The sequence below is a fragment of the Variovorax boronicumulans genome (assembly GCF_040544675.1).
Classification (GTDB): Bacteria; Pseudomonadota; Gammaproteobacteria; order Burkholderiales; family Burkholderiaceae_C; genus Variovorax; species Variovorax boronicumulans_D.
In genome coordinates, this window is the sequence record NZ_JBEPKK010000007.1 from 166,164 (window position 1) to 221,251 (window position 55,088).

Sequence of the window (55,088 nt, forward strand, 5' to 3'; positions counted from 1 at the left end):
GCCAAAACCCTGCATGTGTTATTCCTTCAAGCGATGCCCGATTTTAGGGGGACAAAGTGAACCGCCTCAAGAATGAGACGCTCCAGTCCCCGGGGGGTCTTGTCGATGACGACAAGGGCCTGTCCGCCGCTTGCCGAGTGGGTCGGCGCGACGATGCGCCCGCCGACCGCAAGTTGCGCGATCCAGGCCTCCGGCACGGCTTCTCCGCCGGCTGCGGCGATGATCCCGGCGTAGGGCGCGCCCTTGGCGTAACCCACCATGCCGTCGCCCAGCATCAGATGCACCGTGGCCAGCCTGAAGTGGCGCAGATTGGCACGCGCCCGCTCGTGCAGGCCGCGAAGGCGCTCGATGCTGTAGACCTCGGTGGCCACGTGGTTCAGCACGGCAGCCTGGTAGCCGCAGCCGGTGCCGATCTCCAGCACCCGGCCCAGGCGATCCTGCGGCTTGCCGGCGAGCGCGGGGGCGCCCAGCAGCAGCTCGATCATGCGTGCCACCACACTGGGCTTGGAGATCGTCTGCCCGAGGCCGATCGGCAGGCTCGTGTCTTCGTAGGCCTGGTTGACCAGCGCGCTGTCGACGAAGCGATGCCGCTCCACGGCACTCAACGCGCGCAGCACGCGCGGATCGGAAATGCCCTGGGCCGCGAGCCTTTGCACCATGCGCGCGCGCACGGCATCGGACGCCATCGAAGGCGTGGACGGCACCATGGGCTTCACCGGTACGGCAGGCATGCGCCCGCGCGTGGCAGCCGAAGCGGTAGGTGTCAGGCGAACCGGGAAACTGGGCCGTTGCGTCGCCATGTCAATTGCCCAGGCGGGCAACCGTCTCGCGCCACTGACCCAGGTTGGCGTGATCCGTCAGGTCGATCTGCAAGGGCGTGAGCGCGATGTGGCCTGCGGCGGTGGCATGGAAATCGGTGCCCTCGCCGCTGTCCTTGGCGCTGCCGGCGCCGGCGATCCAGTACATGGTCTCGCCGCGCGGACTGTCTTGCGTGATGACTTTTTCCGCCGCATGGCGACGGCCGAGGCGGCACACCTTCACGGGCTTGAGTTCGTCGAACGGCCGGTTCGGCACATTCACGTTGAGCAGAAAGGCCGGGCCGCCGAGCATGCGCTCGCGCTCGACCTGCTGCACCAGCCGCCGCGCCACCTGAGCCGCCGCATCCACGTGCGCCCAGCCTTTTTCGATCTGCGAGAACGCTATCGCGGGAATGCCGAACAGGTAGGCCTCCATGGCCGCGCCGACGGTGCCCGAATAGATGGTGTCGTCGCCCATGTTGGCGCCGTTGTTGATGCCGGACACCACGAGGTCCGGCCGGTAGTCCAGCAGGCCCTTGAGCGCGATGTGCACGCAGTCGGCCGGCGTGCCGGTCACGTAGCGGAAGCCGTTGTGGGCCTTGTGCACGTAGAGCGGTGCGGCAAGGGTCAGCGCATTCGACTTGGCGCTGTTGTTGTGCTCGGGTGCGACGACCTCGACATCGGCGATGTCCTTGAGCGCATCGTGCAGAGCGACGATGCCCGGCGCCTGAAAGCCGTCGTCATTGGAAATAAGTATCTTCATGGTGCTTCTGGGTGCACAGGATTGTAGGCGTCGGGTGCGTCGCAGCAGGGACAAGGCCGGCCCGCGGCGGCCCCTATCATGCCCTCAGTCATTGCCTCAACATTACCCATCCGAAGGAGACACTTGCATGCACGCATGGCTTTGCGAAAACCCCATTGGCGTCGACGCGTTGACCTGGAAGGAACTGCCGACGCCCACGCCAGGCCCGGGCCAGGTGCTGATCGAGATCAAGGCGGCCAGCCTCAATTTTCCCGATCTGCTGATCGTGCAGAACAAGTACCAGATGAAGCCGCCCCTGCCCTTCGTGCCGGGCTCCGAATATGCAGGCGTGATCCAGGCGGTCGGCGACGGCGTGACGCACCTCAAAGTCGGCCAGAACGTGGCCTGCCTGTCGGGTACCGGCGGTTTCGGCACCCACACGCTGGCGCCCGCGGCGCTGTGCATGCCGCTGCCCGAAGGCTTCGGCCATGTGGACGCGGCGGCCTTCATCATGATCTACGCCACCTCGTGGCACGCGCTGATGGACCGCGCGCAACTGAAGGCCGGCGAAACCGTGCTGGTGCTCGGCGCGGCCGGCGGCGTGGGCACGGCGGCCATCCAGATTGCAAAGGCGGCGGGCGCCAAGGTAATTGCAGCCGCTTCGACCGACGAGAAATGCGAGCTTTGCAAATCCATTGGCGCGGACGCCACGATCAACTACACGACGCACGCATTGCCCAACGGTTTTCGCGACGCCGTCAAGGCGGCGACCGACGGCAAAGGCCCCGATGTCATTTACGACCCGGTGGGCGGCGATTTTGCAGAGCCCGCATTTCGCTCGATCGGCTGGCGCGGGCGCTATCTGGTCGTGGGTTTTGCATCCGGCCCCATTCCGTCGCTGCCATTGAATCTGACCTTGCTCAAAGGCGCCTCGCTGGTCGGCGTGTTCTGGGGCGATTTCGCCAGACGCGAACCCAAGGCCAATGCACAGATGATGGCCGAATTGGCGCAATGGTACGGGCAGGGAAAGATCAAGCCGGTGATCGACAGCACGATGCCCATGGCGGAATTGAAGGCCGCATACGCCCACATGGGCTCGCGCGGCGTCAAAGGAAAACTGGTGATGGTGAACTGAGCCAGGCTCGTTTCAATGCCCAATAAAAAAGCCCGCTCATGCGGGCTTTTTTATTGGCAAATGCTCGGCCAACCGGGGCGCTTACTTGATTTCGTAATCGGAAAGCGACTTGCCCGCCGCCAATGCCTCGGTGACCCACCGTGGCTTGCGACCGCGGCCGCCGGACCAGGTTTCGCCCGTCGGGCCGCGGTATTTGGCGGCTGCCTTGGGTGCTGCTGCAGCCGTGCTGCGCTTGGCGGCTGCGCCGCGGCCGCCGAGTTTCAGGTCGGAAGCCGTCAAGCCGAATTCCGCAATCTTCTTGCGCAGCTCCTCGATCACGCCCGCGCGTTCCTGGTTGCGCATTTCTTCGGCCTGCTTGCGCAATTGCGCAATCTGCTCGTCGTGCTTCTTGATCTGGGAATTGATATCGGCAAGGGTCGAAGCCATTGTTGGACTCCTGTAAATTGAAAACGGGTGGAGTTTAATTCAATTTACATTTGTCGCAAGCGCATCGGCAGCAAAAAAACGACCGCTCAATGAAAGCCGGTGCAACAACGCGCAACGTAAAGCGCACCTGTCGGGCGCTTTATTCGAGGCGAAGGCAGGAAGGACGGAGGTAAAAGTCCGTTGCGCGCACAGGCAACAAACAGAGAGCGCCGGAAATGACAACGCCGGGTAAACCCGGCGTTGGATTCCTTTGAAAGCTTTTGAGAAATAGCGTCGACAGAGCATTTTTGGGGAGCCAATTAGACCAGCCCTCACAAGTGCCGAGTCAAAATTTGTTGCGCCAACGCGACATCCATACAGACCCCGGTGTAGTGGACCACGAATTCAACCGCATTCCGAGGTCGACGAGGTTCAGCCGGGAAATCGCTCTCGCGGACTGGACCGCGCCCGTCGGACCCACCGCATGCACTCACCTGCCTGAGCTTAAGGGCCCATGCATTGGATGCGCGATCGCGGGAACCACAACCCTTTGGCGTTCACTCGAATGAATACTTTTCAAATAAGGGTAAACCCGTGAATTACTACTCAATAACTATTGCAGCTTTATTGCGTTATGACACACTTGACCTCTTTGAAGTTTACAGTCGGATCACTAACACACTCTCGAGGAGATTCAGTGATTTTTTTCCGATTTTTGGTATTGGCGGCCACTGCCGCTCTATTGGCGGCTTGTGGGGGCGGCGGTCATGGCGGCTTTGCATTTCCGTTCGTCCCACCTACGCCACCTGCGCCTCCGTCAATGCTGACCGTCGGCGGCAACGTCAGCGGACTGGCTGTACACGGCCGCCTTGTGCTTCAGAACAATGCAGGAGACGACTTGCGCATCACTGCGAATGGCCCCTTTAACTTCCCCACGCCTGTCGCGCAAGGCGCCACCTATGCAGTGACGGTCGCAACTCAGCCCGCATGGCAGCTTTGCACTGTGACCAACGGTGCTGGAACGGCCAATGCCGCGGTGAGCAACATCACGGTGGAGTGCACGCAGGCTCGCGTCGAAGTGACTACGTTCGCCGGCTCAGGCGCTTTCGGCAGCATCGACGGCACGGGTACCGCAGCGTCGTTTGCCTACCCGGCCGGCGTGGCAGCTGATGCCGGCGGCAACCTGTACGTAGCCGACGCCTTCGGCCATACCATCCGAAAAATCACTCCCGCCGGCGAAGTCACTACGCTGGCCGGCTCTGGCGCCAAGGGCAGCGCAAACGGCAACGGTATCGCCGCATCGTTCGCCCATCCGTCTGGTGTCGCCGTGGACGCCCATGGCAATGTTTATGTAGCTGATAACAACAATCATGCAATTCGAAAGATCACTCCTGCGGGAGAAGTTTCTACGCTGGCCGGCTCTGGCGCCGAGGGCAGCGCAAACGGCAACGGTACCGCGGCATCGTTCGACCATCCGCACGGTGTAGCCGTGGACGCCCATGGCAATGTGTATGTAGCCGACAGGGGCAACAATGCAATTCGAAAGATCAGCCCTGCCGGGGAAGTTACGACGCTGGCCGGCTCCGGCGCGCCAGGTAGCGCCGATGGCACAGGAACTGCTGCATCGTTCAACAGGCCAGGGGCTGTCGCCGCAGATGCCAACGGCAACGTCTATGTAGCCGACACGGGCAACCGCATCGTTCGAAAAATCTCGCCTGCAGGCGAGGTCACAACGCTGGCAGGCTCTGGAGTGCAAGGCAGCACCAACGGCAACGGTGCCGCTGCATCCTTCGATGCTTTGACTGCCATTGCATTGGACACGAGCGGCAATCTCTACGTGGGCGATGAGAACAGCAATTTGATTCGCATGATCTCTCCGTCTGGCGACGTCACGACGCTCGCGGGCTCTGGCGCCGCGGGCAGCACCAATGGCTCGGGCACCAACGCATCGTTCAGTGGCCCTCTTGGCATTGCCATTGACGGGAATGGCAACCTTTATGTAGCCGACGTCAATAACAACATGATCCGCAAGCTCGCGTCCGTCGCCCCGTGAGCTGGAAAAATCGAGGCGCGAGCTGATCACGATCAGGGGCGACTTACAAAAAGCTCCTGATTGGCTGAAGGCGATGGGGGACCGCTCGCTCATGAGACGCCGTGTTACGTGTGCCGCGTGACGAGCCCCCTTTTTTTGAAGCCGCTTAAACGCCAAGCAGCAGCGTCAGATGCAAAAAAGCGCTCCACGCAAAGTCAATTGCGGAGCGCTTTGTGCACGTTTCACGACCTTTGCGGCCACTACACGACGTATTTCAAATCGCAGTTTGGGGACAGGCCGAATTGCACGCTGATCCGAAGACCAGAGTTTGCTTGTAAGAAAGCATCCGGGAGGTGTGCCGCCAGCCGCACTGAATTCCCAAAATGGGAATTTCTGGACTATGTTGCTATCAGCTCGATAGCAACGAATGGCGAATTAGTTGGGGTGGCTGATGGGACTCGAACCCACGACGACCAGAATCACAATCTGGGACTCTACCAGCTGAGCTACAGCCACCGCAGAGCCAGCGATTGTAGCGTCAAAAAACGCGATTCTGGTCCGGGCTCGCAACGACGTGGCTTGAAATTCACATTCAGCCTGCCGCCAAAGGCCCGGCCGGCACAACCCTGCCCTCTTCGATCTTGATCGAGCTGTCGGGCCGTTCGAAGCTGCCGATCAGCAATCCGCTGGCGATGGCGTGCTCTTTCAGGGCATCGAACACCTCGTCGCGGCCAGGCGCCTCGGAGAACACTGGCGTGCCGGCAAGCGCGAACAACTGAAAGGCGTAGCGATGGACCCCATGGCCGGGCGGCGGGTCTGGCGGCAACCATGCCGATTGCAAGCTGGAGTTGCGTCCGACGTGCAGGCCGGTGTCTTCGTCGTCGCTGCTCGCAATGGCGCCCTCCGGCAAACCGCCGTCTTCAGCTTGCAAACCCACCACGATGGCATGCACCAACGGATTCGGAGTGGGCGAATCAGCGTCTTCGACGATCAGCACCAGCGACGCGGCCCCCGCCGGCAGTCCCGTCCATTGCAACGGCGGCGACACGCCTTCGCCATCCGCCGTGTAGCGCGGCGGCAGCGGCGCATGGTCGGCAAAGGCGATGCTGGTGAGCTCTATGGATGCCATCCCCTCGCGCAGTCCAAGCGTGTTGAAAACGATGTTGTCCAGCCCGGCGCGCACACCATGCAATGCGCGACCGATCGCCTCAGGTAAATTTTCAAGCATGCGACCGGTATAGCCCCGCCCCGGACGCCGCGCTGTAGGACGCCGCAGCGCCCTCGCCACTGCCGGGTTCGGCAGAAATTCCCGCTCACATGTTCGACGCGGCCACCGGATGCGGCTGCCCATGGTGCTCCGCTATCATCGACGCGGCCCGTGCAAAGCTGCCCGGAGGGCACGGCCCCAAGCCACATCCACTTCACCAAAGGAATTTCTACATGAGCATCGTCTGGACTATTCTGATCGGGTTCGTCGTGGGTCTGGTGGCGCGCGCCGTCAAGCCGGGCGACGATTCGGCGGGCTTCATCGTGACCACGCTGATCGGCATCGCAGGCTCGCTGATCGTGACCTACGTCGGTCAATCGATGGGTTGGTACATCGCAGGCCAGGGCGCCGGCTTCATCGCCTCCGTGCTGGGCGCGATCGTGCTGCTGGTCCTCTACGGCCTGATCAAGCGCAAGAGCTGATGCCCGCGCGGCCGCGCCGTCGCGAGAGCGGCGAGGCCGCGAAACCCAAAGCGCCTCGCAAGCCGCGCGCCAGGCACCACGTGTATGTTGTCGAGCTCGACGATCGCGTGTGGAACAGCAGCCGTTTCCGGCGCGCCAACCCCGGCTACCAGCTCGGCAAGCCCTTCGTCTATGTGGGCATGACGGGCCTGGACCCAGACATCCGCTTCGACAAGCACAAGGCCGGTATCCAGGCCAACAGCTTCGTGCAGGAATTCGGCTTGCGCCTGTTGCCGGCGCTCTACGAGCACCACAACCCGATGCCTTACGACGATGCGCGCCTCATGGAGGTCGACCTCGGCATCGCGCTGCGCAAGGCAGGCTATGGCGTGTGGCAGGCCTGATCGGCAGCGGTGCCGCGCTCAGGAATAAGTCACCCAACCCTCGTGCGCCGGCCCGTCGAGATGCGGCAACGTGTTGTAGGTCACGAGCATGTGGCGTTTGGGCGTGAAGGCGAACTCGGTCACCGATGTGTTGCGGATGCGCAGGTTGAGTTCGATGGTCGTCTCCGCGCTGGTGCCGAGCACATGGCCCACCGCAGTGCTGATCGGCCCGCCGCTGGAGACCACCAGCACCTTCGCACCATGGTGGCGGTCGCGCACATGGTCCAGCGCAGTGGTCACGCCGGCAAGAAAGTCCACATAGCTCGGCATGCCGACCGGCTTTGTCCTGCCCTGCATCCACGCCCCCAGGCCGTCGCGCAGCAGGCGGAAGTGATGGCGGTACATCTCGGGTGAATCGGGCTTCTCCAGCTTGCCTTCATGGATCGTGGCGATCACCGCCTCGCTGTCGTACTCGTTGAGTCCCGGCCACGGCAGCACGTCGTCGCGCTCCAGGCCCTGGCCTTTTGCGATGCCCTCCCAGGTCTGGCGATGGCGCTTCAAGGTGCCGGTGATGACGGCATCGAAGGCCATGCCGCGCTCGCGCCAGTATTCACCCAGGCGCACCGACTGCCGGTGCCCGAGCTCACTGAGGTTGTCATAGTCGGCGGCGCCAAAACTGGCTTGCCCATGGCGCACGAGGTAGAGGGTTCCCATGCACAGGATTCTGGCAACAAGCCGGAGCCCCGCTTGTCCCTCGTGCGACCAAAAAAAAGCCCGGGTCATCGACCCGGGCCTTCGCTCGTCGCGGTGCCTTGTCAGCGTGCGGCGGCCACAGGCAGCGTGTCGGCCGGCTTCGGCACCAGGATCTCGGCCTTGAAGCGTTCCTTCAACAGGTTGTAGTACGCCGCGGCTTCGGCCGCCGTGACCGATTGGCCGACCTGCGCGCTTTCCTGCTGCGCCTGCTCGGGCGTCGGCGGCGTGCGCGGAACCACCTTGGTCACGCGAACCACCACATAACCCTGCGTGCCCAGATCCACGCCCACCAGCGAAGGCAGCTTGGCTGCATCGGCGCGCAGCGCGGCATCGATCACCGGAAGCGGCTGCGACTGGGCGTCGATGCGCGACACTGTGACAGGCGCACCGAAGGTCGCGCCGTCCGCCTTCGCGGTCCAGGCCGCGAGCTTGGCTTCGCCTTCGGTCTTGGCGAGCACCGCGGCGCGTTCGGTGACGAGCTGCGCGCGGATCTTGTCCTTGACCTCGGCCAGCGGAACCGGATGCGCGGGCGTGTACTGCGTCACGCGACCCGCGGCGAGCTGGCTGGAGCCCACTTCGATCGTGTCGGTGTTCTGCTTGCGCTCCAGCGCATCGCCTTCATACAGCGCGCTCAGGAAGTTGCGGCTCGCCAGCGCGCCGGTCGCGCCCGGTGCCGGCGTGCGCGCGACATTGTTCGCCGTATGGATCGTGAGCTTGAGCTTGTCGGCTGCGGGCTTCAGGCTGTCGGGCTGCTGGTACACCGTGTCCTTGAAGATCTCGGCGGCTTTCGCGAACTCCTGCGTGGCCTGCTGGGCGCGGAAGTCGCTTTCGATGGTGGCGCGCACCTGCTCGAAAGGCGGCACCACCGCCGGCTTGATGTCGGTCACTTCGATGATGTGATAGCCGAACTCGGTTTCGACGATGCCGCTGATCTCGCCCTTCTTGAGCGCGAACATGGCGTCTTCGAAGGGCTTGACCATCGCACCCCGGGTGACGAAGTCGAGGTCCCCGCCCTTCTCGGCAGAACCGGGGTCCTGCGAGTTCTTGCGTGCGACGTCGGCGAAGCTGCCGGGCGCCTTCTTCACCTCGGCCAGCAATTGCTCGGCCTTGGCTTTCGCCTTTTCACGATCGGCGGCCGGCATGCTGGTCGGCGCCGTGATCAGGATGTGGCTTGCGCGACGCTCTTCCTTGGTGCCGAAGCGCGCGTGGTTCGCTTCGTAATAGGCCTTGAGATCGGCCTCGTTCACCACAACGTTTTTCTTGGCCGCGTCCAGGTCGAGCACGAGATATTCGATGCTCGCCTGCTCGGGCGCCTGGAACTGCGAGGTGTGGTCCTTGTAGTAGGTCTCGATGTCGGCGTCGCTCACGGTGACTTTGGGCGCGAAGCTCTCGGGCGCAAAGCGCGCCACCTGAATCTCGCGGCGGTCGTAGAAGGCATTGACGGTGGCGGCCACCAGTGCGGGCGGCGTGAGGGCCGTGCCCGAAATACCGAGCAGCACCTGCTGCGTGACAACGTCTGCGCGCACCGAGGCTTCGTACTGCTCGGGCGTGCGGCCCGTCACGCGCATGAAGGTCTCGCGGTCAAACTTGCCGTCGGGGGTTCGGAAGGTGGCCAGGCCCTGGTCCTGCGCGAAGAGCCGCGCCAGGCGGTCTTCGGACACCGTCATGTTGGTCTTGGCCGCCGCGGCGGCCAGTACGCGATCGCGCACCATGCGCTCCAGGGTGGCATAGCGCAATGCATCGGACTCGAGCATCGTCGCGTCCACGTTGGGCGACTGCTGGCGGATGCGGTCGGTTTCAATGCGGTGCTGCGCATCCCACTCGGGCTTCGTGATGTCGAGGCCGTCGACGCGGGCCACTTTCTCTTCGTTGCCGGAGCCTTGGTAACGCTCGACACCGAAGAGCACGAACGAGGGAATGATCAACAAGAACAAGAAAATCATGACGATCTTGTTGTACTTGCGGAAGAAATCAAACATGCTTGAACACTCTTTTTCGACGGATGTCGGACGGCAATAAAAAAGGCGAACTGATGTTCGCCTTTGCATCGGGGTGGTGGTGGGTGCTGAGGGGCTCGAACCCCCGACCTACGCCTTGTAAGGGCGCCGCTCTACCAACTGAGCTAAGCACCCCACCGGGAATACTCTCCGAGTCTAGTCTTAGTTCAGCGCGTCTTTCAGCGCCTTGCCCGGACGGAACTTCGGAATCTTGGCTGCCTTGATTTTAATCGCGTCGCCGGTGCGGGGATTCCGGCCGGTGCGGGCAGCCCGTTTGCCGACTGCGAAAGTGCCGAAACCGACGAGCGACACGGAGCCGCCCTTCTTGAGCGTGGTACGAATGGCGCCGATGGTGGATTCGAGCGCCCGCGTGGCTGCTGCTTTGGAAATATCGGCGTTCTTTGCGATGTGCTCAATCAGTTCGGTCTTGTTCACAAGGGCCCCTTGTAGAGAGAAAAAGTTGGTCGGCTCCGTCAGCTGCGATCTGGCCGCGAGCGATGCAGCACAAGAGCCTGGCAGGCCTGACGCCTCGGCAGCGCACTGCCAGCGAGGATTACAACCACTGCCCTGCAGGGTGTCAATAAGACACGAGGCCATGCAAAACAGCGGAGCGCGCGATTTTAGGGGCGTTTGCTCGCGCTCTTTCCGCAAGGTTTCGCGAACTAATTTTCACAGTGCGTCAGCGATCGCCTTGCCGAGGTCGCTGGTGCTCGCGGTGCCGCCGATGTCGGGCGTGCGCGGTGCTCCGCTTTGGGGCGCGAGCACCTTTTCGATGGTCGAAAGGATCGCATCGTGCGCCTCTTTGTGGCCCAGGAATTCCAGCATCATCGCGCCGCACCAGATCTGGCCGATCGGGTTCGCAATGCCCCGTCCGGCGATGTCGGGCGCCGAGCCGTGCACCGGCTCGAACAGCGACGGCGTGGTGCGCTCGGGATTGAGGTTGGCACTCGGCGCGATGCCGATGGTGCCGGTGCAGGCGGGACCCAGGTCCGAGAGGATGTCGCCGAAGAGATTGCTGGCCACCACCACGTCGAAGAAGTCGGGCCGCTGCACGAAGTGCGCGGTGAGGATGTCGATGTGGAACTTGTCCAGCTTCACGCCGGCATAGTTCTTCGCCATCTCGGCCACGCGCTCGTCCCAGTAGGGCATGGTGATCGAGATGCCGTTCGACTTGGTGGCGCTGGTCAGATGCTTCTTCGGCCGCGACTGCGCCAGCTCGAACGCGAACTTGAGCACGCGATCGACGCCCACGCGCGACATCACGGTTTCCTGCACCACGATCTCGCGCGGCGTGCCTTCGTACATGCGCCCGCCGATGCTGGAGTACTCGCCTTCGGTGTTCTCGCGCACGATGTACATGTCGATCTCGCCGGGCTGGCGCGGCGTGCCGTCGCGCCGCACCACGGGCGCGACGATGCCGGGCATGAGGCGCGCGGGACGCAGGTTGATGTACTGGTCGAACTCGCGGCGAAACAGCAGCAGCGAGCCCCAGAGCGAGATGTGATCGGGAATCTTCTCGGGCCAGCCGACCGCGCCGAAGAAGATCGCATCGTGCCCGCCGATCTGGTCCTTCCAGTTGTCGGGCAGCATCTTGCCGTGCTTCTCGCAGTAGTCCCAGCTGGAGAAATCGAAGTGGTCGAACTTCAGGTCGATGCCGAACTTGCGCGCCGCCGCATCGACGACGCGCAGGCCCTCGGGCATGGTTTCCTTGCCGATGCCGTCGCCGGCGATGACTGCGATTCTGTGGGTGCTCATGGAGTGGCTCCTGTCTGCGGGAGAGATGGTTGGAGAGATGAAAAGAATGCGAGCGCCTCGGCGAGCAATTCGGCCGGGGCCTCTTCGGGAACATAGTGGCCGCACGGCAGCGCGCGGCCCGAGACATCGTCGGCGCACGCACGCCACAGCGCGAGCACGTCGAAGCACTTGCCCACCGCGCCATGCGCGCCCCACAGCACGCACAGCGGCTGCGCGAGCTTCTTACCGGCGGCGATGTCTGACCGGTCGTGCACGAGGTCGATGGTGGCGGAGGCGCGGTAGTCCTCGCAGATGGATTCGGCCGTACCCGGAATGCCGGCGCAGCGCTCGTATTCGGCCAGCACTTCGGGCGCGAAAGGCGCGAGGCCCGCATGCCGTCCACCCATCACGCTGCGCACGTAGCGCACCGGATCGGAAGCGATCAGCGCCTCGGGCAGCGGCGGCGGCTGGATCAGGAAGAACCAGTGCCAATAGGCCTTCGCGAAGGCCTCCGAGGTGTTCTCGTACATCGCCAGCGTGGGCGCGATGTCGAGCAGCATCATCCGCTCGACGGCCGCGGGGTGGTCCGCCGCCAGCCGGTGCGCCACGCGCGCGCCACGGTCATGGGCCAGCACGCCGAAACGTTCGAAGCCATGGTGCCGCATGGCGGCGAGCGCATCGAGCGCCATCTCGCGCTTGCTGTAGGCGGCGTGATCGGCATCGGCCGCCGGCCGGCCCGAGTCACCGTAGCCGCGAAGGTCCACCGCGACCACGGTGAACTGCTCGGCCAGTTGCGGTGCCACTCGGTGCCAGATCGCATGCGTCTGCGGATGCCCGTGCAGCAACAACAGCGGTGCGCCCTGCCCGCCGATGCGGCCATGGATGCGCACGCCGTTGCGTTCGATGTCGAAGGTGGGAAACGAGAGAAAAGAGGGGGCGGAGGCAGTCACGGGATCGATTGTGCGTTGCGGCCCCGCGCCCATCAAGCAACAATCAGCCAATTCATACTTTCCGGATCGGCATGAATTCATCCTCGCTGGAACGCAGCGATCTGGCCCTGGTGCTGGCAATTCGCGACCAGGGCAGCCTGGCCGGCGCGGCCGCCACGCTCGACGTGGTGCCCTCTGTAGTCACCAAGCGCTTGGGCGCGCTGGAAACGCGCCTGGGCCAGCGCCTGTTCGACCGCACCACGCGACGCGTGAGCGTCACCGCCGAGGGCGAGGCGGTCTGCCTGCACGCGCGCTCGCTGCTCGAAGGCTTTGCCGCCCTCGAAAGCGAACTGGGCGAGCGGCAGAACGAACTGATCGGCACCATCCGCCTGGCGGCCACCTTCGGTTTCGGCAGGCGTTGGCTGGGGCCGGCGCTGGCGGCCTTCCAGGCCCGGCACCCTGCCCTGCAGATCGAATTGCTGCTGACCGAACAACTGCCCGACCTTGGCGCCGAAGGCTACGACGGCGCGCTCTGGCTGTGGGCCGTGCAACAGCACCGCGCGGCCGAATGGGTCACGCGCCGCATCGCGCGCAACCAGCGCGTGCTGGCCGCGGCACCGTCGTACATCGCGCAGCACGGCATGCCGGCCACTGTCGATGCACTGACGGCGCATGCATGCCTGATCGCACGCGAGAACGGCGAGCCAAGCCAACGCCGGTTCGCGCTCTGGACGCTGCGCCACGCGCGCGACGCCAGCACGGCCCGCGTGCGCGTGCAGGGGCCGCTCGCCAGCAATTCGGGGGAGATGGTGCGCGACTGGTGCCTGGCGGGCCACGGGATCATGCTGCGCAGCCTCTGGGACATCGCGCCGCAACTGGCCACCGGCGAACTGGTGCGCGTGCTGCCGCACTACGCAATGCCCGATGCCGACATCCACTGGATCGCGCCCTGGCGGCCGAAGACGCCGCGCCGTGTGCGGCTCCTGCTGGACCATCTGGCGGAACAGTTTCGCGGCGAGCCGTGGAAGCCGGGCAAGGCCGGCACACGCTGAGGCGGCGGAAGCTGGCTCAGCGCTCGCTGCGCACCACCAGGCTCACACCGGCCGCGGTGAGCGCGATGCCCAGCAGCGTCACCCAGGTGATCGGCTCCGAGAACAGCAGCCAAGCCATGACAGCGGTGCACGGCGGCACCAGGTACAGGAGGCTGGTGACCGCCGTGGCCGTGCCGCGCTGGATCAGCATGTAGAGCAGCGAACTGCCGCCCAGCGACAGCGCCAGCACCGACCAGGCCATGGCGCCGGTCGAGTGCGCGTTCCATTCGATGCCCTGCGATTCCATTGCCGCGAAGGGCAGCGTCACCAGCAGCGCCGCGGCCATCTGCACCGCACTGGCGCTGCGCACATCGCAAGGTGCGACAAAACGCTTCTGGTACAGCGTGCCCGCCGTGATCGAGAGCAGTGCCAGGATCGCAAGCGCCATCGTCAGCGCGCTGACTTCGGCACCCTGCCCGAACTTGCGCGAAACCACGAGCACCAGGCCGGCAAACCCCAGCACCAGCCCGGCCCACTGCCGCTTCGAAATGCGCCCGCCGTTGAACGCGAGCCAGACGGCGGTGAGCACCGGCTGGACCCCGACCAGCAACGCCACCAGACCCGCACCCATGCCCGCATGCACCGCCGCCCAGACCCCGCCCAGGTAGCCCGCCTGCATCAACACCCCCGTGACCGCGAGGTGCCCCCATTGCGCGCGCTCTTTCGGCCACGCCACCCGCGCCAGCGCGACCCAGATGCCGAAGCAGACCAGGGAAAGCGCATAGCGCACAGCCAGGAACTTGAGGGGCGGCGCATAGGGCATGCCATAGCGCGCAACGATGAATCCGGTGCTCCAGATCAGCACGAAGACCACCGGCATCGCCCGCAACCAGCCCGCGCCGGCGGGGCCGGGTGCGGCGGCCACCGTCGTCATTTGGTGTGGGCCCGGATCTCCGGAATGGCCTTCTGCAGGTAATAGACCATCGACCACACGGTGAGTACCGCCGAGATCCAGATCAGCCACTGGCCCCAAAGGCCGGTGTCGATCACCTTGAAGAGGTGCCCGTCATAGAGCAGGAAAGGAATCGCGACCATCTGCACGGTTGTCTTGACCTTGCCGATCATGTGGACCGCCACGCTCTTGCCGGCGCCGATCCGCGCCATCCATTCGCGCAGGGCCGAGATGGCGATCTCGCGGCCGATGATGATGAGCGCCACGAACACATCGGCGCGCTGCAAATGCACCAGCACCAGCAGCGCGGCGCACACAAGGAACTTGTCGGCCACCGGATCGAGGAAGGCACCGAAGGCCGAGGTCTGGTTGAGCTTGCGTGCCAGGTAACCATCGAGCCAGTCGGTGGCCGCGAAGACGATGAACATGACCGTGGCGATCAGGTTGCGCATCGGCTCGGCGATCGGCAGATAGAACACCCCGACGATCAAAGGGATCGCGACGATGCGCGTCCAGGTCATGATGGTCGGTAGGGTCCAGAACATCGCTTGATTGTGTCACGGCGGGATGACCCCACCGGGTTGCCCATCTCTAGTTGCTGGCTCAGTGCAGCGCCTTGTAGATTTCCTCGGCCAGCTCGGCGGCGATGCCCTCGACCGAGGCGATGTCCTCCATGCTCGCCGCCGCCACGCCGCGGATGCCGCCAAAGCGCTGCAGCAGCCGCGCGCGGCGCTTCGGCCCGATGCCCGGGATATCTTCGAGCTGGCTGCCGCCCACCCGCACCTTCGCGCGCTTGGCGCGCATGCCGGTGATGGCGAAGCGGTGCGCCTCGTCGCGGATCTGCGCCACCAGCATCAGCGCCGCCGAGTCCTTGCCCAGGTAGACCTTCTCGCGGCCGTCGGCGAACACCAGCTCTTCGAGCCCGACCTTGCGGCCCTCGCCCTTCTCGACGCCGACGATCAGCGACAGCGGCAGCCCCAGTTCGCTGAACACCTCGCGCGCCATCGACACCTGCCCCTTGCCGCCGTCGACCAGCACCAGCTCGGGCATGCGCGCGGTCCTGGTCCTGGGCGATGCCTCGCTGCCCTCGATGCTTTCACTTTCGGCATCGCCCGGCGGCAGAGCCTCGGTCTCCGCCGCCATCGCCTCGGCCAGCTTGCCGTAGCGGCGGTGCAGCACCTGGCGCATGGCGGCGTAGTCGTCGCCGGGCGTGATGCCCTCGATGTTGTAGCGGCGGTATTCCTTGTTCTGCATCGTGTGGTGCTCGAACACCACGCACGAAGCCTGCGTGGCCTCGCCGGCTGTGTGCGAGATGTCGAAGCATTCCACGCGGAAATTGTCCAGGTCGTCGGCCGCGAGTTCGAGCGCATCGGCCAGCGCGCGGGTGCGCGCCTGCTGCGAGCCTTCTTCGGCCAGCAGGCGGGCCAGTTGCAGGCCGGCATTCGTCTCGGCCATTTCGAGCCAGTGACGGCGCTGCTCGCGCGGCTGGAACACCGCCGTCACGCGTCCGCCTGCCTGCTGCGACACGGCCTCGATCAGCTCGCGGCTCACCAGATGGCTCAGCACCAGCGTGGCCGGCACCGGCACGTCGATGTAATGCTGGGCGATGAAGGCTTCGAGCACTTGCACCTCGATGGAGTCGGCCGCCGCGGGCGGTGCGCCTTCTTCATCGTCCATCTCGCCATGGTGGATCTGCGCCGCATCTTCCACATGCACCGGAAAGTACGGCCGGTCGCCCAGATGCCGACCGCCGCGCACCATTGCCAGGTTGACGCAGGCCTTGCCGCCCTGCACCTTGACCGCGAGGATGTCCACGTCCTTGTCCGACGCGATCTCGATCGACTGCTGGTGCAGCACGCGAGAGATCGCCGACATCTGGTTGCGCAGCTCGGCCGCCTGCTCGAATTCGAGCTTCTCGGCGTGCGCGGTCATGCGCTGTTCGAGCTTGGAGAGCACGAGCTGCGTGTCGCCCATCAGGAAGGCTTCGGCGCTCGCCACGTCCTGCGCATAGGCCTCGGGCGCGATATAGCCGACGCACGGGCCGCTGCAGCGCTTGATCTGGTACAGCAGGCACGGCCGCATGCGGTTGGCGTACACCGTGTCTTCGCAGGTGCGCAGCTTGAACACCTTCTGCAGCAGCTGGATCGATTCCTTCACCGCCCAGGCGCTGGGGTACGGACCGAAATAGCGGTGCTTCTTGTCGACCGACCCGCGGTAGTAGGCCAGCCGCGGAAACGCGTGCGATGCGATCTTCAGGTAGGGATAGCTCTTGTCGTCGCGAAACAGGATGTTGTAGCGCGGCTTGAGCGTCTTGATCAGGTTGTTCTCGAGCAGCAGCGCCTCGGCCTCGGAGCGCACCACGGTGGTCTCCATGCGCGCGATCTTCGAGATCATGTGGCCGATGCGGGTGCCGCCGTGGCTCTTCTGAAAGTAGTTGGCGACCCGCTTCTTGAGGTTGCGCGCCTTGCCCACGTAGAGCACCGCGCCGGCCGCGTCGAAATAGCGGTAGACGCCCGGCAATTGCGGCAGGGCCGCGACTTCGCTGAGCAGTTGATCGGAGTGCACATCTGACATGGCGGCTATTGTGGCGCGCGCCCAGCCGCCCGATCGCGCGCCCCTCGCAAACCCCGACGCAGCCTTCTTCGATGCGCCGGCGAACGAACCCAGGGCGAAGACGTGCAAACTCGCGGCCATGGGCACGCGCACGACATGGGACATCTTCTGCAAGGTCATTGACAACCACGGCGACCTGGGCGTGTGCTGGCGGCTGGCCTGCCAACTGGCAGCGCAGGGCGATCAGGTGCGGCTGTGGATCGACGATGCGGCGGCGCTGCGCTGGATGGCGCCCGCGGGCTGCGATGGCGTGCATGTGGTCGATTGGCTCGATGCGGCCGCAGTGCAGCGAGCCGCGGCCGCACCCGCGCCCGACGTGCTGATCGAGGCCTTCGGATGCGAGCCCGCGCCGGAACTGATTGCGCGATTTGCCGAGCCGTCGAACGGCGGTGCGCATGGACGGGCATGGATCAACCTCGAATACCTGTCGGCCGAGCCCTATGTCGAGCGCCTGCACCGGTTGCCCTCCCCGGTGTTCAAGGGCCCGGGTGCCGGCTTGACCAAGCACTTCTTCTATCCAGGCTTCACGCCGGCGACCGGTGGGCTGCTGCGGGAACCCGACCTGGCCGAGCGGCAGGCACGCTTCGACCGCGCACAGTGGCTGGCGGCGCAGCAGATTGCCTGGCGGGAAGGCGAGCGCCTCGTCTCGCTCTTCTGCTATGAGCCGCCGGCGCTCGCGGACTTGCTGGCCCAACTGATCGAAGGCCCCGCGCCGACGCGGCTGCTGGTCACGGCAGGCCGCGCCGCCCGTGCGGTGAGCGCCCATTTTTCGCGCCAGCCGCCGGAGGGCCGATCGCCCCATGGGCACGGCGCGCTGTCGATTTCGTACCTGCCGTATCTGACGCAAGCCGATTTCGACCACCTGCTGTGGGCCTGCGACCTGAATTTCGTGCGCGGCGAGGACTCGCTGGTGCGCGCCCACTGGGCCGGCGCCCCGCTGGTCTGGCAGATCTACCCGCAGGACGACGACGCCCACCACGCCAAGCTGAACGCCTGGCTGGACTGGCTGGGCGCCCCGCCCTCGCTGCGGCGTTTTCACCACGTCTGGAACGGCTTCGACCGAAGTCCCCTGCCCCCTCTGGAAACGCAGGGCGCATGGCGCGAAACCGTGCAGATCGGACGCAGGCGGCTGTGCGAGCAGGACGATCTGGTCAGCCAACTGCGGCATCTGATCGCCCAAAAAAGCTAAAATAGCGGGCTTTGCGGATTTCGGCCCGGGTTTCAAAAGCCCGAGATGCTCTCCGCCGAACCTGCTTCAACCCGCCGTAAGACCTGTACCGCGGGGCCAACCAAGCCGGCAAAAACGTCCAAAACGTTGCCGATGGCCCCGTGCACCGAGCGGCCAACATCCAGAGAACCTGTTATGAAAATCGCTCAAGAAATCCGCGCCGGCAACGTCATCATGCACGGCAAGGACCCGATGGTCGTGCTCAAGACCGAATACAGCCGCGGCGGCCGCAACTCCGCCACCGTGCGCATGAAGCTCAAGAGCCTGATCGCCAACTTCAACACCGAAGTGGTCTTCAAGGCCGACGACAAGATCGACCAGATCGTGCTGGACAAGAAGGAGTGCACCTACTCCTACTTCGCCGACCCGATGTACGTCTGCATGGACACCGAGTACAACCAGTACGAAGTCGAAGCCGAGAACATGGGCGACGCCCTGAACTACCTGGAAGACGGCATGGCCGTCGAAGTGGTGTTCTACGACGGCAAGGCCATCTCGGTCGAACTGCCCACCAGCGTCGAGCGCGAAATCACCTGGACCGAGCCGGCCGTCAAGGGCGACACCTCGGGCAAGGTCATGAAGCCCGCCAAGATCGCCACCGGCTTCGAAATCGGCGTGCCGCTGTTCGTGGCGCAAGGCGACAAGGTCGAAATCGACACACGCACCGGCGAATACCGCAAGCGCGTGTAACGCCTCGCCCCCAGGCTTCGCGCACTTCGTGTCGCTTCTCCCTCCCCCTACCGGGGGCAACACCTGAGGCCCGGCAAAGCCGGTTCCTCGGTGTTTCACGAAGAAAGCATTTTTTCGGTACGCGCTCAAGGCTCCTTCGGGGGCCTTTTTCGTTTCTCGGGCACGCTGATTGCAACGCTGCACAATCCCACAGGTCATTCCGTCCGAGTCCTTCATGAACAACACGCACGATCTTCACGACAAACGCCTCGCCGATGCCTGGGCCACGCTCAAGTCCCATTCCGAAAAAGGCCTCCCGCTTGATCCCGATCCCTCGCGCATCGCCTTCGCCGATCCGGAGTTCCTGCTGCGCCGCGAAACCCGCGGCATCCGCATGCAGCTGGAGCTGATGAAGCCCGACCTGCAGCAACGCGAGCACGGCATCGAGAACACGGTGGTGGTCTTCGGCAGCGCCCGCTTTCGCAGCGACGAAGACTCCGCAGCCATGCTCGCCCAGGCCGATGCCGCCGGCGATGCGGTGGCCTCGGAGCGCTGGCGGCGCCTGGCGCGCAACTCGCACTACTACGAGAAGGCGCGCGCCTTCGGCAAGCTGGTGGCGCAGTACAGCCACGACAAGGAGCCGCAGGACAAGCTCTTCATCTGCACCGGCGGCGGCCCCGGCATCATGCAGGCGGCCAACCGCGGCGCGCATGAAGGCGGCGGCCTCTCGGTGGGCCTGGCGATCGCGCTGCCGATGGAGGAAGAAGCCAACCCCTACGTCACGCCGGCGCTGAGCTTCAAGTTCCACTACTTCGCGATCCGCAAGATGCATTTCATGATGCGTGCGAAGGCGCTGGTGGCGTTCCCGGGCGGCTTCGGCACGCTCGACGAGCTGTTCGAGGTGATCACGCTGGTGCAGACCAAGAAGTCGAAGCCGGTGCCGATCGTGCTGTTCGGCTCGGACTACTGGAAGCGCATGATCGACTTCGACTTCCTGGTCGACGAAGGCGTGATCTCGCCGGGCGACGTGAAACTCTTCGAATACGTCGACGCGCCCGAAGACGCGTGGGACGCGATCAAGCGCTTCTACAAGCTCTGACCCGCGGCGCCTGCTCGGGGCGCCAATAGCGAGGGCGATGCGCCCCCGCCCTCGCTCTAAACCTTCAATCCCCAGGTCGCTCTTGCCCCCAGCGCCAGCACGCCGCCGACCACCCAGAACACCCCCGCAATCCCGATCAGCGCGCCCAGTGAGCCGAACAGCATCGGCATGGCCACGCTCGATGCATTGATCGTCATCAGCCTGAGCCCCAGCGCCTCGCCGTGCCGCGCGTGCGGCGTGATCTGGTGGAGCATGCTCATCACCATCGGCTGCACCGCGCCCAGCGCAAAGCCCAGGATCACGGAGCAGATGCCCATCGTCAGGGCCGAATCGAGCAGCGGGTAGATCGCAAACACCAAGGCGGTGACGATGGTGGAAGTGAGGATCACGCTGCGCTCCGACGCGCGCGAGGCGATCAGCGGCAGCACCACGCGAATCGCGGCGGCTGCCACCGCGAAGGCGCCGAGGATCGAGCCGATCACCGAGGCGCTGATTCCGCGTTCGTGCCCCAGCACGGGCAGCACGAAGGCATGCACGTCCCAGCTCGAGGACTGCAGCCAGTTCACGAACAGCAGGCGGCGGAACATCGGCTCGCGCAACAGATCCCAGGCGCGCGTCGGCACGGTACCGGGCGTGGGCGCGACGATCGGCGGTTCATGCGCACCACGCGCGAGCAGCCAGCAAAGCACCGGCAGGAACGCCATCGCCGCAAAGCAGACGCGAAACGCCAGCATGTCCGCAGGCGCGCGGCCGGCGTGGTCGATCAGCATGCCGGCCAGAAACGGCCCGACGAAATTCGCTGCCGCCGGCGCAATGGCCAGCCAGCTGAACACGCGCTTGAGCTGGGCCGAATGGGTGGCGGAGCGCCCCACATGCCGCTGCAGCGCAATGACGGTCGCGCCGGTGGCCCCGCCGGTCAGCAGCGCTGCGACGCACATCGCCGGAAAGGTCGGAAAGATCAGCACCAGCCCCGCGCCGCCCGACGCCGCAAACACCGACAGCCACAGCGGCCGTTTGAACCCGTGCCGGTCGGCAAAGCGCCCCGCCGGCAGCGCCAAAAACACCTGGGTCAGCGCGAACAGCGCAATCAGCACCCCCACCGCCACTGCGCTGTAGCCCTGCTGCAATGCCAGCAGCGGTGTGGCCAGCCGCATGCCGGCCATGGTGGCGTGCAGGCAAACCTGGGCGCCGATCACGCGCAACAGTTCAGAACCCTTCACTTGGCGTTTTCGTCCTCGCTGTCGGCGGCGTCATCGGCATCGGCGGTGGGAGGCAGGAGCGCCTGCGACTGGGCCTCGGGCAGCGCCTCGACCTTGCGCAGCGCCAGGCGCATCTGCTTGGCGCGGGTGTCCGCCTTGTCGAGCGTGTCGGAGGCCTTGGCCACCTGCTCCTTGATGCGCGAGACCCATTCGCCATAGCGCTCGAACTCGGTCTTGACCGCGCCCAGCACCTTCCAGACCTCGGAGGCCTGCTGCTCCAGCGCCAGCGTGCGAAAGCCCATGTGCAGGCTGTTGAGCATGGCAAGCAAGGTGGTAGGGCCGGCGAGCGTCACGCGGTGCTGGCGCTGGATGGCGTCCATCAGGCCCGGGCGGCGCAATACCTCGGCATAGAGGCTCTCGACCGGCAGGAAAAGAATGGCGAAGTCGGTGGTGTGCGGCGCGGCGAGGTAGTTCTCGGCGATCGAGCGGGCCTCCACGCGGATGCGCGCTTCGAGCGCCTTGGCCGCGAGCTCGGCGGCGGGCGCATCGGCGCGCTCGTGCGCATCGATCAGGCGCTCGTAGTCGTCGCGCGGAAACTTCGCATCGATGGGCAGCCACACCGGCGCGCCGTCGTCGCCGCGGCCCGGAAAGCGGATCGCAAAGTCGACGCGCTGGCCGCTGCGCGGCTTGGTCTCCACCTGCTTGGCGTACTGGTCGGCGGTGAGCACCTGCTCGAGCAGCGCTTCCAGCTGCACTTCGCCGAACACGCCACGCGTCTTCACGTTGGTCAGCACGCGCTGCAGGCTGCCGACGCCGACGGCCAGCGCCTGCATCTCGCCCAGTCCCTTGTGCACCTGCTCGAGCCGGTCGGCCACCTGCTTGAAGCTCTCGCCCAGGCGGGCCTCGAGCGTGCTCTGCAGCTTCTCGTCGACGGTCTTGCGCATCTCGTCGAGCTTGGCGGTGTTGCTCTGCTGCAGTTGCGCGAGCTGCGTTTCCATGGTCGTGCGCACTTCGGCCAGGCGGCGTGCGTTCGACTCGCTCAGGCCCTGCAATTGGGTGTTGAGCGTGTCGGCCAGCGACTTCTGCAGCGACGCGAGTTGCAGCGAGAAGGCGTCGAGCTGCGCGTTCTGCGTACGCGTGGCTTCGGCGCCCTGCTGCACCAGCGACTGCTGGAAGGTGGCGAAGGCCTGCGCGGTTTCCTGCCGCGCGCCGCGCGAGCCTTCGACGATGTCGTGGCGCAGTTCGCGTTCGGTGCGTTCGTTGGCCGCGCGCATCGCGGCGAGCAGGCCCAGCAACTCGCTGTGATCGGGCTTGGGCTGCCGACGCGCGATCAGCCAGATCAGCAGCACCAGCTGAATGACTGCGAGCGCAGCCAGCACGAGAAGAATCAATTCACTGGGTTCCAAGGGCGAAGGCGCTGTGTCGCTGGGCAGGGTCGTTTACTTGGTCGCTGGTGGAACCGGCGTCACAGGCGTCAGCGGCCCCTTGCCGCTGAAGTACGCGATGAGGTTGTCCGCCGCGAGGTCGGCCATGGCACGGCGCGTGGGCACCGTGGCGCTCGCGATGTGCGGCGTCAGCACGACATTGGGCACGGTCAGAAGGTCGGCGTGAACCTTGGGCTCGCCCTCGAACACATCGAGGCCCGCCGCCGCGATGCGCTTTTCGCGCAGCGCCACGGCCAGCGCCGCGTCGTCGACGATGCCGCCGCGCGCGATGTTCACCAGCGTGGCGGTCGGCTTCATCAGCGCGATCTCGGCGGCGCCGATGGTGTGGTGCGAGGCCGGCGAATACGGCACCACTAGCACGACGTGGTCGGCCGTCTTGAGCAGCTCTTCCTTGCTCACGTAGCTGGCCTTGCATTCGGCTTCGAGCGTCGCGTCGAGGCGCGAACGGTTGTGGTAGATCACCTTCATGCCGAAGCCGTGCGCACCGCGCCGGGCAATGCCCTGCCCGATGCGGCCCATGCCGATGATGCCGAGCGTGGCGCCGTGGATGTCGGAGCCCGCGAACATGTCGTAGCTCCACTTCTCCCACTTGCCGGCCCGCAGGAAATGTTCGCTCTCGGTGATTCGGCGCGCGGTGGCCATGAGCAGCGCGAAGCCGAAGTCGGCGGTGGTCTCGGTCAGCACGTCGGGCGCGTTGGTGCCGAGCACGCCGTGCGCGGCCATGGCATCGACGTCGAAGTTGTTGTAGCCCACGGCCATGTTGGCGCAGATCTTCAGGTCGGGGCAGGCGTCGAGCACCTCGGCATCGATGCGTTCGCTGCCGGTGGTGAAGACACCCTCTTTGCCCTTGAGCCTGGCGATCAGTTGCGCCTTGCTCCAGGTTTCGTCGGAGGGGTTCGACTCGACCTCGAAGTGCTGCGACAAGCGCTCGATGGTTTCAGGAAAGATCGCGCGTGCGACCAGGATCTTGGGCTTGCTCATGATGTGTGCACTCAACGAAAGAAGATGAAGGTGGCGAGGACGAACAGCGGAACCAGGATGGCCATGGACCACGCCATGTAGCCGAAGAAGCTGGGCATGCGCACGCCGCGGCTTTCGGCGATGGCCTTGACCATGAGGTTGGGCGCATTGCCGATGTAGCTGTTGGCGCCCATGAAGACGGCGCCGGCGGAAATCGCCGCCAGCGTGGTGGCGTAGGTGGTCATGAGTGCCGCCGGGTCGCCGCCGGCGGTGTTGAAGAACACCAGGTAGGTGGGTGCGTTGTCCAGGAACGAGCTCAGCACGCCGGTCGCCCAGAAATACATTGCCGGGTCGGGCTGGCCGTCGGCCCGCGTCACCGCCGCCACCACGGCGCCGAAAGGCCCCTGCGTGCCGGCCTTGAGCATCGCGATCACCGGGATGATGGTCAGGAAGATGCCCGCGAACAGCTTGGCCACCTCGGCCATCGGGCCCCACTCGAACTGGTTGTCGGCATGCACCTTGGGCGCGGTGAGCTTGAACGAAACCACTGCGATCAGCGCCAGCCCCACATCCCGCACCAGGCCCGGCAGCCCGACCTCGGTGCCGAACACGTCGAAGCCAATGGGCGATTTCCAGAAGCCGCTGAGCAACACCAACGCGATCACCCCGCCAAGCAGCCAGAAGTTGGCGGCGCCGTCGAAGCCCAGGCGCCGCGTCTCGGGCGTCGTGGGCGTCGGGTCGATCGGCAGCACACCTTCCTTGCGGTAGTAATGGCGGTCGATGACATAGAACAGCGCCAGCAGCGCGGCCAGCACGAAGAGCGTCTCGGGCAGGATGTTCCGGGCGGTCCAGAAGAAGCTCACGCCCTTGAGAAACCCGAGGAACAGCGGCGGATCGCCCAGCGGCGTGAGTGAGCCGCCCACGTTCGAGACGATGAAGATGAAGAAGATGATCACGTGCGCCTTGTGCACGCGGTCGTCGTTGGCACGGATCAGCGGCCGGATCAGCAACATCGAGGCGCCCGTGGTGCCCATGAAGCTCGCAAGCACCGCGCCGATGGCCAGGATCGCGGTGTTGAGTCCCGGTGCCCCGCGAAGGTTGCCGCGGATGTGGATGCCGCCCGCCACGGTGAAGAGCGCGGTCAGCAGGACGATGAACGGGATGTACTCGGCCACCAGCGCATGCACCAGCTGCACGCCCGCCAGGCCCGCGCCGTAGGTGGCGGCAAAGGGCAGCAGGAACGCCAGCGCCCAGCCGGCGGAAATCTTGCCGTAGTGGTGATGCCAGAAAGACGGCACAAGAAGCGGCAGCAGCGCGATCGAGAGCAGGATGCCGGCGAACGGCACGCCCCAGAGCGGCGAGAGTCGGGCGCCGTCGAAATCGGCGGCCGAGGCCAAGGCAGGAAAGAGCAACGGCAGCGCCGCGGCTGCCGCGAGTCGGAGGGTTCTGTTCATGGGTGCCGTACCGTACCGTACCAGACCGAAGTCAGGCCCGAGGTCAGGCGGCCGGCTGTTCGATCTCGAACACCTGGCGCAGGTAGGCCAGGTATTTTTCGTCCTCGCACATGTTCTTGGACGGCGTGTCCGACAGCTTGGCCACCGGCTGTCCGTTGCAGTTGATCATCTTGATGACGATCTGCAGCGGCTCGTAGCCCAGGTCGTTGGTGAGGTTGGTGCCGATGCCGAAGGCCAGCTGGCAGCGGCCGCGGAACTGCTGGTAGAGCTCGATGGTGCGCGGCACCGTGAGGCCGTCGCTGAAGATCAGCGTCTTGGTGAGCGGATCGACCCGGTTGGCCACGTAGTGGGCCAGCATGCGCTCGCCCCACTGGAACGGGTCGCCGCTGTCGTGGCGGGCGCCGTCGAAGAGCTTGCAGAAGTACAGGTCGAAGTCGCGCAGGAAAGCGCTCATGCCGTAGACGTCGGACAGCGCAATGCCCAGGTCACCGCGGTACTCGCGCGCCCAGCTCTCGAAGCCGAAGATCTGGCTGTCCCGCAGCCGCGGGCCAAGCGCCTGGCAGGCCTGCAGGTATTCGTGGGCCATGGTGCCCAGCGGGATCAGCCCCAGCTTCATGGCGTACAGCACATTGCTGGTGCCGGCCAACTGCGGCAGGCGGCCGCCCGGCCTGGCCTGCATGGACGGCGGCGTGACCGCGCCCAGCCGCTCGTTCAGGGTGCGCAGCACCTCTTCGTGCCAGTCTTTCGAGAAGCGGCGGCGAGTGCCGTAGTCGGCGATCTTGAGGTCGGCCAGGCCGGCGTCGTGCAGCTGGCCGATCTTGGTCTCGAGGCGGCGGCGGCCTTCCTGGATGTCGGGCTTTTTCTGCGTGTTGCGGAAGTAGACCTCGTTGACGATGGCCAGCACCGGGATCTCGAACAGGATGGTGTGCAGCCACGGACCCTGGATACGGATCTCGAGCTCGCCCGAGGGCTGGGGAATGATGTTGATGTACTTCTCGTTGAGCCTGAACAGGCCCAGGAAGTCGACGAAGTCGCTCTTGATGAACCGCATGGACCGCAGATAGGCGAGTTCGGCATCGCGGAACTGCAGCGAACAGAGACTGCGCACCTCGTCGCGGATCTGGCCCGCGAACTGCGCCAGATCGACGCCGGGGTTGCGGCACTTGAAGCGGTACTCGACGCGGGCGCCGGGGAAGTGATGCAGTACCACCTGCATCATCGTGAACTTGTAGAGGTCGGTGTCCAGCAGGCTGTGAATGATCATGGTCGTCGGTGCGAGGTGTCTCTGGCTCGGGGCGTCCGTTCGATTATCACGGGCGGCGTCGGCCTGTGCCTACGGGGGCTGCACAGCACGTCCTACCGGCAGGGTGAATGCGTGGCGAGACAGTGATTTCCACGGCGGCAACACGGACCGCCGAATCAACCTCTCAAAGGAGATTCGCATGAACAAGGACACCATCGAAGGCAACTGGAAACAGCTCAAGGGCAAGGTCAAGGAGCAGTGGGGCAAGCTGACGGACGACGATTTCGACGTCATCGCCGGCAAGCGCGACCAGCTGCTCGGCCGCATCCAGGAACGCCACGGCATCAGCCGCGACGAAGCCGAAAAGCAAGTCAAGGACTGGGAATCGCGCGACGGCCGCACGGCCGATTCGCTGTGGTTCGAAAAGTCGTAAATCCCGGCCTCCTCAGGCAGTCCCGACGACTGCCTGACCCCGGCCCTCTGTTACCCGTATTCAGATTTCAATCACCTCGAAGGAAGAACTCCAATGAAAAAACACCTGCTCATGCTCGCCCTCGCCTCCACCTGTTTCGTTGCCACGCACGCCAGTGCGATGACCGGCGACGAGCACAAGGTTGCGAAGGAAAAGATCGAAGCTGATTACAAGGTCGCCAAGGCACAGTGCGACACCATGAAGGACAACGCAAAGGACGTTTGCGAAAAGGAAGCCAAGGGCAAGGAAGACGTCGCCAAGGCTGAACTGGAGCAACAGTACAAGCCGAGCGACAGCAATGCCCGCAAGGTGGCCGAAGAGAAGGTCAAGGCCACCTACGAGGTCGCCAAGGAAAAGTGCGACGACCAGAAGGGTGACGCCAAGGACGCTTGCGTGAAGCAGGCCAAGGCCGACGAAGCCAAGGGCAAGGCCGACATCAAGGCCATGAAGAAGATGTAAGCAAGGCGCGGCGGTTCGAGCCTCACGGCTCGCCGCACTTGCGACAAAAGACAACGGCACCCTCGGGCGCCGTTTTTCGTGGGGTCAGGCTTTGAGCGTCTCGACCACGCGTTGCAGTGCGTCGGGCAATTGCACGGGCCGCTGGTTTGCCCGGTCCACATACACATGAACGAAGTGGCCCTGGGCCGCCGCCGTGTCCGAGCCCTCTGCGAACAATGCAATCTCGTAGCGCACGCTCGAGCGGCCTGCCTGGGACACGCGGATGCCCGCCTCCACCGTCTGCGGAAATGCGATCGGCGCGAAGTAGTTGCACTGCGTCTCGACCACGAAGCCGATGGTCTGGCCCGCATGAATGTCGAGCGCACCGCGTTCGATGAGCAGCGCGTTCACCGCGGTGTCGAACCAGCTGTAGTAGACGACGTTGTTGACGTGCCCGTACATGTCGTTGTCGGCCCAGCGCGTCGGGATGCTGCGGAACGCGCGGTAGCTGCTTCGGGAGTGCGGCGTGGGTTTGGTGGCTGAGCTCATCGCGCGGCATTTTGCCAGCGGCGCCAGTAATCGAAGGCGACCTTGAATGTGCCCAACTGCACCTGCACCGTCTCGGCAATGTCGGTGGCGTAGCCGCCGGCCATGGCGAAGGCCACCGGAATGCGGCGCTGCCAGGTCCAGTCGAACACACGGCGGTCGCGCGCCTCCAGGCCGTCGAAGCTGAGCTTCAGGCGCCCGAGCCGGTCGCGCTCGAAGGGATCGGCGCCGGCGAGGTAGATCACGAGGCCGGGCGAAAAGCGGCGGTCGAGCTCGTCCAGGGCATGCTCCAGGGCGGTGAGGTAGTCGGCATCGCCGCAGCCGTCGGGCAGCTCGACGTCCAGGTCGCTGGCTTCCTTGCGAAAGGGGAAGTTCTTCTGGCCGTGCATAGAGAGCGTGAAGACGCTGGCGTCCTTGCTGAAGATGCTGGCCGTGCCGTTGCCCTGGTGCACGTCCAGGTCGATCACCGCCACCTTGAGTTGTCGGCCTGTGCGTCCGTGCTCCGCCTGCATCAGCCGGGCAGCCACCGCGACATCGTTGAAGACGCAGAACCCACCGCCCTTGTCGGCGTAGGCGTGGTGCGTGCCGCCCGCCATGTTGGCCGCTACCCCGCCGGCAAATGCGGCCCGGCAGGCCGCGATGGTCGCGCCGGTGGAGCGGCGCGAGCGCTCGACCATCGCCTCGCTCCAGGGAAAGCCGATTTCGCGCATCGCCTGCGGGCTCACGCTGCCGTCGCTGATGGCGGCGATCCACTGCGGGGTGTGGGCCAGCGCCAGTTCGCCATCGGTGGCACGCGGGGCCTGATCCATCTCGACAGCCGGCAGGTGCTCCAGCAGGCGGTCACGCAGCATCGCGTAGCGCGACATGGGAAAGCGATGCCCCGGCGGCAGGGGCAAGACGAACTGGCCGGAATAGAAGGCACGCATGCCCTGCATTCTGCGTGGTGGCCCATCCGGGGCCGATTTAGAAAGCGGCCTCTAGATTGCTGCGTTGCAGCAAAAACCCCTTGCTCGCAAAACTCAGCTGCCTATACTTGAGGCCATGCTGCACCGCAACATAGACGACGAGGCGCAGCGCAACGTGAATCGACCAATTATTCCTTTCTGGAGATCTCAAATGGCCCTGACCGCTGACCAAATCCTCGCCGCCCAAAAAGCAAACCTCGAAACCCTGTTCGGCCTGACCACCAAGGCTTTCGAAGGCGTCGAGAAGCTCGTCGAACTGAACGTGACCGCTTCCAAGGCCGCCCTGGCTGAAGCCCAGAGCACCGCCCAGGCCGCCATGAGCGTCAAGGACGCACAGGAACTGCTGACGCTGCAAGCCAGCCTGTTCCAGCCCCTGGCCGAAAAGACCGCCGCCTACAGCCGTCACCTGTACGACATCGCCCAAGGCACCGGCGCAGAGTTTTCCAAGGCTTTCGAAGCCAAGGCCTCTGAAGCCCAGCAAGCCTTTGTCGGCCTGGTCGACAGCGCTTCCAAGAACGCACCCGCCGGTTCGGAAACCGCCGTTGCCGTGATGAAGAGCGCCGTGGCTGCCGCCAACAACGCATTCGAATCGGTCCAGAAGGCTGTCAAGCAAGCCTCCGACGTCGCCGAAGCCAACTTCAACGCCGTGTCGACGCAAGCCGTCGCCGCAGCAAAGACCGCCACCGCTTCGCGCAAGCGCTGAGCACCGGCCTCTACCAGTTGTCTCCTTGGGTCCTCACGGATCCAATTCAGGGCCTCATCTTCGGATGAGGCCTTTTTTTTGCCTGGCGGGCGTCTTCGATAATGGCCGGCTTATCTTCAGGAGACTTCAATGCAGATCGACGGCAAGGTTTTTATCGTGACCGGAGGCGCTTCGGGCCTCGGCGAAGGCGCGGCGCGCATGCTGGCTGCGAACGGCGGCAAGGTGGTGATCGCCGACATGCAGGCCGACAAGGGTGAAGCCGTCGCGCGCGACATCGGCGGCGTGTTCGTCAAGTGCGACGTGAGCCAGGAGGCCGACGGACAGGCCGCCGTTGCCGCCGCCACGAAACTCGGCAAGCTGGTCGGCCTCGTCAACTGCGCAGGCATCGCGCCGGCCGAAAAGACCGTGGGCAAGAACGGCCCCCACGCCCTGGCCGTGTTCAGCAAGACAGTCACCGTCAACCTGATCGGCAGCTTCAACATGATCCGCCTCGCGGCCGACGCGATGAGCAAGAACGAGCCCGAAGCCACCGGCGAGCGCGGCGTGCTCATCTCCACCGCCTCGGTCGCTGCCTACGACGGCCAGATCGGCCAGGCCGCCTACAGCGCGTCGAAGGGCGGCGTGGTCGGCATGACGCTGCCCATCGCCCGCGACCTCGCCCGCAACGGCATCCGCAACATGACCATCGCCCCCGGCATCTTCGGCACGCCCATGCTCTTTGGCATGCCGCAGGAAGTACAGGACGCGCTGGCCGCCAGCGTGCCCTTTCCGTCGCGCCTGGGAACGCCCGAGGATTACGCCAAGCTCGCCAAGCACATCATCGAGAACGACATGCTCAACGGCGAGGTGATTCGTCTGGACGGAGCGATTCGACTCCCGCCGCGCTAAATTGTTACGGCTTGTGCGGCGTTGTAGATTAGCACCCACTCACCGTTTCGATCAGGGGTCACTATCGGTTTGACCCTTTTGATAAACGCCACGAATCATGCGTGATCAGCAGGCGGTGATCGAGACCGGCAATGAGTCCTATCGCTTCCGCCACAGCACGCACGAAGCCAAGGGGCGCATCAAGACGCGCGAGCAGACGAGGAAGGCAGCGGCCGCACAGGTGAGCGAGACCACGGAGGAAGAGGCCTCGCCTGACGGCTCGGATCGACAGCACGCCTGCAAATACACAGGTAAATTCCCTACGTTCAACCGATGAACGCAATCGTCGTTCCCGCCCCCACGTAGCCACCTGCCGTCGCGGCGAAGCTGATGCACCCTGCACGGTGCGCGACGACTTGCATCTCCATCTTCATCGCCTCCACTACCGCGATGACGATGCCTTGCTCGACCTTTTCGCCGTCGGCCACTTTCCAGCCTTGCAGCGTACCGGCCACCGGGGTGGACACAGCGGCGGCATCGGTCGCGGGTTCATTGGGAACACCCGGAACGACGCCGCCCGTGGCAGCCCCGGCCGCACCCCATCCACGCAGCAACTCGGCCGGCAGCGCCAGCGACATGCGCCGTCCGTCGATCTCGACGGCCATGCGATGCAGCGATGCGTCGGGCTGCGGATCGGGCCGCGCGGCCGCCGCTTCGCCGTTCGCAAAGTCGGTCTCGATCCAGCGTGTGTGGACCCTGAAGGCATCTTCCGAAACGAAATCGGAATGCACCATCACCGCGCGGTGAAACGGCAGCACGGTCGCCAGACCTTCGATGCGAAACTCCTTGAGTGCGCGGCGCGCGCGTGCGATGGCCTGGGCCCGCGTGGCGCCGGTGACGATGAGCTTGGCCATCAGCGAGTCGAAGGTGCCGGGCACCTGCGAGCCGGCGTCGACGCCGGTGTCCACGCGCACGCCCGGGCCCGACGGGACGTCGAACACGTGGACAGGGCCGGGCGTCGGCAGGAAGCCGCGGCCCACGTCTTCGGCGTTGATACGGAACTCGAAGGAATGGCCGCGTGGTGCGGGCGTCTCCTTGACGGACAGCGGCAGCCCCTCGGCGATGCGCAACTGTTCGATGACGAGGTCAATGCCGATGGTTTCTTCGGTCACCGGGTGCTCGACCTGGAGGCGCGTGTTGACCTCGAGGAACGAGATCGCGCCACCCGCACTCAGCATGAACTCGACGGTGCCGGCGCCGGTATAGCCGGCTGCCGCACAGATGTCTCGCGCCGACTGGTGAATGCGCTCACGCTGTGTGTCGCTCAGGAACGGCGCGGGCGCTTCTTCGACCAGCTTCTGGTTACGCCGCTGCAGCGAGCAGTCGCGCGTACCGAGCACGACGACGTTGCCGTGCGTGTCGGCGATCACCTGCGCCTCGACGTGGCGCGGGCGGTCGAGGAACTGTTCGACGTAGCACTCGCCGCGGCCGAAGGCGGTGATGGCTTCGCGCACGGCCGATTCGAACAGGCCTTCGACTTCGTCGAGCCGCCACGCGACCTTGATGCCGCGCCCGCCGCCGCCGAACGCAGCCTTGATGGCGATCGGAAGGCCGTGCTGTTCGGCGAAGGCGAGTACTTCGCTCGCGTCCTGCACCGGGTCGGCGGTGCCGGCGACGAGCGGCGCACCGACCTTCAGTGCGAGCTTGCGAGCCTGCACCTTGTCGCCCAGCGTGGCGATGGCTGCGGGCGAGGGGCCGATCCACGTGAGGCCGGCGTCGATCACCGCCTGCGCAAAGGCCGCGCTTTCAGAGAGAAAGCCGTAGCCGGGGTGCACGGCGTCGGCGCCGCTGCGCTTGGCCACAGCCAGCAGCTTGGGAATGTTCAGGTAGGTGTCGGCCGGGCGATGGCCATCCAGACCGTAGGCCTCGTCGGCCCGACGCACGTGCAGCGCGTTCAGGTCGGGATCGGCATAGACGGCGACCGACTGCACACCGTAGTCGGCACAGGCGCGCGCGATGCGCACGGCGATTTCGCCGCGGTTGGCGATCAGGACTTTTTTCATCGCAGGACTCTCGATCTCAAAGTTCGATAGGGCCGTGAGGGCCGTGAGGGCCGGCCATCGGTTGGAAGCGGACGCGGGCGTTCACGGGGATCTGCCCCGCACGGTCCAGGTGGTGGGTGGCGACCGACGCAATCACGGGGTAGCCTCCGGTGAGCGGGTGGTCAGCCAGGAACAGCACGGGCTGGCCGCTGGGCGGTACTTGGATGGAGCCGCGCGCCGTGCCTTCGCTGGGCAGTTCGGCGGTGTTGGCGCGCACCGGCGGCTCTTCACCGTTCAGGCGGATACCGATGCGGCTGGACTGCGACGTAACCGACCACGGCTGGCTGCACAGGCGCTCGACAGCATCGGCGGTGAACCAGTCGGTACGCGGGCCGAGCACGATGTCGAGCACGACTTCCTCCTGCACGGTAGGCATGTCGAGCGGTGGCGCCTCGGTGGCGCCGACAACAGCGCCGATGGCCACGGCGCGAACCGGCAGCACATCGCCCGCGACCACCGCAGGCGGGCCGATGCGGGCCAACGTATCGGTCGCGCAGCTGCCGAGCACGGGTGCCACCTCAAAGCCGCCGCGCACGGCCAGGTAGCTGCGGATGCCGGCGACGGGTTCGCCAAATGTGATGGTGTCGCCGTCGGCCAGCGCAACGGGCCGGTAGCGCGGCAACGGCCATTGTGCCCCGTCGTTGCGGGCCAGCGTGAGCGGGCCGACGGCACCCGTGACAGCGATCACGGTCTCGCCGCGGCAGACGAACTGGAAGCCGCCATACGCCAGCTCGAGGCAGGCCACATCCGACGCATTGCCGACCAGTCGATTGGCAACGTGCAGCGAGCGCTGGTCCATCGCACCGGAGGCGGACACGCCCTGCCGGGCCTGGCCATGGCGGCCCCTGTCCTGCCACAGGGCTTGCAGGCCAGCGGCGCGAACCTCGAAAAAGGCACTACCACTTTCGACGGCCATGGGCGCGGGCGCCGCAACCACGTTCTCGACCACCGGCAATGCCACCTTCAGCGCCGTGGCATCGACAAAACGCACCGTGTCGCCAGGCTGCAGCAATGCCGGCGTTTCGCGCAACAAATCCCACATGGGCGTGTCGGTCACGCCGATGATCTGCCAGCCGCCGGGGCTGGCCTGCGGGTACACGCCGCTGAAGCTACCCGCGAGCCCAACGGCGCCTGCGGGGATACGGGTGCGCGGCACCGCGCGGCGCGGCACGTTCAGGCTCGGGTGGCCGCCGCTCAGGTAGGCAAAGCCGGGCGCGAAGCCGGTGAAGGCGACGGTGTAGTCGCTCCCGGTGTGGCGGCGCACCAGCTCGTCGGGTGTGATGCCGAGCAGGCCGGCCACTTCGGCGATGTCTTCGCCGCCGTAGCGCACGGGAATCTCGATGCGCTTGTCGGCGCGCGTTTCGCACGCGTCGAGTCGGCGCTGGCGCACGGCTTGCGCCAATGCAGCCGCCGACAGCACGGCAGGCCGGAAGGTGATGAGGATCGTGCGCGCGGCGGGCACCAGTTCTTGGACACCGGCAAGGGGCGTCGCGCGCAGCGAGGCCAGCAGCGCGAGCGTCTGCGCCAGGTCGTCGAGCTCGACCAGCACCGCATTCAGGTTGACGGGCAGAAAACGCATCGGTGTAGTCATGCGGTTGCTACCTCAGTAAAGGGGCGGATCGTCACGCCGGCCTGCACCAGCCGCTCGCGCACGCGGCTCGCCATCCCGACCGCGCCGGGGCTGTCGCCGTGCACGCAGACCGAGTCGGCGCGGATGCGCACCACGCTGCCGTCGATGGCGGTGACGATCCCCTCGTTGGCAAGGCGCAGCATGCGCTCGGCCACGTCGTGGGCATCGTGCAGCACGGCGCCGGGTTCGCGGCGCGACACCAGCGTGCCTTGCAGCGTGTAGGCGCGGTCGGCAAAGGCCTCGGCCACCACGCGCAGGCCCTGCGCCTCAGCCCAACCCAGCAGCGGCGAACCCGCAAGCGCGACGAGGACCAGGCTGGAGTCGATCTCGCGGATGGCGGCGATGACGTCGCGCGCCTGGCGCTCGTCGTGCGCGATGGTGTTGTACAGCGCACCGTGCGGCTTCACGTAGCGCACCTCGGTGCCGGCTGCGGCGGCCAAGCCCTTCAGGGCGCCGATCTGGTAGATGACGTCGGCGCGCAGGTCGGCGCTGTCGACGTCCATGTTTCGGCGGCCGAAGCCGACGAGGTCGCGATAGGCCACGTGGGCCCCGACCGCAACGCCGCGTTCCTTCGCCCGGCGCAGCGTGCGCAGGATGCCCGCGGGGTCGCCGGCGTGGAAGCCGCAGGCCACGTTGGCGCTGCTGACGATGTCGAGCATGGCGGCGTCGTCGCCCATGCGCCAGACGCCGAGGCTCTCACCGAGGTCACTGTTCAAGTCGATGTTCATTATGGATCTGAGTGCGAAGCTTCTTCGAAAGTGATGCGGCCTCAAGCGGCAAACCGCTCTTTCATCGACAGCCTGCTGCAGAAGGGCGGACGGTGTATCCATGCATGGATGAGGTGCACGTCGAAGCCCAAGCCCCTGGAGGGAGGCTTCCCTTCGTATCGTCACTGCCGAACGCAGGGACGATATGGCGACGATGCCGTCGATCTATATCGACGGCCCCCTTCCGGACCTGCCCGGCACCGCCGATTGCGTCTACTTTTTGGGCACCAGGTCGAGCGGGCTCGCCGGCAAGTCGCTACGCCGCGCCTTTGGCTTCTCTTCGATCTTGCAGTCGCTGTCCTGGAACGGGCCGGACACCCGGTCCCAGTCGGAGTTGATGACCTGCTGGTAACACACGACCTTGCCGCTCTCCTTGTGCTTGAACAGGTAGAACCCGCCGACCGGTTGGGCCGACGCGGTGTTGCAGGCGGCGACGCCACCGAGAATGAATATGAGGGCTGCGAATTTCATGGTCTTCCTTCTGGAATTCAAGGTGTGGGGGACGTTGCCAGGCTTTTCGCCAGCGCAAAGATCAGATTGCGGGACTGCGCGACGATCTGGTCGCGATTCGCCTCGAAGTCCGCCTTGGTGACTCCGGTTGGCGTCAGCATGGTCGGCGTGTGAATATGGCCTGCCGGAATGGTGAGCCCAAAAATGTCACGCATCAGGGTGTTGCGATAGGCACTGGCGTTGGAGAGATAGTTGCCTCCGCCCCCCTTCAGCGCGCAATTCGTTTCTTGCGGATTCAGCGGGTTCGCGGCCAGCAATGCCTTCGCGGCGTCGATCTTTTTCTGTGCTTCCGCTTCTGCTGCAGAACCGGACGGAGCGGCATTCCAAGCCTTTTTTGCGGCATCGTAATCTGCTTGAGCCTTGGGCGCGTCTGCAGCTGCCTTGGTGCATGGGGTGACGTCGTAGACGTCATTCCGCCCTACTACCCAGCTGCCAGTGTTGGCCTCGATCAGCTTCTGGAACGGCAGGCTTGCGACGGTGAATTGCGGCGGTGCATCCCTTTTCCATGGCGTGGCCGCATACCCCAGCCACCGCTGCGGTGGATTGATGTCGCACTCGAGCGTCGCAGGGAAACCTTCGCCTTCGCAGGCCGGGTTCAAGTTGTCGTTGCCGACAAAGTTCGCAAAGTGATACCGCCCGTTGTAGTGCTCCAGGTCGAAATTGGAACGCCCTTGACTCATGGTGATGGACGCATCGACGCGCTTGCTGCCGGGCTTGAACCACGGCCCCAGCGTGTCCTCCTGCATACCGGCGATGAAGGGGCCGTAGTTGACGGGCAGGATGAAGGTGCGGATCACCGCGGTGGTGCCGTCGGCCAGCGCCACGGTGTTGCCGTCCAGCGACAGGATGGTCGCGCCCGAAGGATTGCCCTTGGGCATCCCCAGTTGTCCGTCCGTGCCGGCGGCACCCAGCGTGAACGGATCGAAGCCGCTCACAAGAATGCGCTTGTACTGCGGCCCCTCGGGGAAATCGATGGCGTACTGGCCGCGGGAGGCGCGTTCGAACTCGTTCTGCAATGCGGCGCGCTGGTCGTCCGTGAGCGGAAAGTCGGGCGTCCATTGGCGCAGTGCCAGCGTCATCGTGAGGCGCGCCCAGTACAACATGCGGTCGTCGCTCTTGGGCAAGGTGCCCTGCACGACGCGCCCCTGAACGCGGTCCAGCGCGGCCTGCCAGAGCTTCGCGCCCTCGCTCCTGAGCAGCGTCACTGCCTCGTCGTAGCTCGATGCGCCAGCCATGCCGTTGTTGCACAGCTTCGCGGCGAAATCGGGGCCAAACTTGTCGAATCCGCTGGCCTGCAGAAGCTGCTGCGAGAAGCTCAGGGCGTCGCTGCTGGAGAGCTTGTTGGGCAGGCGCTGTTCCTCGTAGGACGCCGTCACGGTGGTGTCCATCGCGCACTTGGCCTGGATCGCGGGTGGCGGCGCGGGCGGCTCAGACGGGGGCGGAGGCGGGGATGGGGGCGGCGCCGTGTTTGCCGAATTCGCCGCGGCGATGGCTGCGAGCGTGGCCGGGTCGACGCCGCCTCCGCCACCTCCGCCGCCACAGCCGGCGACGAAGGCAGCGGCAACGGCAACGGACGAAACGGCCAGGAGCCTGAAGGATGTTCGAGTCTTCTTTTCCATGATGTGTGACAGTCTTGGTTTGTGAGTTGCCTGCGCTCGAAAGCGCGGCGACGAATGTCGGCAATGCGTGTCAATTGCGTGTGGTTCCTCCCCCGCAGGGTCGACATCGCTCCTGCAGCGGCGGGGCAAAGCGGAAGGGATGCGTCATGACTAGCGCTCTTTGCCCATCATCATGTCCGGCAGGATCGTCACGATGCTCGGGAACAGCGTGATCAGCACGATGCACAGCACCAGGCAGAAGAAGAACGGAATCGCCGCCTTGGCGATCACGTTGCTGTCTTTCCCCGTCATGTTCTGCAGGACGAAGAGGTTGAAGCCCACCGGCGGCGTGACCTCGGCGATTTCCACCAGCAGCACGATGAAGATGCCGAACCAGATCAGGTCGAAGCCCGCCTTCTGGATCATCGGCAGCACCACCGCGCTGGTCAGCACGATCATCGAGATGCCGTCCAGCGCCGTGCCCAGCACCAGGTACACCACCACCAGCGCGCCGATCAGCGCGTAGGGCGACAGGTGCATGCTGTCGACCCACTCGGCCAGCTCCCGCGGGATGCCGGTGAAGGCCATGGTCTTGGTGAGGAAGGCCGCGCCCGCCAGGATGAACATGATCATGCAACTGGTGCGCGTGGCACCCATGATCCCGTCCTTGAAGTTCTTCCAGGTGAGGCTCCGGCCATAGGCGGCGATCGCCAGCGAGCCCAGCACGCCGAAGGCCGCGCACTCGGTGGCCGTGGCCCAGCCCGCGACCAGCACCCAGACGATGAAGACGATCAGCAGCGCGCAGGGAATGAGGTTGCCCGAGAGCCGGATCTTCTGCATGAAGGTGGTCGGCGGATCGGCCGGTGGCACCTTGTCCGGATTGCGCAAGCTCCACCAGGCGATGTAGCCCGAGAACAGCAGCATCAACAAGAAGCTTGGCAGGAAGCCGGCCAGGAAGATGCGGATGATCGAGGCGTCGGCCGCCACGGCGTACACCACCATCGTGATCGAGGGCGGGATCAGGATGCCCAGTGTGCCCGCGGTGGCCAGCGAGCCGATGGCCAGCTTCTCGTCGTAGCCGCGGCGCTTGAGTTCCGGGAGCGCCACCTTGGCAATGGTCGCGCAGGTGGCGGCCGAGGAGCCCGAGACCGAGCCGAACACGCCGCAGCCCAGGATGGTGGTATGCATCAGCCGGCCGGGCACGCGGTTGAGCCAGGGGCGCAGGCCCTCGAACATCTCCTCGCTGAGCTTGGTTCTGAAGAGGATCTCGCCCATCCAGATGAACAGCGGCAGCGCCGCGAGCTCCCAGCTCGCGTTGCTTTCCCAGAAGGCGGAGAACAGGTTCTTGCCCGGCAGCGTGTTGGTGAAGAAGGCCTGGCCGACCCAGCCGACGATGGCCAGGGTCATCGCGATCCAGACGCCGCCCGCCAGAAGCAGCAGCATGATCCCGAGCAGCAGCGCGCCCATCAAAAGGGTTTCGAGCATTGGATGCCTTTGCTTGATAGTTGTCGTTCAGACGTCGGAAGAGAAGTCGCCTGCGGCGTGGCGTTCTTCGATGGCGCGCTGGTAGCTCGGCTTCTCGCCACGCACCACGCCGACCAGCTCGTCAATCATGGCGATCAAGAGCAACCAGCAGCCGATCACGAAGGTCGATTGCGGAATCCAGATCGGAATGACCACCAGGCCGGTGGCCATTTCGGCGAACTCGTAGCTCTCATATGTGAAGCTGGTGGCCCAGTAGGTGAGGTAAGCCACCGACACCGCGGCGATCAGGAGGCACATCACGTCGAGCGCACGCCGCGCCTTGGGCGGCACCGCGTCCAGCAGCAAGGTCACGCGCACGAAGTCGCCGTGACGGAAGGCATGCGCCATCGCGAAGAACGCGGCGGCGGCGCAGAGCCAGGAGACGATGTCGTTGAGCCCGCTCACATGCCAGTTCATCTGCCGGCCCACGCCGGCCAGAATCATCAGCACGAAGATCAGGAACACGCAGAACGCGCCGAGGGCGCCTGCACCGTCGTACAGGCGGTCGAGAAATCTCCGCACGACTTACTTCTTCTTGTAGGTGTCGACGATGGCGACGCCGCCTGTACCGGCGGCCTTGAGCCAATCGGTCTGCATGATGCCGCCGACCTGGCGCAGGTCGGCGTCGAGCTTGGGCGAAGGCTTGTGCACCTTCATGCCGCGCTCGGCCAAGAGGCGCTTGTATTCGTCGTTCTTTTCTTGGGCGGTTTTCCAGCCTCGGGTTTCGGCATCGGCCGCGGCCTTGGTGACGGCGGCCTTGGTAGCGGCGTCGAGCGCGTCGAAGGCCTTGGCGTTCACCAGGATGGCGTTCTTCGGGATCCAGGCCTGCGTGTCGTAGAAGTTCTTGATGTGCTCGTAGGTCTTGGTGTCGTAGCCGGTGGAGCCCGAGCTCATGTAGCTCTCGATCACGCCGGTGGCCATGGCCGCGCTGAGTTCGGCCTGCTGGATCTGCACCGGCTGCGCGCCGATCAGTTCGGCGATCTTGGCGGTGGCAGGGCTGTAGGCGCGCCACTTGATGCCGCGCAGGTCAGCCACCGAGGCGATCTCTTTCTTGGCGTAAATGCCCTGCGGCGCCCATGGCACGACGAACAGTACTTTGATGCCTTGCGCTGCGAGCAGCTTTTCCATGGCGGGCTTGGAAGCATCGTAGAGCTTGCGGGCCTCGGGGTAGGTGGTGGCGAGGAAGGGGACGCCATCGAGCGCGTAGATCGGGTTCTCGTTCGCGTAGTTGGCCAGCAGTATCTCGCCGGCCTGCGCCTGGCCGCTCTGCACGGCGCGCTTGATCTCGGGCGCCTTAAAGAGAGAGGCATTGGCATGCACCGTGATCTTCACCTTGCCGGCGGTGGCCGCGTCCACATCCTTGGCGAACTGCGTGATGTTTTCAGTGTGGTAGTTGGTCGCAGGGTAGGCGGTAGCGAGGTCCCACTTGGTCTGCGCTTGCGCAGCTGCGGCAAAAGTGAGGCCGGCCAGCGTAGCCAGAAGTGCTTGGGCGCAAGGGTGTCGCATGAGAAGTAATCCAATAAAAAATGTAAATAAATGATCTAGCGATGCCATGACACAGGTATGCAAAAGCCGTGCCGTTTGATCAACACATCTACAAACAAGACCGACATTCCACTCTATATGAAGCAATCAAATCTGTTGATCGTTGAACAATCAATGGCATGCTGCCGCGCTAAAAAGATCATTGCATTGGTGCAAACCCGCGAATTGCACTGCACTGGGGAAATTTTTGCCCTGAAAAGTGCGTTCTTTGGCAGCGCGATCTGCTACAAAGCCTGAGCCCTAGGCCTACTGCGGCCACATATCACCTTGCCTCGCCCTCGTAAGCTGCCCATGACCTCCTCGAACGCCTCGGCCCCCTTGACACTCACTGAACGGGTGGCCGAGCAGATCCGCAAGAAGATCACCGACGGCGAGTTCTTACCCGGTCAGCGCCTGTCGGAGCAGGCGCTGAGCGACAGCCTGGATATCTCGCGAAACACCCTGCGCGAGGTCTTTCGGGTGCTGACGAAAGACGGGCTGCTCAAGCACATGCCGAATCGAGGTGTGTTCGTCGCAGTACCCGGCATTGCATCGATCATCGACATCTATCGCGTGCGTCGGCTCATCGAGTGCCAGGCGCTAGCGCAAGCCTACCCTCGTCACCCGGCCAAAAAGCGGATGCGTGTGGCGGTAGAGACGGCGCGCGCGTGTCGCGACGCCTCCGACTGGCTAGGCGTGGGGACGGCCAACATGTCCTTCCATATGGCCATCGTGGAGTTGGCCGACAGCGAGCGGCTCAATCTGCTCTTCGCACAGGTGCTGGCGGAGTTGCGGCTGGCCTTCGGACTGCTGCAAGACCCAGAGTTCCTGCATGCGCCCTACGTGGACATGAATCAGGCGATCCTCGAACTGGTCGAGAGCGGTCAATTTGTCAAGGCAGCCGCATCGCTGAACGATTACCTCGTGCATTCAGAGCGCATCGTGCTCGCCGTTTATGCGCGCCGGGGTGGCGATGCCGGGTTGGGCGGTGGCTAATTCCGTTGACGTCGGCAGTGGCTCGGAATCTGTGTATTGCGTCGCCACCCTATCGCCACCGCTGCGGCAAGCTCGGCGATTTTCGCTGCCGTGTCGCGTGGATTGTTTATGCGCACGAGGTGCTGGTCGGGTACTCCAGCTTAGAGTTGGGTGCCCCTCCTATTGGCGTCGGGTTCGGCATATTTCGGCCAGCCCGGGGTACTCGAATATCCGTGCTGAATGCATCTCAAATCACGCTGATCAGACAGACCTTGCCCTCACAGTGCGAACAGAAGACCAAACGGTCCTCACCCGCCCACGCCGCCTTCCTGGTCGGCAAGCTCGGAGGCGCCTTTAACCATTGCTGAGGCCAAGCGCCGTCTAGCTTTGCACTTCGGTGTTGAGCCTGACGACATCGAAATCACGGTGCGCGGCTAAATCAACAGGGTCACGCGCCCTGGGCTCAATTTCGGGATCAGTTTCTACCCGGGTGTAAGTCTCGTTGGGGAATACCGAGTTTTCAGTTCATCGAGAACGACATGCTCAACGGCGAGGTGATTCGTCTGGACGGAGCGATTCGACTCCCGCCGCGCTGACGCCTGGCGCCGGAGGCGGCACCGCCGTGCTGCCCGTACGGTCCAGCCGCTCGTACTGGGCGATCACCTGGGCGCCCAGCAGCACGAAGGTGGCGGCGATCTCCAGGCTCAGCAGCACCACGATCGCCGTGGTGAGCGAGCCGTAGACCACGTTGACCTGCGACAGGGTCGAGAAGTACCAGATCAGCACCCGCCGCGTGGCTTCCCACAGCAACGCGGCGGTCACGCCGCCCAGCAGCGCGTGGCGCAGCGACATCCGGCCCGCGGGCATCACCAGGTAGAGCGAGGTCAGCATGAAAATCTCGCCGCCCAGCCCCAGCAGATAAAGCAGCAGCCCGGACACGCCCGACAGCGACCAGCTGCGCCCCAACAGGTCGACGCTCTCCTGCCCCACCAGCTGCAGCGCACCAGACACCAGCGTGACCAGCAGCAGCCCCGCGCACAGGCACAGGATGTAGACATACGGCATGGCCACGGAAACCAGAAAGTGGCGCTTGTGGTGCGCCTTGCGGTGATGAAAAATCACCGCCATTGCGCTCTCCAGAACGCTGAAGGCCAGCGAGCTGAAGAAGATCATCGTCACCAGCAGCACCGGCCCCATCACGTCGCGGTGGTCCAGAAAGCTCGACAGCTCCGTCACGATGGCCTTGGACTGACCCGGCAGCAGCCATTCGAGGTACCGGCCGATGGTGCGCAGCAGTTCGGCCTGGTCGATGAAATGCGAGATCGCGATCACGCTCACGATCAAAAGCGGCACGATGGACAGCAGCGCGTAGTACGCCACCGCCCCCGCAAGCAGCAGCCCCTGGTTGGCGCGAAAGGCCTTCAGGGCGTCCCAGATGAACCGGAGCGGATGCCGCAGCAGCGGCGCGGCGTGTTGCAATGGGTTGGGCTTCGTCATGCGTTGAAAGTCGGGATTCGCATTCAGTATGCAGCCCCACCGCAGAGGGTCGGCCGCTTGCGTATGATTTGCCGCTCTTCGCCTACATGACCATCCCCGCTTCATTCATCCAGGAACTCATCGCGCGCGCCGATGTGGTCGAAATCGTCGGCCGTTATGTGCCGCTCAAGAAGGCCGGCGCCAATTTCATGGGGCTGTGCCCCTTTCACGGCGAGAAGTCTCCTTCTTTTTCGGTCAGCCCGACCAAGCAGTTCTATCACTGCTTCGGCTGCGGGGTGCATGGCAACGCCATCGGATTCCTGATGGAGCACGCGGGCATGGGCTTCGTCGAGGCGGTGCATGACCTCGCCGGCCAGTACGGCCTGCAGGTGCCGGAAGACGACGCCTCTCCCGCCGAGCGCGCCCGCGCCGCCAACCAGCGCCAGAAACAGGCCACGCTGACCGACGTGCTCGAGAAGGCCGGCGAGGCCTACCGCAAGTCGCTGCGGCAGGCGCCGGGCGCCATCGAATACCTCAAGGGCCGCGGCGTCTCGGGCGAAGTGGCCAAGCAATTCGGCATCGGCTATGCGCCCGCCGGCTGGCGGGCACTGGCGAGCGTGTTCCCCGACTACGACGATCCGCTGCTCGCCGAGAGCGGCCTGGTGATCGTCAACAACGAAGACGGCCAGCTCGACGAAAGCGAAGCCAAGCGCTACGACCGTTTCCGCGACCGCGTGATGTTCCCCATCCGCAACGTCAAGGGCGAGTGCATCGGCTTCGGCGGACGCGTGCTCGGCGACGAAAAACCCAAGTACCTGAACTCGCCCGAAACGCCGGTGTTCAGCAAGGGCCGCGAGCTCTACGGCCTCTACGAAGCGCGCGCCGCCTTCCGGGATCGCGGCTACGCGCTGGTCACCGAGGGCTACATGGACGTGGTCGCGCTAGCGCAGCTCGGCTTTCCGAACACGGTGGCCACGCTGGGCACCGCCTGCACGACGGAACACGTGCAAAAGCTGTTCCGCTTCACCGAATCGGTGGTGTTCAGCTTCGACGGCGACGCTGCCGGCCGCCGCGCCGCGCGCAAGGCGCTCGACGGCGCCCTGCCCTATGCCACCGATGTGCGCAGCATCAAGTTCTTGTTTTTGCCGGCCGAGCACGATCCCGACAGCTTCATCCGCGAACACGGCGCCGAGGCATTCGCGCGATTCGTGGCCGAGGCCACGCCCCTGTCGCGCTTCATGCTCGAAGTCGCCCGCGAAGGCTGCGACCTGACCACCGCCGAAGGCCGCGCCCACATGACCAGCAACGTGCGCCCGCTGTGGAGCGCGATGCCGGACGGCGCGCTCAAGCGGCAATTGCTGAGCGAAATCGCCACGCTGGTGCAGCTCGATGCGCCAGCGCTTTCGGAGCTGTGGGCTTCCACGCCCGGCCCGCGCAAGGCGGCGGCACCGCCCGCGCCGCGCTACAGCGAATCGGGCAGCGACGGCGGCGACTACCCCGACATGCCGCCGCCGTTCGAATACGAGCTGCCGCGCTACCAAAGCGATAGCACCACGCCCGGCAAGTTCGGCGGCAAGGGCGGCAAGCGCCCCTGGGGCCGGAAGGAACTGCCGCTCGAACCCTTGCGCGGTCGCGGCAAGCCCCCGAGCCGGTCCGAAGTGGCGATCCGGCTGCTGCTGTCGAACATGGCGCAGTGGGATGCCCTCTCGCACGAGCTCCACCTGATGCTGTGCGAACTGCCCGGCCCGCACGGGGCGCTCTTTACCTGGCTCGACAGCCAGTTGCACGAGCACGGCGTGCAGCCCTGGGCGGCCCTGCGCGAAGGCATGCGCGGACAGGATTTCGAGGCCCTGGCCGAACGCCTCATGAACGTCGCCGACAGCGCCCCCGTGGCCGAAGGCGAAGAAGAGCAACACCTCGCGGAGGCCGCCAAGGAACTCGCGAGCGTGCTCGATTTCATGCTGGACGACCGCCTGAAAGCCCAGCAAAGCGAAGCCATTGCCGCCGTCGGAAAAGACCCGAAGGCCCTGGAGCGCTACAAGGCCCTGGAGGCGCGGCGCCTGGAATTGCGCAAGCGCCTCCGCTCCTCCGATTCAGAAACCACTTGAAATTCAGCGAAGACGCTATAATGTAGGGCTTCGCAACTGGCGAAATCAGACAAGAGCGACAGCAGCACCTCCGGGCCGACCCCTAGCGCAACGCACTCCAACGGTAAATTCCGGCGGAAAGGGTCAATAACCGCAAGGACTGCACACCAAATGTTCGCCCGACATCTTGTCTGCTGAGGAATTTATTTCCTCGTTCCCAATTGTTATTTGTCCGTGCCTGTGCGCGGGCTGTGGTGGCGCTGCCCGTGTTGGCAGTGCGCCTGTGATTTCCGCTTGTCCATTCTTGCCGTAACGAGGTCGTATGCCCAGTTCAAAGAAGCCTGCTATTTCACTCGCCAAAAGCGTCGCCAAAAAGCCTGCAGCAGAGAAACCGTTGAAAGCTGGCGTCATGCCGGCAACCAAGTCGGGTGCCGCCGCAACCAAATCGGCAGCCGCAACGAAAGTGAAAACCGTGCCCACGAAATCGACCTCTCTCGAAGATCCCAAGAAAGTTGCCGCCCCCGCCGCCAAGAAAGTGGGCCGTCCGCCCAAGGCCGCCGGCGCAGCCGCGCCCGCCACCGGCGCCAAGCGCGGCCGCAAGCCCAAGGCCGGCAACGAAGCTCCCGAGAATGATGTCGACCTGTCGGACATCGAGGAAGACCTGGCCGGCGACGAGCCGGCGGTCGCCGCGACCACGGAAGAAAAGGTCAAGCCGCTGCGCATGAAGATCAGCAAGGCGAAGGAACGCGCCTTGATGAAGGAGTTCGGGCTCGACGAGACCGTGCTCTCCGAAGAAGACCTGGCCAAGCGCCGCTCGCGCCTGAAGACCCTGATCACGCTGGGCAAGACCCGCGGCTACCTCACGCACGGCGAAATCTCCGACCACCTGCCCGACAAGCTGGTCGACGCCGAGACCATGGAAGTCGTGGTCACCATGCTTAACGACATGGGCGTGGCGGTGTACGAGCAGACGCCCGACGCCGAAACCCTGCTGCTGAACAACACCGCGCCCACCGCCACCACGGTGGAAGAAGCCGAGGAAGAAGCCGAAGCCGCCCTCTCCACGGTGGACAGCGAGTTCGGCCGCACCACCGACCCGGTCCGCATGTACATGCGCGAAATGGGCACGGTCGAGCTGCTGACGCGCGAAGGCGAAATCGAAATCGCCAAGCGCATCGAAGGCGGCCTCATGGCCATGATGGAAGCCATCTCGGCCTCCCCCGCCACCATCGCCGCCATCCTCGAGATGGCCGCCACGATCCGTGAAGGCAAGGTCGTCATCTCGACCATCGTCGACGGCTTCTCGAACCCCAACGAGGCCGACGACTACGTGGCCGAAGAAGACTTCGACGAATTCGACGAAGAAGACGACGACGACGGCAAGGGCGGCTCCAAGGCGCTCACCAAGAAGCTCGAGGAACTCAAGCGCGAAGCGCTCGATCGCTTCGACCGCATCGCCGTCATGTTCGAGAAGATCCACAAGATCTACGAGAAGGAAGGCTACGGCACGCCCGCGTACGCCAAGGCCCAGCAGGCCGTGTCCGAAGAGCTGATGACCATCCGTTTCACGGCCAAGACCATCGAGAAGCTGTGCGACCTGGTGCGCACGCAGGTGGACGACGTTCGCAAGAAAGAGCGCGAACTGCGCCGCATCATCGTGGACAAGTGCGGCTTTCCGCAGGACGAGTTCATCCGCGACTTCAGCGGCTACGACAAGAACGGCAACCGCGTCCCGTCGAACCTCCTGAACCTGAAGTGGGTCGAGAAGCAGGCCGCCGCCGGCAAGCCCTGGAGCGCCGTGCTCGCGCGCAACATTCCGCCGGTGCAGGAGCTGCAGCAACGCCTGACCGACATCCAGTCGCGCGTGGTGGTGCCGCTCACCGAGCTCAAGGACATCAACAAGCGCATGAACGAAGGCGAATCGTCTTCGCGTGACGCCAAGAAGGAAATGATCGAGGCCAACCTGCGCCTCGTGATCTCCATCGCCAAGAAGTACACCAACCGCGGCCTGCAGTTCCTGGACCTGATCCAGGAAGGCAACATCGGCCTGATGAAGGCGGTGGACAAGTTCGAATACCGTCGCGGCTACAAGTTCTCGACCTACGCCACGTGGTGGATCCGCCAGGCCATCACCCGCTCGATCGCCGACCAGGCGCGCACCATCCGCATTCCGGTGCACATGATCGAGACGATCAACAAGATGAACCGCATCTCGCGCCAGCACTTGCAGGAGTTCGGCTTCGAGCCCGACGCCGGCATCCTGGCCGCCAAGATGGAGATCCCGGAAGACAAGATCCGCAAGATCATGAAGATCGCGAAAGAGCCGATCTCGATGGAAACACCCATCGGCGACGACGACGATTCGCACCTGGGCGACTTCATCGAGGACAGCAGCAACACCGCGCCCATCGAGGCGGCCATGCAGGCGGGCCTGCGCGACGTGGTCAAGGACATCCTCGACTCGCTCACCCCGCGCGAAGCCAAGGTGCTGCGCATGCGCTTCGGCATCGAGATGTCCACCGACCACACGCTGGAAGAAGTCGGCAAGCAGTTCGACGTGACCCGCGAGCGCATTCGCCAGATCGAAGCCAAGGCACTGCGCAAGCTCAAGCATCCGAGCCGCTCGGACAAGCTGCGCAGCTTTATTGATACGCTCTGAGCCGGTCTCCCCGGTATTTCCCTGACAAGGAGGCGCCCGCAAGGGCGCTTTCTTTTTTGGCCTCGACGATCACCAAAGCAATGGAGCACAAGACCTCATGAATCCCGATGCAGACAAGCTCTGGAAGGCGCCGCGCTGGGCGCTTGCCGTGTTGCTCGCGGTACTGGGCATGCTCGGGCCCTTCTCCATCGACACCTACATCCCGGCCTTCTCGGGCATCGCGCGCTCCATCGGCGCCACGCCCGCGGAGATGCAGCAGACGCTGTCGGCCTACCTCTTCGGCTTCGCGTTCATGAACCTGTTCCACGGCGCGCTGTCGGACAGCTTCGGCCGCCGACCGGTGGTGCTGTGGGGCCTGGCGGTGTTCACCATTGCGTCGCTGGGCTGCGCGCTGTCGCAGACGATCACGCAGCTGGTGCTGTTCCGCGGGCTGCAGGGCCTGTCGACCGGCGCGGGCATCGTGGTCTCGCGCGCGGTGATCCGCGACATGTTCCCGCCCGCCGAAGCCCAGCGGGTGATGAGCCAGGTCACCATCTACTTCGGCGTGGCGCCGGCCATCGCGCCGATCATCGGCGGCTTCCTGTTCGTGCATGCGGGCTGGCACGCGGTGTTCTGGTTCCTGGTGGCGGTGGGCGTGGTGCTGTTCGCGGCCAACTACAAGCTGCTGCCCGAAACGCTGCACAAGGACCACCGCCAGCCGTTCCAGGTGCGCCACCTGATGCGCGGCTACCGTGACCTGTGCTCCGACCCGCGCTTTCTGCTGCTCGCGCTCGCGAGCGGCGTGCCCTTCAACGGCATGTTCCTCTATGTGCTGGCCGCGCCCGCGTTCCTGGGCGACCACCTCGCGCTGCAGCCGCAGCAGTTCTTCTGGTTCTTTCTTCTGACCATCGGCGGCATCATGCTCGGCGCGCGCGCCAGCGGCCGCATGGCCGGCAAGGTGACGCCCAAGCGCCAGATTCGCGACGGCTTCCTCATCATGCTGGTGACCTCGGTGGTCAACGTGGTGGCCAACTTCTTCTTCGACGCGCACGTGGCCTGGGCGCTGTGGCCGCTCGCGGTGTTCGCCTTCGGCTGGGCACTGATGGTGCCGGTGGTCACGCTGCTGGTGCTCGACCTGCACCCTGAGCGCCGCGGCATGGCCTCGTCGCTGCAGGCGGTGATCGGCTCGACCGCCAACGGCCTGGTCGCCGGCGCGATCGCACCGCTGGTGATGCACTCCACGCTGGCGCTTGCGGTCACCTCCACGCTGATGCTGGTCATCGGCCTCGTTGCCTGGGTCTGGCTGCACGGCCGCTGGCCCGACATCGGCCGCAGCCTCGCCAACGAGACCTGAAAAAAGAGCGGTGCGATGAGGCTCAACGCACTCCTCGCCTACGCACGCGCCTGGCTGCCGGGCCGCACCACCGTCGACATGCGCGAGCAGCTGCGCGCGGTCTGCGGTGCGGCCATCGGCCTCGTCATCACCGCGGTCCTGTGCCGCTGGCTGGCCGGCGCGCTGGGTGCCTCGGTCTGGCTCGTTGCGCCGCTGGGCGCGACCGCGGTGCTGGTGTTCGCCGTGCCCGCGAGCCCGCTGGCCCAGCCCTGGTCGGTGATCGGCGGCAACACGCTGTCGGCGCTGGTGGGCATCGCCGCCGCCAACTGGATTCCCGACCCCGCCCTGGGCGGCGCCGTCGCGGTGGCCGCCGCCATCGGCGTGATGTTCTTCGCGCGCTGCCTGCATCCGCCGGGCGGCGCCGCGGCGCTCCTCGCGGTGCTCACGCACACCACGCATTTCTCGTCGGCGCTCTTTCCGTTCTTCGCCAACTCGCTGCTGCTGGTGCTGGCCGGCGTGGCCTACAACTCGCTCACCGGCCGGCGCTATCCGCATGTGCAGGTGGCGCAGCCGCCGCGCGCCGACGCCCGCTTCAGCCAGGCCGACATCGACGCGGTGCTGGCCCGCTACAACCAGGTGCTGGACATCAGCCGCGACGACCTCGAATCGCTGATCCAGCAGACCGAGCTCGAGTCGTACAAGCGGCGATTGGGCACGCTCGACTGCGGCGACATCATGTCGCCCAACCCCATCTCCGTGGAGTTCGGCACGCCGCTTCAGGAAGCTTGGGCGCTGATGCACGAAAAGCGCATCAAGGCACTGCCGGTGACCGACCGCACGCGCCGCGTGGTGGGCATCGTCACGCAAGCCGACTTCTTTCGCCAGCTCGACCTGCAGCACCACGAAGGCGTCGCGGGCAAGCTGCGCGACCTGATTCGCGCGACGCGTACCGTGGTGTCGAACAAGCCAGAAGTGGTCGGCCAGATCATGACGCGCCAGGTGCGCGTGGCGAGCGCCGACCGGCCCGTGGTCGACCTGGTGCCGCTTTTTTCCGAAGGCGGCCACCACCATATCCCCATCATCGACAGTGAGAAGCGCCTCACCGGCATGATCACCCAGTCGGATTTCGTGCGCGCCCTCTACAGCGCCGTGCGGCCGGAGAAGTGAGCCAGTTTTTCTTCCTCTTCCTCAAGGAGCGCGCATGGCCTGGATCGTGTTGTTGGTGGCGGGTTTGCTCGAAATAGGCTGGGCCATCGGCCTGAAGTACACCGACGGATTCACGAAGCTATGGCCCTCGGTGGGCACCGCCTTCTCGATGGTGCTCAGCGTGGTGCTGCTGGGCTGGGCGATGCGCACGCTGCCCGTGGGCACGGCCTATGCCGTGTGGACCGGCATCGGTGCGGTCGGCACCGTGATCCTGGGCATCGTGCTGTTCCACGAGCCCGCCAATGCGACACGGCTGGCCTGCGTGGGGCTGATCGTCGCGGGCATCCTGGGGCTCAAGCTCACGAGCCCGGCCTGAATCCGGCGCCCTACTCCAGCACGACGTTGGCCTTCTTCACCAGCGCCGCATAGCGCGCCGCCTCGCTGCGGAAGTAGCTCGCGGCCTCCTCGGGCGAGGTGGGCTTGATGATGTTGCCCTGCTTGTCCATCGCCTCGCGCACCTCGGCGCTGGTGAAGGCGGTGGTCACGGCATCGTGCACGCGCTTGATGTCGGCCGCCTGCATCTTCGGCGGGCCGATCACCGCGAACCAGCCTTCGACGACGTAGTTGGGCAGGCCCTGCTCGGAAATCGTCGGAATGTCCGGCGCGGCCGGCGAGCGCGCCGGCCCGCACACGCCGATGGCGCGCAGCGCGCCGCTCTTGATGTGCTGCTGCACCGCGGGCAGCGCCACCACGCCGATCTCCACCTGCCCCGCGATCATGTCGGTCACCATCGGGCCGGTGCCCTTGTAGGGAATGTGGCGCGCCTTCACGCCGGCCTCGTCCAGGAACATCTCGCCGGCCAGGTGAATGATGGTGCCGTTGCCCGACGAGGCGTAGTTGTAGCCCTCGGGCTTGGCGCGCAGCAGCGCCACCAGCTCCTTCACGTTCTTCGCGGGCAGCTTGGGGTTGACCATGAGCACCAGCGGCGTCGCGCCCACCACGCTGATCGGCGTGATGTCGGTGATGGCATCGAAGGGCATCTTCTTGAACACGCTCGGGTTGATCACATGGTTGTTCGACACCATGCCCAGCGTGAGCCCGTCGGGCGCCGCCTTGACGATGGCCGACGTGCCGGTGATGCCGCCCGCGCCCGGCATGTTCTCGATCACCACCGGCTGGCCGAAGGCCTTGCCCAGGGCCACCGACGCGGCGCGCACGATGTTGTCCACGCCCGAGCCGGCGCTGATCGGCAGGATGAAGCGGATCGGTTTGTCGGAGCCCTGCGCAAGCACGGGACAGGCGGCCAGCGCCGCGGTGCTGGCGCCGAAGCCCATCAGCGTGCGGCGGTTCATCGGGAAGAAGTTCGTGATGGTCATGGTTTGTCTCTCTTTATGGTTTTGAAGAATCGCCGGTTTCAGCTCACGGCCGCGTCGGCATGCATCGCATCGACCTGTGCATCGCCGTAGCCCAGCTCGGCCAGCAGCTCGCGCGTGTGCTCGCCCAGCGTCGGCGGATGCAGGCGCACGCCCAGGCGCTCGCCGTCGAGCGTGATCGGGAACAGCGCCGTCTGCGCCATCTGCCCTGCGCGTTCGCCGTCAGGCAGGCGAATGTCCGCGAGGCCGCCGGTGGCCTTCAGGTGAGGATCGGCATACAGGTCTTCGGGCCGCGTGATCGGCGCGAAGGGCAGGCCGCGCGCTTCGAAGATCGCCGACAGCTCCGCCGCCGAACGATCGGCGAGCCGCGCGCGCAGGTCGGCCAGCAGCGTGGGCCGCAGGCGCACCCGGTCGTTGTTGGTGCGCAGGGCCGCATCGGCCTTCAGATCGTCGAAGCCCAGCGCGTCGCAGAACACCGTCCACTGCGCATCGCTCACCGCGGCCAGGAAGATCTGCTCGCCGTCTTTCACGGTGAACACGTCGTACAGTGCCCAGGCCGAGATGCGCTCGGGCATCGGCGCCGCGGCCTGCCCGGTGATCGCGTACTGCAGCATGTGCTGGCCGACCAGGAACACGTTGTTCTCGAACAGCGCCGACTGCACCTCCTGCCCCTTGCCAGTTTCCGCGCGCTGCATCAGCGCGGCGATGGCGCCGATGGCGCCGAACATGCCGCCCATGATGTCGTTCACGCTGGTGCCCGCGCGCAGCGGGTCGCCGGGACGGCCCGTCATGTAGGCGAGGCCGCCCATCATCTGCACCACCTCGTCGAGCGCCGTTCGGTGCTCGTAAGGGCCGGGCAAAAAGCCCGTGTGGTTCACGTACACCACGCGCGGATTGAGCTTGCCGAGCGCGGCGTAGCCCAGGCCGTACTTGTCCATGGTGCCGGGCCTGAAGTTCTGCGCCACCACGTCGGCGGTGGCGCACAGGCGCAGCGCCGCCTCCAGCCCCTGCGGGTTGCGCAGGTCCAGCGCGATGCTCTTCTTGTTGCGGTTGAACATCGGGAAGAAGCCCGCGCCCGCGCCCAGCAGATGCCGCGTGCGGTCGCCGTCGATGGGCTCGACCTTGATGACCTCCGCGCCCAGGTCGGCCAGCACCATGCCGCAGGTCGGGCCCATCACCATGTGGGTGAACTCGACCACGCGGATGCCGGCCAGCGGCAGGCGCTTTTCCTCCTTCGCCGCGGTGCCGCTCATGCCGCCACCTCTTCGGCCGCGCGGGCCGGCACGAAGGTCTTGGGGAAGCCCGCGCGCCAGACGGTGCCTTGCAGCGTCTCGCCTTCGAGCCAGCCGGCCACGCGCTTTCTCAGGTCGAGCAGCTGCTGCAGATCGACGCCGGTTGCCACGCCCATGCTCTGCAGCATGAAGACCAAATCTTCGGTATTGACGTTGCCGCTCGCGCCGGGCGCATGCGGGCAGCCGCCGATGCCGGCTAGGCAGGCGTCGAAGCGCGTGATGCCGACTTCCAGCGCCGCGTAAACGTTCGCGAGCCCGAGGCCGCGCGTGTCGTGGAAATGCCCGCACCAGAGGCGGTCGCCCGCGATACGCAGCGCGCGCTCGAACAGGCTGCGAACCATCGCGGGATCGGCGTAGCCCACGGTGTCCGCCAGGCTCACGCGGTCGGCGCCCGCGTCGAGCAGCGCCTGCATCAGGCGCAGCACTTCATCGGCTTCGACATGGCCCTGGATCGTGCAGCCGAAGGCCGTGCCCACGCCGCCGTCGATCAGCGTCTTCGAGCCCGCCGCGTCGCGCGCGGCGCGGATGCGGCCGACCTCGGCCACCACCTCGTCCGGCGTCTTGCGCAGGTTGGCCAGGCTGTGGGCATGGCTCGCGGAGAGCGGCACCATCATCAGGTCGGCCTCGCCCGCGATGGCGCGCTCCGCACCCTTGAGGTTGGGCACCAGCACCGAGGCGAAAAGCCCCGGCAGCGTCTTCGCGTAAGCCAGCAGCTCGGCCGTGTCGGCGAGCTGCGGCAGCAGGTGGGCCGGCACGAAGGAGCCGACTTCGATCTCGCGCTGGCCGGCCGCGTGCGCGTCGCGGATCCATTCGAGCTTGTGCGCGGTGGGCAAGGTGCGCGCGATGCTCTGCAGGCCGTCGCGCAGCCCTACTTCGCGGACGACCGCGCTCGGCGGCAGGAAGGCGTGGATCAAAACTTTGTCTCCGTCGTGAGGGGTACGGCGTCGATGTTAGAAGTTCCGATTTGATCCAGAAGGTACATTTCGGAAGCCATTTGCTTCCAAACCGGAATGCCAAAAAGGATCACCATGCGCGACCTCGACCTGACCACCCTGCGCCTCTTCGTCTCCGTCTGCGAAACCCGCAGCATCGCGCGGGCCGGCGAAGAGGCCAGCATCGTGGGCTCGGCCATCAGCAAGCGCCTGGCCCAGCTCGAAGACACCGTCGGCACGCCGCTGCTCCTGCGCAAGCGCCGAGGCGTGGTGCCTACACCCGCCGGCGAGACGCTGCTGGAGCATGCGCGCGCCATGCTCGGCAGCGCCCGGCGCATCGAGCGCGACATGGCTTCCTACGCGGGCGGTGCGCGCGGGCATGTGCGCATCCTGGCCTCGGCCTCCGTCATGGCCGAATCGCTGGCCGAGGATGTGGCCGGCTTTTTGAAGAACCCCGCGCACCGCAACATCCGGGTCGACATGGAAGAGCGCGTGAGCCCCGAGATCGTGCGCGGCATTCGCGAGGGCGTCGCCTCCATCGGTCTGTGCTGGGATGCCGCCGACCTCGAAGGGCTGGAGCGGCGCGACTACCGCTCGGACCATCTCGCGATCGTCGCGCACCCCACGCACCCCGTGGCCCGCCACGATGCGGTGCGCTTCGAACAGGTGCTCGACCACGAATTCGTCGGCATGCCCGCGCTGAGCGCGGTGCAGCTGATGCTGGCGCGCGAGGCGGCCGTGGCCGGCAAGCCGCTGGTGTACCGGGTGCTGGTGAGCAACTTCGACGCGGCGCTGCGCGTGGTGCGTGCCGGGCTCGCGATCAGCGTGGTGCCGGCGGAAGTTGCCCGGCCCTTTGCCGATGCCTTCGGGCTGCGCTTGATGCCGCTGACCGACCCCTGGGCGCGCCGCCGCTTCGCCATCTGCTTCAGGGCGGAGGCCGCGCTGTCGCCCTCTGCGCAGTTGCTGGTCACGCACCTCGAACAGTGCGCCACGGAGCGCTTGGCGGAAGATTGATTCGTCCGATTACAGAAACGATCCATTGCGCTCTAAGCGGTTTTTGTTTCGTTAAGCGAAACCTACCATTCGATCTGTCCGCGCTTCATGCGCATCCACCACAGACCGAAAGAATCCGCCATGTTCCGCAGAGCCCTTGTTTCCGCCGCCGCCCTCTCGGCCACCCTCGCCCTCGCCCCGCTGGCCGCCCACGCCGCCGAGCCGCTCAAGCTCGACGTGTACAACCCCGGCGCCAAGTCGATGTTCCCGGTGTCGTCCGAACTCATCACCGGCCAGACCGATGCCGTGCTGATCGACGCGCAGTTCCAGCGCAACGACGCCGAGGCGCTGGTGCAGAAGATCAAGGCCAGCGGCAAGAAGCTGACCACCGTCTACATCAGCCACAGCGACCCCGACTACTACTTCGGCCTCGACGTGATCCAGTCGGCATTCCCCGACGCGAAGATCGTCGCCACGCCGCAGACCGTGGCCGCCATCCAGGCGTCGAAGGACGGCAAGCTCGCCCACTGGGGCCCGATCCTGAAGGACAACGCCCCCAAGGCAGTGGTCGTGCCGCAGCCGCTCTCGGGCGACAGCCTGGAACTCGAAGGCCGCAAGATCCAGATCGTCGGGCTCGACAGCCCCACGCCCGAGCGCACCTTCGCGTGGATTCCCTCCATCAAGACGGTGGTCGGCGGCATCCCGGTGTCGGCCAACATCCATGTGTGG

At 65.4% G+C, this 55,088-nt stretch carries 52 protein-coding genes, 2 tRNA genes and 3 pseudogenes (2 of these 57 cut by a window edge); 22 read left to right on the forward strand and 35 right to left on the reverse strand.

The features are described 5' to 3' along the window. The 3 genes in view from ABIC90_RS14775 to surE are tightly spaced (at most 11 nt apart) and all read right to left on the reverse strand, a layout consistent with a single transcriptional unit that may run on beyond the window. Positions 1-15: the beginning of a peptidoglycan DD-metalloendopeptidase family protein gene (locus ABIC90_RS14775; RefSeq protein WP_354355089.1), read on the reverse strand. Its footprint begins 891 nt before the window's first position; 15 of the gene's 906 nt are visible here — the first part of the coding sequence; the start codon lies at positions 13-15; the stop codon falls past the left edge of the window. Positions 16-26: 11 nt separating this feature from the next. Beyond that, positions 27-800: a protein-L-isoaspartate(D-aspartate) O-methyltransferase gene (locus ABIC90_RS14780; protein ID WP_354355091.1), complete on the reverse strand. Its 774-nt coding sequence runs from the start codon at positions 798-800 to the stop codon at positions 27-29. 1 nt (position 801) lies between these two features. After that, the gene (gene surE / locus ABIC90_RS14785) at positions 802-1,560 is read right to left on the reverse strand and encodes a 5'/3'-nucleotidase SurE (RefSeq protein ID WP_354355093.1); all 759 of its coding nucleotides are present in this window, start codon (positions 1,558-1,560) and stop codon (positions 802-804) included. Positions 1,561-1,687: 127 nt separating this feature from the next. On the opposite strand from surE, the gene ABIC90_RS14790 reads away from it, so the two are divergent. Beyond that, positions 1,688-2,674: an NADPH:quinone oxidoreductase family protein gene (locus tag ABIC90_RS14790; RefSeq protein ID WP_354355095.1), complete on the forward strand. Its 987-nt coding sequence runs from the start codon at positions 1,688-1,690 to the stop codon at positions 2,672-2,674. Positions 2,675-2,755: 81 nt separating this feature from the next. On the opposite strand, the gene ABIC90_RS14795 is transcribed toward ABIC90_RS14790, so the two are convergent. Then, complete coding sequence (locus tag ABIC90_RS14795; RefSeq protein ID WP_354355097.1) at positions 2,756-3,100, reverse strand: H-NS histone family protein; 345 nt, start codon at positions 3,098-3,100, stop codon at positions 2,756-2,758. A 799-nt stretch (positions 3,101-3,899) separates the two neighbouring features. Here ABIC90_RS14795 and ABIC90_RS14800 point away from each other — a divergent pair. After that, entirely contained in the window at positions 3,900-5,132 is a 1,233-nt protein-coding gene (locus tag ABIC90_RS14800) for an NHL repeat-containing protein (protein WP_354355099.1), read from the forward strand. Between the two features lie 419 nt (positions 5,133-5,551). Here the strand turns inward: ABIC90_RS14800 and ABIC90_RS14805 are convergent. Continuing rightward, a tRNA-His gene (locus ABIC90_RS14805) sits at positions 5,552-5,627 on the reverse strand. Between the two features lie 76 nt (positions 5,628-5,703). Next, positions 5,704-6,339, reverse strand: a complete 636-nt coding sequence (locus tag ABIC90_RS14810) for a YbhB/YbcL family Raf kinase inhibitor-like protein (protein WP_354355101.1) — start codon at positions 6,337-6,339, stop codon at positions 5,704-5,706. Between the two features lie 212 nt (positions 6,340-6,551). Between ABIC90_RS14810 and ABIC90_RS14815 the strand changes: the two genes are divergently transcribed. Together ABIC90_RS14815 and ABIC90_RS14820 are read left to right on the forward strand one after the other, a co-directional pair. Further along, positions 6,552-6,800 (forward strand): GlsB/YeaQ/YmgE family stress response membrane protein, encoded by a 249-nt coding sequence (locus ABIC90_RS14815; RefSeq protein WP_354355103.1) that lies wholly within the window; start codon positions 6,552-6,554, stop codon positions 6,798-6,800. Beyond that, complete coding sequence (locus tag ABIC90_RS14820) at positions 6,800-7,183, forward strand: hypothetical protein (RefSeq protein WP_354355105.1); 384 nt, start codon at positions 6,800-6,802, stop codon at positions 7,181-7,183. The genes ABIC90_RS14815 and ABIC90_RS14820 overlap by 1 nt, the downstream gene beginning before the upstream one ends. Before the next feature lie 18 nt (positions 7,184-7,201). Here the strand turns inward: ABIC90_RS14820 and ABIC90_RS14825 are convergent, their stop codons facing one another. The 6 genes from ABIC90_RS14825 to ABIC90_RS14850 all read right to left on the reverse strand — a co-directional run bounded on the left by ABIC90_RS14825 (position 7,202) and on the right by ABIC90_RS14850 (position 12,629). Next, complete coding sequence (locus tag ABIC90_RS14825; RefSeq protein WP_354355107.1) at positions 7,202-7,876, reverse strand: histidine phosphatase family protein; 675 nt, start codon at positions 7,874-7,876, stop codon at positions 7,202-7,204. 101 nt (positions 7,877-7,977) lie between these two features. After that, positions 7,978-9,894, reverse strand: a complete 1,917-nt coding sequence (locus ABIC90_RS14830) for a peptidyl-prolyl cis-trans isomerase (protein ID WP_354355109.1) — start codon at positions 9,892-9,894, stop codon at positions 7,978-7,980. A 77-nt stretch (positions 9,895-9,971) separates the two neighbouring features. After that, positions 9,972-10,047 (reverse strand) — tRNA-Val (locus ABIC90_RS14835). A 27-nt stretch (positions 10,048-10,074) separates the two neighbouring features. Beyond that, positions 10,075-10,347 (reverse strand): HU family DNA-binding protein, encoded by a 273-nt coding sequence (locus ABIC90_RS14840; protein ID WP_007830705.1) that lies wholly within the window; start codon positions 10,345-10,347, stop codon positions 10,075-10,077. Between the two features lie 234 nt (positions 10,348-10,581). After that, positions 10,582-11,667: a tartrate dehydrogenase gene (locus ABIC90_RS14845; RefSeq protein WP_354355111.1), complete on the reverse strand. Its 1,086-nt coding sequence runs from the start codon at positions 11,665-11,667 to the stop codon at positions 10,582-10,584. Then, positions 11,664-12,629 (reverse strand): alpha/beta fold hydrolase, encoded by a 966-nt coding sequence (locus ABIC90_RS14850; RefSeq protein ID WP_354355303.1) that lies wholly within the window; start codon positions 12,627-12,629, stop codon positions 11,664-11,666. Before ABIC90_RS14850 ends, ABIC90_RS14845 begins: the two co-directional genes overlap by 4 nt. A gap of 38 nt (positions 12,630-12,667) precedes the next feature. Between ABIC90_RS14850 and ABIC90_RS14855 the strand changes: the two genes are divergently transcribed. Then, positions 12,668-13,627: a LysR substrate-binding domain-containing protein gene (locus tag ABIC90_RS14855; RefSeq protein ID WP_354355113.1), complete on the forward strand. Its 960-nt coding sequence runs from the start codon at positions 12,668-12,670 to the stop codon at positions 13,625-13,627. 16 nt (positions 13,628-13,643) lie between these two features. On the opposite strand, the gene ABIC90_RS14860 is transcribed toward ABIC90_RS14855, so the two are convergent. The 3 genes from ABIC90_RS14860 to uvrC are packed head-to-tail and all read right to left on the reverse strand — an operon-like array spanning position 13,644 to position 17,132. Then, the gene (locus ABIC90_RS14860; protein ID WP_354355115.1) at positions 13,644-14,540 is read right to left on the reverse strand and encodes a DMT family transporter; all 897 of its coding nucleotides are present in this window, start codon (positions 14,538-14,540) and stop codon (positions 13,644-13,646) included. After that, entirely contained in the window at positions 14,537-15,103 is a 567-nt protein-coding gene (pgsA, locus tag ABIC90_RS14865; protein WP_354355117.1) for a CDP-diacylglycerol--glycerol-3-phosphate 3-phosphatidyltransferase, read from the reverse strand. Before pgsA ends, ABIC90_RS14860 begins: the two co-directional genes overlap by 4 nt. Before the next feature lie 58 nt (positions 15,104-15,161). After that, positions 15,162-17,132 carry an excinuclease ABC subunit UvrC gene (gene uvrC / locus ABIC90_RS14870; RefSeq protein ID WP_354355119.1) on the reverse strand — a complete coding sequence of 657 codons (1,971 nt, stop codon included), beginning with the start codon at positions 17,130-17,132 and terminating at the stop codon, positions 15,162-15,164. A gap of 118 nt (positions 17,133-17,250) precedes the next feature. Here uvrC and earP point away from each other — a divergent pair, with 118 nt between their 5' ends. From earP to ABIC90_RS14885, 3 genes are all read left to right on the forward strand, one after another. Beyond that, a complete protein-coding gene (gene earP, locus ABIC90_RS14875) occupies positions 17,251-18,360 on the forward strand; it encodes an elongation factor P maturation arginine rhamnosyltransferase EarP (protein ID WP_354355305.1) in 1,110 nt (369 codons plus the stop codon). 174 nt (positions 18,361-18,534) lie between these two features. After that, a complete protein-coding gene (efp, locus tag ABIC90_RS14880) occupies positions 18,535-19,089 on the forward strand; it encodes an elongation factor P (protein WP_354355121.1) in 555 nt (184 codons plus the stop codon). A 214-nt stretch (positions 19,090-19,303) separates the two neighbouring features. Further along, entirely contained in the window at positions 19,304-20,167 is an 864-nt protein-coding gene (locus ABIC90_RS14885) for a TIGR00730 family Rossman fold protein (protein WP_354355123.1), read from the forward strand. A gap of 56 nt (positions 20,168-20,223) precedes the next feature. Here ABIC90_RS14885 and ABIC90_RS14890 read toward each other — a convergent pair whose 3' ends face one another. Genes ABIC90_RS14890 through pncB form a run of 5 tightly spaced genes read right to left on the reverse strand, consistent with a single transcriptional unit; the run spans position 20,224 to position 26,489 of the window. Beyond that, a complete protein-coding gene (locus ABIC90_RS14890; RefSeq protein WP_354355125.1) occupies positions 20,224-21,387 on the reverse strand; it encodes an MFS transporter in 1,164 nt (387 codons plus the stop codon). Beyond that, positions 21,384-22,772, reverse strand: a complete 1,389-nt coding sequence (locus ABIC90_RS14895) for a DNA recombination protein RmuC (RefSeq protein WP_354355127.1) — start codon at positions 22,770-22,772, stop codon at positions 21,384-21,386. Before ABIC90_RS14895 ends, ABIC90_RS14890 begins: the two co-directional genes overlap by 4 nt. A gap of 33 nt (positions 22,773-22,805) precedes the next feature. Continuing rightward, positions 22,806-23,792 carry a 2-hydroxyacid dehydrogenase gene (locus ABIC90_RS14900; protein WP_354355129.1) on the reverse strand — a complete coding sequence of 329 codons (987 nt, stop codon included), beginning with the start codon at positions 23,790-23,792 and terminating at the stop codon, positions 22,806-22,808. A gap of 11 nt (positions 23,793-23,803) precedes the next feature. Further along, entirely contained in the window at positions 23,804-25,225 is a 1,422-nt protein-coding gene (locus ABIC90_RS14905) for a sodium:proton antiporter (RefSeq protein ID WP_354355131.1), read from the reverse strand. 43 nt (positions 25,226-25,268) lie between these two features. Then, positions 25,269-26,489 (reverse strand): nicotinate phosphoribosyltransferase, encoded by a 1,221-nt coding sequence (gene pncB / locus ABIC90_RS14910; RefSeq protein WP_354355133.1) that lies wholly within the window; start codon positions 26,487-26,489, stop codon positions 25,269-25,271. 178 nt (positions 26,490-26,667) lie between these two features. Here pncB and ABIC90_RS14915 point away from each other — a divergent pair, with 178 nt between their 5' ends. Then, positions 26,668-26,901, forward strand: a complete 234-nt coding sequence (locus ABIC90_RS14915; RefSeq protein WP_176658504.1) for a CsbD family protein — start codon at positions 26,668-26,670, stop codon at positions 26,899-26,901. A 93-nt stretch (positions 26,902-26,994) separates the two neighbouring features. After that, entirely contained in the window at positions 26,995-27,399 is a 405-nt protein-coding gene (locus ABIC90_RS14920; protein ID WP_354355136.1) for a hypothetical protein, read from the forward strand. 84 nt (positions 27,400-27,483) lie between these two features. Here ABIC90_RS14920 and ABIC90_RS14925 read toward each other — a convergent pair whose 3' ends face one another. Together ABIC90_RS14925 and ABIC90_RS14930 are read right to left on the reverse strand one after the other, a co-directional pair. Then, positions 27,484-27,927 carry an acyl-CoA thioesterase gene (locus ABIC90_RS14925; protein WP_354355138.1) on the reverse strand — a complete coding sequence of 148 codons (444 nt, stop codon included), beginning with the start codon at positions 27,925-27,927 and terminating at the stop codon, positions 27,484-27,486. Continuing rightward, positions 27,924-28,859 (reverse strand): histone deacetylase family protein, encoded by a 936-nt coding sequence (locus ABIC90_RS14930; protein WP_354355140.1) that lies wholly within the window; start codon positions 28,857-28,859, stop codon positions 27,924-27,926. The genes ABIC90_RS14925 and ABIC90_RS14930 overlap by 4 nt, the downstream gene beginning before the upstream one ends. A 181-nt stretch (positions 28,860-29,040) precedes the next feature. Between ABIC90_RS14930 and ABIC90_RS14935 the strand changes: the two genes are divergently transcribed. The 3 genes and pseudogenes from ABIC90_RS14935 to ABIC90_RS14945 all read left to right on the forward strand — a co-directional run. Then, on the forward strand, positions 29,041-29,592 hold the full coding sequence (locus tag ABIC90_RS14935) for a phasin family protein (RefSeq protein ID WP_354355307.1): 552 nt from the start codon (positions 29,041-29,043) through the stop codon (positions 29,590-29,592). Positions 29,593-29,721: 129 nt separating this feature from the next. Then, positions 29,722-30,480, forward strand: a complete 759-nt coding sequence (locus tag ABIC90_RS14940) for a 3-hydroxyacyl-CoA dehydrogenase (protein ID WP_354355142.1) — start codon at positions 29,722-29,724, stop codon at positions 30,478-30,480. 115 nt (positions 30,481-30,595) lie between these two features. Further along, positions 30,596-30,796, forward strand: a pseudogene (locus tag ABIC90_RS14945) (hypothetical protein); the annotation flags it as partial. On the opposite strand, the gene ABIC90_RS14950 reads toward ABIC90_RS14945, so the two are convergent. The 8 genes from ABIC90_RS14950 to ABIC90_RS14985 form a co-directional block, all read right to left on the reverse strand. Next, complete coding sequence (locus ABIC90_RS14950) at positions 30,786-32,522, reverse strand: acetyl/propionyl/methylcrotonyl-CoA carboxylase subunit alpha (RefSeq protein ID WP_354355144.1); 1,737 nt, start codon at positions 32,520-32,522, stop codon at positions 30,786-30,788. The pseudogene ABIC90_RS14945 and the gene ABIC90_RS14950 sit on opposite strands and share 11 nt — an antisense overlap. A gap of 16 nt (positions 32,523-32,538) precedes the next feature. Further along, positions 32,539-34,140, reverse strand: a complete 1,602-nt coding sequence (locus ABIC90_RS14955; RefSeq protein ID WP_354355309.1) for an urea amidolyase family protein — start codon at positions 34,138-34,140, stop codon at positions 32,539-32,541. An 8-nt stretch (positions 34,141-34,148) separates the two neighbouring features. Beyond that, positions 34,149-34,919 carry a LamB/YcsF family protein gene (locus ABIC90_RS14960; RefSeq protein WP_354355146.1) on the reverse strand — a complete coding sequence of 257 codons (771 nt, stop codon included), beginning with the start codon at positions 34,917-34,919 and terminating at the stop codon, positions 34,149-34,151. 252 nt (positions 34,920-35,171) lie between these two features. Further along, entirely contained in the window at positions 35,172-35,429 is a 258-nt protein-coding gene (locus tag ABIC90_RS14965; RefSeq protein ID WP_354355148.1) for a hypothetical protein, read from the reverse strand. A 17-nt stretch (positions 35,430-35,446) separates the two neighbouring features. Beyond that, positions 35,447-37,087, reverse strand: a complete 1,641-nt coding sequence (locus ABIC90_RS14970) for a hypothetical protein (RefSeq protein ID WP_354355150.1) — start codon at positions 37,085-37,087, stop codon at positions 35,447-35,449. A 150-nt stretch (positions 37,088-37,237) separates the two neighbouring features. Next, on the reverse strand, positions 37,238-38,551 hold the full coding sequence (locus ABIC90_RS14975) for a TRAP transporter large permease (RefSeq protein ID WP_354355152.1): 1,314 nt from the start codon (positions 38,549-38,551) through the stop codon (positions 37,238-37,240). 27 nt (positions 38,552-38,578) lie between these two features. Continuing rightward, positions 38,579-39,112: a TRAP transporter small permease gene (locus ABIC90_RS14980; RefSeq protein WP_354355154.1), complete on the reverse strand. Its 534-nt coding sequence runs from the start codon at positions 39,110-39,112 to the stop codon at positions 38,579-38,581. Between the two features lie 3 nt (positions 39,113-39,115). After that, positions 39,116-40,096, reverse strand: a complete 981-nt coding sequence (locus tag ABIC90_RS14985) for a TRAP transporter substrate-binding protein (protein ID WP_354355156.1) — start codon at positions 40,094-40,096, stop codon at positions 39,116-39,118. Between the two features lie 117 nt (positions 40,097-40,213). On the opposite strand from ABIC90_RS14985, the gene ABIC90_RS14990 reads away from it, so the two are divergent. Both ABIC90_RS14990 and ABIC90_RS14995 read left to right on the forward strand, forming a co-directional pair. Then, the gene (locus ABIC90_RS14990; protein WP_354355158.1) at positions 40,214-40,372 is read left to right on the forward strand and encodes a hypothetical protein; all 159 of its coding nucleotides are present in this window, start codon (positions 40,214-40,216) and stop codon (positions 40,370-40,372) included. Positions 40,373-40,426: 54 nt separating this feature from the next. After that, positions 40,427-41,110 (forward strand): GntR family transcriptional regulator, encoded by a 684-nt coding sequence (locus ABIC90_RS14995; RefSeq protein WP_354355160.1) that lies wholly within the window; start codon positions 40,427-40,429, stop codon positions 41,108-41,110. A 633-nt stretch (positions 41,111-41,743) separates the two neighbouring features. On the opposite strand, the pseudogene ABIC90_RS15000 reads toward ABIC90_RS14995, so the two are convergent. Then, a pseudogene (locus ABIC90_RS15000) lies at positions 41,744-42,691 on the reverse strand (YihY/virulence factor BrkB family protein); the annotation flags it as partial. Between ABIC90_RS15000 and dnaG the strand changes: the two are divergent. Beyond that, entirely contained in the window at positions 42,673-44,673 is a 2,001-nt protein-coding gene (gene dnaG, locus ABIC90_RS15005; RefSeq protein ID WP_354355164.1) for a DNA primase, read from the forward strand. The pseudogene ABIC90_RS15000 and the gene dnaG sit on opposite strands and share 19 nt — an antisense overlap. A 123-nt stretch (positions 44,674-44,796) precedes the next feature. Here the strand turns inward: dnaG and ABIC90_RS15010 are convergent, their stop codons facing one another. Next, positions 44,797-45,132, reverse strand: coding sequence for a hypothetical protein (locus ABIC90_RS15010; protein WP_354355315.1), 336 nt, complete (start codon positions 45,130-45,132; stop codon positions 44,797-44,799). Between ABIC90_RS15010 and rpoD the strand changes: the two genes are divergently transcribed. From rpoD to sugE, 4 genes are all read left to right on the forward strand, one after another. Further along, on the forward strand, positions 45,062-47,311 hold the full coding sequence (gene rpoD, locus ABIC90_RS15015; protein WP_354355166.1) for an RNA polymerase sigma factor RpoD: 2,250 nt from the start codon (positions 45,062-45,064) through the stop codon (positions 47,309-47,311). The genes ABIC90_RS15010 and rpoD overlap by 71 nt on opposite strands. Before the next feature lie 97 nt (positions 47,312-47,408). Beyond that, on the forward strand, positions 47,409-48,644 hold the full coding sequence (locus ABIC90_RS15020) for a multidrug effflux MFS transporter (protein WP_354355168.1): 1,236 nt from the start codon (positions 47,409-47,411) through the stop codon (positions 48,642-48,644). 15 nt (positions 48,645-48,659) lie between these two features. After that, a complete protein-coding gene (locus ABIC90_RS15025; RefSeq protein ID WP_354355170.1) occupies positions 48,660-49,790 on the forward strand; it encodes an HPP family protein in 1,131 nt (376 codons plus the stop codon). Positions 49,791-49,824: 34 nt separating this feature from the next. After that, positions 49,825-50,145, forward strand: coding sequence for a quaternary ammonium compound efflux SMR transporter SugE (sugE, locus tag ABIC90_RS15030; protein WP_354355172.1), 321 nt, complete (start codon positions 49,825-49,827; stop codon positions 50,143-50,145). A 10-nt stretch (positions 50,146-50,155) separates the two neighbouring features. Here the strand turns inward: sugE and ABIC90_RS15035 are convergent, their stop codons facing one another. The 3 genes from ABIC90_RS15035 to ABIC90_RS15045 all read right to left on the reverse strand — a co-directional run bounded on the left by ABIC90_RS15035 (position 50,156) and on the right by ABIC90_RS15045 (position 53,348). Next, entirely contained in the window at positions 50,156-51,121 is a 966-nt protein-coding gene (locus tag ABIC90_RS15035; protein WP_436318217.1) for a Bug family tripartite tricarboxylate transporter substrate binding protein, read from the reverse strand. 62 nt (positions 51,122-51,183) lie between these two features. Beyond that, complete coding sequence (locus tag ABIC90_RS15040; protein WP_354355176.1) at positions 51,184-52,395, reverse strand: CaiB/BaiF CoA transferase family protein; 1,212 nt, start codon at positions 52,393-52,395, stop codon at positions 51,184-51,186. Next, positions 52,392-53,348, reverse strand: a complete 957-nt coding sequence (locus tag ABIC90_RS15045; protein ID WP_354355178.1) for a hydroxymethylglutaryl-CoA lyase — start codon at positions 53,346-53,348, stop codon at positions 52,392-52,394. The genes ABIC90_RS15040 and ABIC90_RS15045 overlap by 4 nt, the downstream gene beginning before the upstream one ends. Before the next feature lie 114 nt (positions 53,349-53,462). On the opposite strand from ABIC90_RS15045, the gene ABIC90_RS15050 reads away from it, so the two are divergent. Further along, positions 53,463-54,380, forward strand: a complete 918-nt coding sequence (locus tag ABIC90_RS15050) for a LysR family transcriptional regulator (RefSeq protein WP_354355180.1) — start codon at positions 53,463-53,465, stop codon at positions 54,378-54,380. 120 nt (positions 54,381-54,500) lie between these two features. Continuing rightward, a pseudogene (locus tag ABIC90_RS15055) lies at positions 54,501-55,088 on the forward strand (MBL fold metallo-hydrolase) (its annotated part continues 306 nt past the right edge of the window); the annotation flags it as partial.

Bases quoted from the DNA above. Each gene is read 5' to 3' on its own strand.
- ABIC90_RS14780 (WP_354355091.1), bottom strand. From the start codon at position 800: ATGGCGACGCAACGGCCCAGTTTCCCGGTTCGCCTGACACCTACCGCT.
- surE (WP_354355093.1), bottom strand. From the start codon at position 1,560: ATGAAGATACTTATTTCCAATGACGACGGCTTTCAGGCGCCGGGCATC.
- ABIC90_RS14790 (WP_354355095.1), top strand. From the start codon at position 1,688: ATGCACGCATGGCTTTGCGAAAACCCCATTGGCGTCGACGCGTTGACC.
- ABIC90_RS14795 (WP_354355097.1), bottom strand. From the start codon at position 3,100: ATGGCTTCGACCCTTGCCGATATCAATTCCCAGATCAAGAAGCACGAC.
- ABIC90_RS14800 (WP_354355099.1), top strand. From the start codon at position 3,900: ATGCTGACCGTCGGCGGCAACGTCAGCGGACTGGCTGTACACGGCCGC.
- ABIC90_RS14810 (WP_354355101.1), bottom strand. From the start codon at position 6,339: ATGCTTGAAAATTTACCTGAGGCGATCGGTCGCGCATTGCATGGTGTG.
- ABIC90_RS14815 (WP_354355103.1), top strand. From the start codon at position 6,552: ATGAGCATCGTCTGGACTATTCTGATCGGGTTCGTCGTGGGTCTGGTG.
- ABIC90_RS14820 (WP_354355105.1), top strand. From the start codon at position 6,800: ATGCCCGCGCGGCCGCGCCGTCGCGAGAGCGGCGAGGCCGCGAAACCC.
- ABIC90_RS14825 (WP_354355107.1), bottom strand. From the start codon at position 7,876: ATGGGAACCCTCTACCTCGTGCGCCATGGGCAAGCCAGTTTTGGCGCC.
- ABIC90_RS14830 (WP_354355109.1), bottom strand. From the start codon at position 9,894: ATGTTTGATTTCTTCCGCAAGTACAACAAGATCGTCATGATTTTCTTG.
- ABIC90_RS14845 (WP_354355111.1), bottom strand. From the start codon at position 11,667: ATGAGCACCCACAGAATCGCAGTCATCGCCGGCGACGGCATCGGCAAG.
- ABIC90_RS14850 (WP_354355303.1), bottom strand. From the start codon at position 12,629: ATGGGCGCGGGGCCGCAACGCACAATCGATCCCGTGACTGCCTCCGCC.
- ABIC90_RS14855 (WP_354355113.1), top strand. From the start codon at position 12,668: ATGAATTCATCCTCGCTGGAACGCAGCGATCTGGCCCTGGTGCTGGCA.
- ABIC90_RS14860 (WP_354355115.1), bottom strand. From the start codon at position 14,540: ATGACGACGGTGGCCGCCGCACCCGGCCCCGCCGGCGCGGGCTGGTTG.
- pgsA (WP_354355117.1), bottom strand. From the start codon at position 15,103: ATGTTCTGGACCCTACCGACCATCATGACCTGGACGCGCATCGTCGCG.
- uvrC (WP_354355119.1), bottom strand. From the start codon at position 17,132: ATGTCAGATGTGCACTCCGATCAACTGCTCAGCGAAGTCGCGGCCCTG.
- earP (WP_354355305.1), top strand. From the start codon at position 17,251: ATGGGCACGCGCACGACATGGGACATCTTCTGCAAGGTCATTGACAAC.
- efp (WP_354355121.1), top strand. From the start codon at position 18,535: ATGAAAATCGCTCAAGAAATCCGCGCCGGCAACGTCATCATGCACGGC.
- ABIC90_RS14885 (WP_354355123.1), top strand. From the start codon at position 19,304: ATGAACAACACGCACGATCTTCACGACAAACGCCTCGCCGATGCCTGG.
- ABIC90_RS14900 (WP_354355129.1), bottom strand. From the start codon at position 23,792: ATGAGCAAGCCCAAGATCCTGGTCGCACGCGCGATCTTTCCTGAAACC.
- ABIC90_RS14905 (WP_354355131.1), bottom strand. From the start codon at position 25,225: ATGAACAGAACCCTCCGACTCGCGGCAGCCGCGGCGCTGCCGTTGCTC.
- pncB (WP_354355133.1), bottom strand. From the start codon at position 26,489: ATGATCATTCACAGCCTGCTGGACACCGACCTCTACAAGTTCACGATG.
- ABIC90_RS14915 (WP_176658504.1), top strand. From the start codon at position 26,668: ATGAACAAGGACACCATCGAAGGCAACTGGAAACAGCTCAAGGGCAAG.
- ABIC90_RS14920 (WP_354355136.1), top strand. From the start codon at position 26,995: ATGAAAAAACACCTGCTCATGCTCGCCCTCGCCTCCACCTGTTTCGTT.
- ABIC90_RS14925 (WP_354355138.1), bottom strand. From the start codon at position 27,927: ATGAGCTCAGCCACCAAACCCACGCCGCACTCCCGAAGCAGCTACCGC.
- ABIC90_RS14930 (WP_354355140.1), bottom strand. From the start codon at position 28,859: ATGCAGGGCATGCGTGCCTTCTATTCCGGCCAGTTCGTCTTGCCCCTG.
- ABIC90_RS14935 (WP_354355307.1), top strand. From the start codon at position 29,041: ATGGCCCTGACCGCTGACCAAATCCTCGCCGCCCAAAAAGCAAACCTC.
- ABIC90_RS14940 (WP_354355142.1), top strand. From the start codon at position 29,722: ATGCAGATCGACGGCAAGGTTTTTATCGTGACCGGAGGCGCTTCGGGC.
- ABIC90_RS14950 (WP_354355144.1), bottom strand. From the start codon at position 32,522: ATGAAAAAAGTCCTGATCGCCAACCGCGGCGAAATCGCCGTGCGCATC.
- ABIC90_RS14955 (WP_354355309.1), bottom strand. From the start codon at position 34,140: ATGCGTTTTCTGCCCGTCAACCTGAATGCGGTGCTGGTCGAGCTCGAC.
- ABIC90_RS14960 (WP_354355146.1), bottom strand. From the start codon at position 34,919: ATGAACATCGACTTGAACAGTGACCTCGGTGAGAGCCTCGGCGTCTGG.
- ABIC90_RS14965 (WP_354355148.1), bottom strand. From the start codon at position 35,429: ATGAAATTCGCAGCCCTCATATTCATTCTCGGTGGCGTCGCCGCCTGC.
- ABIC90_RS14970 (WP_354355150.1), bottom strand. From the start codon at position 37,087: ATGGAAAAGAAGACTCGAACATCCTTCAGGCTCCTGGCCGTTTCGTCC.
- ABIC90_RS14975 (WP_354355152.1), bottom strand. From the start codon at position 38,551: ATGCTCGAAACCCTTTTGATGGGCGCGCTGCTGCTCGGGATCATGCTG.
- ABIC90_RS14985 (WP_354355156.1), bottom strand. From the start codon at position 40,096: ATGCGACACCCTTGCGCCCAAGCACTTCTGGCTACGCTGGCCGGCCTC.
- ABIC90_RS14990 (WP_354355158.1), top strand. From the start codon at position 40,214: ATGAAGCAATCAAATCTGTTGATCGTTGAACAATCAATGGCATGCTGC.
- ABIC90_RS14995 (WP_354355160.1), top strand. From the start codon at position 40,427: ATGACCTCCTCGAACGCCTCGGCCCCCTTGACACTCACTGAACGGGTG.
- dnaG (WP_354355164.1), top strand. From the start codon at position 42,673: ATGACCATCCCCGCTTCATTCATCCAGGAACTCATCGCGCGCGCCGAT.
- rpoD (WP_354355166.1), top strand. From the start codon at position 45,062: ATGCCGGCAACCAAGTCGGGTGCCGCCGCAACCAAATCGGCAGCCGCA.
- ABIC90_RS15020 (WP_354355168.1), top strand. From the start codon at position 47,409: ATGAATCCCGATGCAGACAAGCTCTGGAAGGCGCCGCGCTGGGCGCTT.
- ABIC90_RS15025 (WP_354355170.1), top strand. From the start codon at position 48,660: ATGAGGCTCAACGCACTCCTCGCCTACGCACGCGCCTGGCTGCCGGGC.
- sugE (WP_354355172.1), top strand. From the start codon at position 49,825: ATGGCCTGGATCGTGTTGTTGGTGGCGGGTTTGCTCGAAATAGGCTGG.
- ABIC90_RS15035 (WP_436318217.1), bottom strand. From the start codon at position 51,121: ATGAACCGCCGCACGCTGATGGGCTTCGGCGCCAGCACCGCGGCGCTG.
- ABIC90_RS15040 (WP_354355176.1), bottom strand. From the start codon at position 52,395: ATGAGCGGCACCGCGGCGAAGGAGGAAAAGCGCCTGCCGCTGGCCGGC.
- ABIC90_RS15050 (WP_354355180.1), top strand. From the start codon at position 53,463: ATGCGCGACCTCGACCTGACCACCCTGCGCCTCTTCGTCTCCGTCTGC.